Below are 55,158 nucleotides of genomic sequence, written 5' to 3'. Positions count from 1 at the left end.
CCGTTTAAAAGCGAACCCTCATCGGAAACGCCGCCCGCCCAGCCCTCTCCCGGAGGGAGAGGGGGCCGACCGAGGTGTCTTGCGTGATACATCGACCTGACAGACTGAGTCGATTATGGATTCAGTGAAGCACGTTCAGGTCGGCGTACTTCTTCAATATCCCCGGATCGGTTCCCTCTCCCTTTGGGCGGTCCGACGTTTCGGGAGGGCTAGGGTGAGGGGCTTCTAGAAGGACACCTCCGCCGGCTGCGACAACCGCAGCACCGACAAGTCCCCCGTAATACGCTTGTAAGCCAGACGAATCGCTTCGATGCTGGCCCCATTCTTCGGGCTGTTCTCATGCAAAATCACAATCACCTTGGTGCTCAAGCGCTCAGGTTCTTTCGCGCCCTTATCCCGCCACTGCCCATAAGCATCGAACACACTGAAACCATCAGGAAACCGCGACGTGACTTCCTGATCAAGAAACTCACGCCAGCGCGCCGTGCTCACCGCACCTTCCTTGCCATCAATTGAACCCACCGAAAAGTACAACTCGGTGCGAATCCACTGCGCCTGTGCCGGCCGCGAGGCATCGCCTTGCAGGGTCGAGCTGGCGGGATCATGGGTGTGAACGGACGCAGGAGGAGGGCTGGCACAACCGGCGACGGCCAGGAACAAGGCCGCCAGTAAAAGACGTTGAGGCATGGAACATCCTTATTGATCGTTAGGTGAACCGCTCGAGTATAAGGTTGCGGTTTACCGGCCAATAAAGACCTAAAAAGCAGGCTGATAGGCGCTTCGGGAATAACCCGCTTACGTCGTCGCCGGCGGTTTCGCCAAGGCAATTTCCGCCGCCCCCAAACGCTTGAGAATCTCGAACAGCAAATCACTTTTGGTCACCCCGACAATCCTCGGGCTGCCCACATATCCTGTGACCGTCAAAGTAATCCCGTCCGGCGACAATTTGCTGAAGCGCACAAACGGCGCCGGTTTATCGAGGATGGTTTCGTTCTCCCGATAGGTGTTGACCAACAGGTCCTTGACCTCTTCGGGATCGATGTCCAGCGGGAACACCAATTCCAGTGACGCCACGCCTTGCGCGCTGCCGCCCAGGGTCACGTTGCGCAGGTTCTGCGAGATCAATTGCGAGTTCGGCACGATGACGATCGAGCGGTCGCTGAGCTGGATTTCCGTGGCGCGCACGTTGATGCGGCGGATGTCGCCTTCCACACCACTGATGCTGATCAAGTCGCCGACTTTCACCGGTCGTTCAGTCAACAGAATCAGGCCCGAGACGAAGTTCTTGACGATCTCCTGCAGACCAAAGCCGATACCCACCGACAGCGCACTGACGATCCACGCCAGATTGGTCCACTGCACGCCCAGTGACGACAGCGTCAGCAGAATCACGAACGCGTAACCGATGTTGGAAAACAGCGTGCTCAGCGACGCGCACATGCCCGGATCCATGTCGGTCTTGGGCAGAAACTCATTGTCGAGCCAGCGGCGCAGGGCGCGTATCAGCCAGATACCGATCATCAGCGCCAGCACGGCATTGAGCAGGTGGCCGGGAACGATGTTCAGCTTGCGCAGCCCGGCGCCGCCGAGGATCGCCATGATGTTGCTCGCCAGTTGCCCCAGCGTGGTGCCGATGCCGCCGACAAACAGGGCGATGACCGCCAGCAAAAGCAGCGCTGCCCGACTGAAACCCGACAGCAGAATCTCGATCTGATCAAGCCGTCGATCGCCAATGCCGAGCAGCTGTTTGAGCGCCTTGCCGCTGGCGTGCCGTGGCGAAAAAACATGCTCACAGACGTCCTTGACCAGTTGAATCAGCAGGTAGAAACCCGACAAGACAATGTACGCCCACACCAGCTCATAACTGATGAACCGCGCCAGCGACACATAGCCGGTGAGCAGAGCGATCGCCGAGACGAACATCGAGATGCTCGCGATGGTGTAAATCACCCCGGCAAATGTGCTGTTGGCCGCCGAGGCATCATTGGCCGCGACCAGTGCCTTGCGCACTTTGCCGACGCGCAACAGCAGGACCGTCACGATCGCCAGCACGACGATCGAAATGACCCCGCGCCCGGCGATCACGATCTGGCTGCTCATGCCCGTGGCATTGCTAACCTGCACCAGCGTCACCAGCACCAGTAACGTGCAGGACAGAATGCGCGGGTAGGGTTTGAGCGCCAATGCCACTTGATCGGCAATCGCTGGCAGGCGCCACGAGGGATGCTCGGTCGACAGCAACGCACGGCTCAATCCGGTGAGCAGCACGCAGGCATAGACGACTTTTTCGAACTCTTCGGAGAAGGTTTCCAGCACCGGCGGCAAAGGTTGGTGGCGGGTGCAGGCATAGAACAGCAATTGCAAAGCAATCGCGGTGGTGGCGATGGTTGCCAGCGCCGAGGCGAACGCCAGCGCACTGCGACGCAGGCGACCCTCGGGCATGCGGTAAATGCACACCCAGGTCAGACCGCGTTCGGCCAGTCTGCGGCCGAACGTCCAGATGATCAGCGCCAACGCCATCAACACACTGGTGTAGAAACGTTCCCCTGGTGCCCACACGGTGGCCCAGGTGTCGCGCACCTGCGCGACGAAAAAGCGTAAACGCTGACGGTCGTCGTCACTCGGGCTCACCAGCGGCGACCAGAAACTCGGGCTCAGCACGCTGTCAGTGCCCAGCGTCAGCTCACTTTCAAGCAGTGTGCGACGGATGCCGGCGATCTGCGTAATCAGATCCGCCGCGCTCTGTTTCAGCGCCGCCAGGCTCTTCAATGTGCCGTCGACCTTGCTCTTCTGCTCGGCCAGCGACGCTCGTTGCGCGACGATGTCTGCTTGCTCAGCTGCCAGATCGGCATCCGGCGCCGCCCCCAGCACCCCCAACTGCACCGCCAGTTGCGCCTGCTGCGGCAACAACGCCGCCGACAACCGATCGACATCCAGAATAAACGCCTGCACCCGATCCTGCGGGCCTTCGAGCTGGTTGTAGTTGTTCGCTGCGGAAATCTGTTGTTTGAGGCCATCGAGGCGTTGTTGCAAGGCCTGCAGATCGCTTTGCGAAATCACCGGCAATGGCGCAGCCGCGGTGGTTACCGGCGCCGGCAAGTCGGCTGCCCATAGCGTCGGACTACCGCCAACCAGCAGCATGAATACGACAAAAAACAACGACTTCAATGTGTTGCGCATGGGTGCGGCGGCTCGAATTGATCACACAGTCTATGAGGTTAGGTGATCAAGCCGATCGGGGAGGAAAAGTTTCGGGCAGAGCAGGGCAGGTGCGCAGCGCTTCCAGACGAAAAAAGCCCGACGGGTGAGGTCGGGCCTTTCTTCGGTGACTGCGCTGAAACGCTGCATTCAGACGGCGCGGCGTTCGAGCAAACGGTCTGAACCGCCTTCGGCTACTGCGTCGCTGAACAGCGGGTCGATTTCGGTGGTGGCGGCTACCGCGTCGCTGAACAGCGGGTCAGTCTGAGTAGCGGCGGCCACTGCGTCGCTGAACAGTGGATCAGTCTGGGTGGCAGGTTCAGCGGCAAAAGCATTCAGGGCAAAGAGCGAGAAAGCGATGCTGAGAACGGTTTGGCGTTTCATGAGTGTGTGCTCCGTGGGGTAGTGGTGAGGTCTGGAGCCGATCTTACGCCGCGAACCTGATAAGAGAACTTCATTGAATTAATGGCTGTTATTGATGCGGTTAATGATCAGCGTTGATGTCGCATTCCAGAGAGGAATGCTGGGCATAAAATTAATGAATTTTTCTTATCTGATTTCTCGGCGTAGTTTCTTCTGAAACAGAAAGGAGTCTCGTCGTGCACCCAACATCAGCAGAAAAATTCGACACCTCCCGCGCCAGCGAATATGCCCGACAAAGCCGCATCGCCCTGGCCGGCTACGACGCCTGTCACGATCTGGCGGCCTGCATGTTGGCCGCCAGTCTCGGTTCGCGCCCGGCCAACATACTGGTGGTCGGCGCGGGCGGTACGGCACAGGAAATCATTGCGATGGCGGCGCTGGAACCGCAGTGGCGTTTCATCGCGGTCGATCCTTCCGCGCCGATGCTTGAAGCCGCCGTGCAGCATTTGGAGGCCAACGACTTGCTGCATCGGACGCAGGTTCATCTCGGGCATGTCGAGGACTTGCTGGCCGATGCGCAATTCGACGCGGCGACGTTGATCGGCGTGCTCCATCATCTGAACGGTGATGACCTCAAACGCCAGATCCTGCAATCGATTCAGGCGCGTCTCAAACCGGGTGCGCCGCTGATTGTCGCGGGCAACCATTACGCCTATGCCAGTCAGCCGTTATTGCTGGAAGCGTGGGGGCAGCGCTGGCGCCAGCAGGGTGCGAGCGCGGAGGAGGTGAAGGCCAAGCTGGGCAAGATTTTGCAAGGCGCCGATCCGCCGCATTCCGAGGCGGCGGTTCAGGCGCTGTTGCATGACGCCGGATTTGGCGAAGCGACGCGGTTCTTCAGCAGTTTGTTCTGGGGCGCGTGGCTGACGTGTAAAACGGACGCCTCTAAAAGTAGCGACTCGGCACTTCCCCCAACACTTGCTTGAACACCGTCGCAAACGCACTGGAGCTGCTGTATCCCAAGTCCATCGCGACTTGTGTGACCGACTGACCTTTGCCCAGCATGACAATCGCTGCCAGCAGACAGGCTTGTTGCCGCCATTCGATATAGCTGACCCCGGTGTGCAGGCGAAAATGGCGGGTAAAGGTGCGTCGGCTCATGCCCGCACGTTGCGCCATTTCGTCGATTCCGATTTCCAGCGAAGGCTGCTCCAGAAACGCGCGACACACCGTCGCCAGCCGTGGCTCCGCCGGCAACGGCGCATTGAGCGAGAGCGCGGGCATGCTGGCGATTTCATGCAGCAGCAAGCCCATCAAATGGCCGTCATGGCCTTGGGTGGAATAGCGCGCGGGCACATCGATGGCTTTCATCAGCAGATGACGCAGCAACGGCGACACGTCCAGCACCTGGCATTGTTCCGATAGTCCGAGGCGCTGCGCCGCTTGCTGGCGGATATAGGTGTTGTGCAGTGTGACAGGCCCACGCATTTGCATGGCGTGGCGCAGTCGTGCGGGAACCCAGATGCCGCGCTGCGGCGGTACGACCCAGTTGCCGTCGTCGGTGAACACGGTGATGACGCCGCTGGCGGCATAGGCGAACTGGCCGCGCTGATGATCGTGCAGCGGGAACAGCGTCCCGTCCGCGTAATCAACGGCGGTGACGACGGCATCGCGTGGGGTGTTCTGGTAAGGATGGCGGCTCATTTCTCGCATGGCCCGATTCTAATGAAAGTTGGCCTGTGACTGAAAGCAGGCCAGGCCTATTGCCGGCATATTTCTCCGCGCCCGAGTACTTCCGCTCGGCACCGGGAAAGATTGACCATGCAAAAGAAACATCTGCTACTCGCCGTTCTGGTGACGGCGGTTTGGGGATTGAACTTCCCCGTGACCAAACTCGGCCTTGCCGCTATCGATCCGTTATTGCTGACCGCGCTGCGTTTCACGCTGGCCGCATTGCCCTGGGTGTTTTTCGTCGAGCGTCCACGCGTGGCGTTCCGCTGGCTGGCCGCCTACGGCTTGATCTTCGGCGTGGCGATGTGGGCGTTGATCAACCTCGGTATCGCCTGGGGCGTGCCTCCCGGAACGGCATCGTTGCTGATCCAGTTCAGTGCATTTTTCACCTTGGGCTGGGGCGTGGTTTTTTTCGGCGAACGTCTGGGGCGGTTGCAATGCCTTGGCACGTTGTTGGCCGCTGCCGGCCTGATGGGCATCGTACTGAGTCGCCCCGGCGACGCATCGACGGCAGGTTTGGCACTGGTCATTGGCAGCGCCCTGGCGTGGAGCATTGGCAACGTCGTGATCAAGGTCTCGAAGGTGCGTGAGATTTTCGCATTTGTGGTATGGGCGAGTTTGTTTCCCCCCATCCCGCTCATGCTGCTGACATGGCTGCTGCATGGCACCGCACCGTTCACTGCACTGGCGTCGCAGCTCAATGCGATGACGCTGTTTTCGCTCGCGTTTCAGGTCTATGCCGCGACGCACTTCAGTTACTGGGGATGGAACCTGCTGTTGCGCGAATACCCGATGTCGCGAGTGGCACCGTTGTCGCTGTTGATCCCCGTATTCGGAATCTTCAGCTCGATGGCGATCTTCGGTCAGTATCCCAGCCTCTTTGACTGGCTTTCGATCTCGCTGGTGTTACTGGCAATCCCTTTGGGATCAGGGCACGTGCACGCAATGTTGCTGCGCCTTCGGGTTCGCCAGCCACTGTGCCCTGGATAACCCGTAGCACTTGCACAGGGCAGGTGCCCCGGAAAGGTTCAATTCGGCGTCATATAAGTGCCCGGCGCCGATTTTCAACAGCGCTTTTTGCGAACGAAGGTTGGCGGGGCCGATGTGGAAATAGACGGTGTCGTAGACCTTGAAGGCATGTTCCAGCATCAATCGCTTCAACTCACGATTGGCATCGCCACCCCATTTCTCCCGCACCAGAAAGGTGTAGCCGATGGCGATACTCTCAGGTTGATCAGGCGGGATGTAGTAGCTGGACATTCCGACGATCTGCGCAGTTTCGATATCAATGACGGCGAGTGCTTTGCGGGTGGCCAACCGCGCGGCGAAGTACGCTTCAAACACTTGCCGTTCGTAGCGATCGCTGGCGGGGTGGCCGGTCCAGATGAGCGGGTCACTGGCCGCCAGAAACAGTGTTTCAAAATCACTGGCGATCAACGCCCTGAGCTTCAGCGTGCTTCCATAAAGAGCGGGTTGGCAGTCGAAGTCGCCTGCAGGCATGGTTTGCGTTCCTGGCCGAATTGGGAAGTGCGGCTAGTTTAGGGCGGGAACAGGTGATGGAAAGATCCAATTCGATGGGTATTCAAGGAGCCAACGGTCTGCGGATTTCGCAGGGTAAGTGGGTGCATCCCCTGAAGTGGTGTCGAAGTTGGTTGTGGAGCTGCTGTTTTGAAGGATGTGCGCGCATTTAGCGTTGGCCTGTGGGTCGATAGCGTTCATGGCTGAATGGATGATGTCGGCCAATGTCGGCCCTGCAATGATCCTGTAAACATAGAGGGTTCGGAACGTCAGCCGGCAGCAGGGATGGCAGCCTGCTACGCTCAAGTGACCTTGCTAAGGGGGACTGCTTTTTCACACAAAATTCGGACTTGGGTTGATGGCCAGGAGGCGTTCAGTGAAAGTTAATAACCTCTTTATTATAAGTGTCGAAGCGGATGCACAAATAAAAGGCAGTGCTCGAGGGTTTCTGTACAAGTACATGCTCAACAACAATGCGGAGAATATATTCGTTTACGAATTCAACGCTGAGACAGCCATCGCCACGCTTCAAACTTCGGCTAAAAAAGAAGACGGAGGCGGCTGGGTATTGATATCGAGTCCTGCGCCAGAGAGCAACGATGAAGAAGCCGAGAGTGATGAGTACATCAACCCGTTCACCACGTTCGCAAAAGAAAATCTAACCGGCGTGAATGAAAACCAGGCAGCCTCCGCGAAGCAGTACAGGCTGTCTCACCAAAATGGCGCAATCATCGCGTGTCATGCGTCCTCTATGGCGTTGTGTAACATCGAGCCAGAATTGTTCGCCCAGAATCTTATTGTTTGTACAAAAAAACCAGGGAATGAGGTAAATGGGATTTTCCCCGTGTTTGACAAGATTGTTTTTAATGCATGCAATGCCGCAAAAATATTTGAGAAAGCAGCGGAAGTGAAGCAAAACACCAATTTCTGGACGAGCGATAAGAAAAAAATAGGCAATGGCAAAAAAGCGCAAGAGATAAACGTTGCGCGCTTTAAACAAAATGGCGTAGATGAAACCGGTGAGTTGACCTTAAGTGCCCATCTACAAGAAATCGAATTGCGCCAAAACTTTTTTAATCCTGTATTCAGGTTCCTCAATATTTACGGACGCTATTTCAATAAGAACATCATCGTTGCCGGCTATGATCAAGCGTTAACGGCAGCGGACCTGAGTAAACAGTTAGTCGATAACGGCAAGTTGACGGCGCTTGAAAAGCTCAAAGTAAGCGGGCGAAAAATGCTTTTGGAAAATGCGTCGACGAAACCGCTAGGCTGGGTAGGAGGTAACGGGGTCGCCCCCAAGCATAAGTTTTTTTACAAATTCACCGCCGCCGAGGGCAATGTCAACAACGCTACGATCGTCCCCGTTGAATGGTCTGAATGGACGGATCAAAAAACGGGCTGAGCCTGGAGTCAATGCCCGCTTCTTTGCGAGGATTGGCCATCAATCTGCCAATGGCAGGTGATCTGTTCCCCTGTAGACAAGCCCGATCAGGTACGCCACTGCTCGACCAGCGGCACCAGCGCAATGATGATCATGATGCCCCCAGAAGCACGACTTGTAATCGACGCTGTTCATGAAACGGGTGGTGCAGGATCGGCTGTTGCCGTTGTAGCTGCGCATCTTGGACCGGTTGTCGCACGTGCGAGATACAAAGACTTCGCCGCACGAGTGTGCTCCTTGATGCTGAGAACTGGTTTCAGCTTTCGCTGGTTTCGACCGGCTCTGCGGCTTCAGCTTCCAATTTCGCCCGATCAGCCTTGCTGATGTATTTAGGCTTTTTCGGCGCCAGTTTGGCGCTGGCCTTTTTGGCCTTTTCCTTGAACAACTGCTTGAGTTTCTTTTGGCGATTCATGTGTTCTACCCGGTCTGCAAGTTTGAATATCGGTTAGCGAAGGGCGTAAACGTACGCATCAATGGACGAGCCACAAGATATGCACGTTGCCCTCGAAAAGGGGCGAATCCTGACGTAAGCCTCGGGCCAAGGCAATGCCAATTCCTCACATGGCGATAAAGTCACGCACAGCCTTGATGGTCGGCGCGGGGGCTTCTTCCATCAACCAATGTCCTGCCGCCGGAATCACCACCTCGGTGACATTGTCCGCAGCATTGCGCATGACGATCGCTTCGTTGTTGCCGAAGGACTTTTAACCGCCCACGGCCAGCACCGGCATGCTCAAGTGTTTCTGCAGGACCGGAGCGTTGTCGAGGGCGTCCTGACGAATGCTGCGGAACTGCGCGAACGCCGCGTGCATGGCGCCAGGGCGGGCATAAAGCCTGGCGTAATGCTGGCGGGTGCCTTCATCGACTTTGGCCGGGTTGCCGGCGAACTCGTTCCACGCACGTGCATGGTGGCACCTTCGACCTTGATGTCCTGAGTGTGGAAGGTCGGCGGGAAGGGGACGACCTCGGCAAAAGCCTGGACACTCAGGGTCAAAAGGGCGAGGGCGGCCAGTAGCGGGCGGTTATGGCGAAGTCTCCAGGCGTGGGGGCGATGGAGACAGCGTAGACGTATCGATCAGGGCCGGCGGAGTTTCATCCAGAAGCGAACGCCGCCTCGATAAACGCCCCCAGCGCCTGCTCTTCAAGAATCTCGATAGAGAAATGTCCGAAGCGTTTCGGCAGCCAGATGATGCGCGTTCCGGACGGCGATTGCAGGTTTTCGCGAGTCAGTGGTTGGCCGTTTTCGTCTTCCGGCTGAACACCGCTGGCGAGCAGTTCGTCGTAAGCCAACTCGATATTCGGGGTCGTGTAGCAATGGCGGTAAATCATGCCTTCGCCCACTGTATCCAACAGCTCCTTGAGATTCCCCGCCAGCGGCTGGACCAGCATGAAGCGTTCCTGACCGATCAATGCGACGGCATAGCGCACGTGCAGGCCCCCGCGATTCCAGATCTGCGTTGTGGAGATCCGCGCCTGCAGTATCTGCGCGTAGTAGGCACAAGCTTGTTCAAGGTCTTTGACCAGTACGTCGATGTGGCTGAACTTCAAGTCCATGAAATAGCTCCTGTCAGGCCGTGTTGATGGGCTGGGTGTAATCGACGACCGGCCAGCTGGAATAAACTAAGCTGATGTGTAACGTCAAGATGACACAGGAGCATCCCCCCATGAAGGCGCGCCGCATGATCAAGTCACGTAAGTTGATTGCAACGATTTCTTCCTTGGCCCTGGTCTTCAGTTCGGCGATGGCATTGGCTGATCCCGGTAATGGAAAGGGCCAGGGCCAGGGCCAGGGCAATGGCAAGGGTAATTCGCAGAATGTGCAGGGCCACGGCAACCAGAAAGGTAACAGCAACAAGGGCAACAACGCTGGCGGTGACTGGAATGATGGACCAAGCATCAATCGCGGCAATGTGCTCGGAATTGTCGGAGGCTATCGCGACTACTGGAGCCCGGGCCCCTCGCTGCCACCGGGCATTCAAAAGAATCTTGCACGCGGCAAGCCATTGCCGCCCGGTATCGCGAAAAAGCTCGATGGACGTCTGCTCGGTCATTTGCCGCATTACGATGGCTACGAATGGCAGCAGGCGGGCACGGACCTGATCCTCGTCGCGCTGGCAACCGGCCTGATTTATGAGGTGCTCAACGGGGCATTTGATTAAGCGTTATCGCGCCGCAGATGTCGCCGCTGGCCAAGGTTGAAGTGTGGCTGCATTGCTGCAAGGCACGCAGCAATGATCTGCAAATGGAGGGTCTTGTTCGTCCGCTCATCGGTTATCAGACTGGAATCAACTGACGTTGAAGCAGCTTCCAGATAAGGAGAGATGACGATGGTTTCTGTGATCCGGTTTGAGCAGTTTGGCAATCACGACGTACTGCAAATGCAGACAACCGACAAGCAAGCGCCGGGGCACGGTGAGGTTTGGCTTGAGCAAGAAGCGGTAGGGGTCAACTTTCTTGATGTGACCCAACGCAAAGGCGCGGTCGCGGTTGCGTTGCCTTCCGGCTTGGGACTGGAAGGCGCGGGGCGGGTGGCCGCAGTGGGCACAGGTGTCAGTAGCATCGTTGTGGGTGATCGCGTGGCTTACGCCACCGGGCCATTGGGGGCTTATGCCTCGGCGCGGCTTTTCCCGGCAGAGCGCCTGGTCAGAATTCCTGATGCCTTGTCTTGCGATGAGGCGGCGGCGGTGATGTTCAAGGGCATCACCGCGCAGTATTTATTGAAATCCACCTATCCCGTAGGGCCGGGCATCACCCTGTTGCTTTACGGGGTGGCGGGCGGTTTGGGGGCGATCATGGCGTCATGGGCAAGGCATCTGGGCGCGACGGTGATCGGTGTCGTGTCGAAGCAGGCCAGTGTCGAAAAGGCCCGGGCGTCGGGTTGTAACGAGGTGCTGGTGTTCGACGCCGAGACCCTGGCAGCGGACGTCGCACGACTCACCGATGGGCAGAAGGTCGATGTGGTGTATGACCCGATCGGGCGGGTGTCTTTTCAGGCGTCACTGGACAGCTTGCGCCCGCGTGGTTTGATGGTGTCGTTCGGCGCCTCATCCGGTGCGCCGGCAGCCGTGGAACTGGCGACACTCAACAGCAAGGGTTCGCTGTTTTTGACCCGTCCCTCACTGGCTGCGCACACTGCGACGGCTGCTGAGTATCAGGCGCGTGCGCAGGATGTTCTGGCCGCTGTCGCAGCCGGTATCATCCAGCCACATATCTGGGCGAGCTATCCATTGGCCGATGCCGCACTGGCGCATGCCGACCTGGAAACGGGCCGATCTTCTGGGGCGATCATTCTGAAACCATGAATCTTGATGTCTTGAGCAATCAACACGGCGATGAGATCGCTGCATTCCTGGCCGTCGCCTCGCAAGGTTCCTTTGTCGCGGCGGGTCGGCTGCTGCAACGCCATCCGACGATTATCTCCAAGCGCCTTGCCGCGATGGAGAAGCGTCTGGGCGTTCGCCTTGTCGAGCGCTCGACCCGTCAGGTCCGCATTACCGAGGCCGGCGCCCAATTGGAGCAGCGTCTGCGTTCGGCCGTCGAACTGATGAACGACGCCCAGCAGCAAGCGGCGCAGGGGGCCGGCGAACTTCGCGGCACGTTGCGTCTCGCATTGCCGGCCGCCATGGGCCGACTCTGGCTGGGGCCGATGTTGCCGGAGTTTCTCAAAGCTCATCCGCAAGTTTCGATTATTGCCGACTACAGCGAGGGGTTGGTCGACATCATCGAGCAGGGGTTTGACGCCGCCATTCGTATCGGCGAGCTGGAGGATAATCGGCTGATCGCGACGAAGCTCAGCAACCACCGGCGGATTCTGTGCGCCTCGCCAGCCTATCTCCAGATGCATGGCGTGCCTGCAACACCTGAGGATTTGCTTCAACACAACTGTCTGCGTTTCAGCGGGTTGGCGTCTTTTCCGCTGTGGCGCCTTCATCGTGGCCATGAGCTGCAAACCGTTAGCGTCAAAGGCAACCTGACGGCCAGCGACAGCGAGTCGCTGCTGGCCGCTGCCCGGGCGGATGCCGGCGTCTTGGGCGCGGGCGACTGGTTGATGAGTCGCGATATCGCCGCCGGAAAGCTGATTCATGTCCTGCCTGACTGGCAACTGGATAGCGCGGGAGGTGTGTATCTGGTCAGACCCTCGGCGCGGTTTCCGACGGCGGTGGTCGTCGCGTTCAAGCAATGGCTCGAAGCGATGTTCGCGCCCGCGCCACCGTGGGCTTTTTGATCGCTGGCAGTGGTCTGCGGATGGCGCGAGTGACAGCAGATTTGCCTGCAACACCGCGCGCCATCCACCTCGATCAAACGATTTTCAAAGCACTCAGCACGATCAGCGATTGCTCGGCAAAAGCCTGGGCCTGTTCTGTCAGTGCGGCGATGTTGGCTTCGGCGGTGGTCAGCGTTTTGCCGTCCTTGACCAGCACTTCGTTTTGTTCGGCAATGACGCTCCACGCCAGTTGTGCCCACTCTGCCGGGTGCTGTTTGCCCTGGCGGATTGCAATCAGGAACAGTTGCTGGAAGCGGCTGACCGTGACGCCACCCCCGGTGACCGGGCTGCTCAGCACTTGAATGTCGGCGTTGAACAGCGCGCGCTTGCACAGTTGCAGGTTGAACGCAGCGCAGCGTTCGTACACCCGCGCCTCGGCGGCTTCGCTCTGGCACGGGGCTACCGCGCCCATGCTGACCAGGATGGCGATGGCCTGTTCCAGATCGTCGTAGGCCATTGGCGACACCGCATCGAGCAGCTGCTGCATCGTTTTGGCTTCATACATCTGGTCCGCGAGGGCATTGAGGAGCGGGCGGTAAATTTCCGCTTGCAGCGTCGCTGCGCCAGCGGGGCCGGTGACGCTGGAGGCTACGTTTTCTGTCGGCTGCATCAGCACAAATCGCGTATTGAGCATGCGCGAGCGGCGCTCGGTCGCGCTGAGTCGGTTGGCACCGCGCACGTACAGGTCGCGACGGAAAGCCTGGTTGACGAAGTAGTCACGCGCCTGCTCGCGCATCACCGGGTGTTCGATACCGTCGAGAAAGGCCAAGCCTTCGGCGCTCAGGTTGAGTGCGTCAACCGAATCCATCGGCACCGCCGTCGTGACGTAATCGAGCTTGGCCGGGGCCAGTGCATCAACCATGTCGGCGAAATACATGCAGTTCCAGTCGCGATTGAAATATTCATGGGCGACGTACTGACGGTCCTGGCCTTTGATGGTTTGCAGCCTGGCCCCCAAGTGCGGCGCGGCAATGGCGTATTTGGGGTTGGCCGCCAGCAGCGCTTCGGAAAACTGCAACGCGGCATCGATGCGCTGATCCGCTCGCGTCGAGTGACTGGCAAAGCGGTCGTGCAGGCTGAACAATTGGCGCAACGGCGCAGCAGGCGACCAGCCCGGGAATGCGTTGTAGCTGACGTAGAGATGACCACCCGGTTTGAGGTGGCGTCGGGCGAATTCGACAATCAGCTTCTGGTTGTCACGGCTGACCCAGGTCCAGATGCCATGCAGGCTGATGCTGTCGAATTGCGGCAAATCATGGCGCGCCAGCAGTTGCTCGAAGCTGTCGTCGTACAGCCGCGCACCGTTATTGCCAAGCGCCGCGAGTTCAATCGCATGGGCCGCCTGACCGGGGTGGAAGTCCGTACCGACGAAGCCGGCCGGGTTGGCCGTGGCGTGAATATTGATTGACACACCCTGACCAAAACCGAGTTCGCAGTGATAACCGTCGGGGTTGTCCAGACCGGCAAAGCCGCGCAACAACAGGCAGTAACGCTGGAATACCGGATTGATTTCCCGGCTATAGCTGTAGGTGTAGCCTTCGTCCGTGAAATAACCTTCGTTCCAGGCGTTGCTCATGGGTGCAGCCTCTTGAATCGTCATTGAAAGTGGCTTTATACGTGATGGACTCGCGCCATTAAAACCTCTCGGTGTCCACCAGGATGTTGTCGGCAGGATCGAACCATTCGATAGGGTCCATGTGGATATTTCGCAGGGCCACGGTTTGCCGGTGAGATACGTACAGCGGCTCGGCCCAATAATTGATCAGCATCGAGCGTCGGCGCGCGCCCGAAAGATTCCGGCTGCCGGCATGCAGCAGGTCGACATCGAACACCAGAATGTCGCCCGCACGGCCCGTGAGCTGGACGGATCGCGTCTCATCATGGACGTCAGCGGGCGGTGCTCCGGACACGGCAGCGAATGGCGCCAGTCCTGACCCCGGGGCACGGGCCAGCGATCCGACGGCAGTACACCCGCATCAAACGCCTGGCGCAGGTCGTCCAGCCACTCGGCGGGTATGGCGCGACGGAGCAGGGCAAAACCCTGCTGATGAAGCTGTTCACGGTTATTCATGATCGGACGTGTTCGCTCCTCACAAACGCACGCCCATCTCCAGGGCGCGGGTCTCGAAGCCAAACTCGGCATACATGCGCACCGCACGCTCGTTGAACGGCCAGACCGTCAGGCGCAAGTCTTGAGCATTTTGCTCGATAGCCCAGTCTTTCACCCGTTGAATCAGCGTGCGGCCAATGCCTTTGCCCCAAAACGGCTCGGCCACACAGACTGACCCGATGCGAACCACGTTCTGCGGCTGCATCAGCGGGCCGGAACTGGCGGACAGGGTGGCCGTAATGAACGCCACGGGGCGCTCAGCGGCGCTGGCGATATAGACGATCTGGCCAGGCTTTTCGAATACCCCGGCCCAGTGCGGCAAGTCGCGGGCAAAATCTTCGGTCGCGGCGGCGTAGATATCGGGGCGGGCGGCGTGGTGTACCGAGTTGAGCAATTGGCCCAGCTCGCTCATTGCCAGCGCATCGGCGGCAGTGGCTGTGCGGTAGGTGATGATTTCTTCCATGATAAAAATTGCTCCTTGGGTGTGTTTATAAGTTCGCATCCTGCGGTAAACGGCGAAATAAAGCATCCGGGATCCTGCTGCATTTCAACGAAGCAGGGTGCACCTGGGTCGCTTTTTCAGGCCAATCTGTGCATTGAATGTTTCGGCGTTAAACGAATAATCGAGTGCTCGAATCTTTTGGAGTTGGGCACTGTATGGAAGCGTTACGCATTCAATCTGGCGACATTTATCGTTCATGGACGGCAGCCTCGGAGCGTCGCCCATGAGCCTGCATACCCGCACCAAACGCCTGACTGTACCGCAATTGGTGGCCATGAAAGGCCAACAGAAAATCGTCTCGCTCACGGCCTATTCCAGCGCGATTGCCAAACTGATCGACCCCATCGTCGACTTCATTCTGGTCGGTGACTCCACGGCCATGGTCGGTTACGGCCGCCCCTCGACACTGAGCATGCAGCTCGAAGAAATCATCGGTCACACGCGTGCGGTGGTCGATAGCACGCGCCTGGCCTGTGTGGTGGCCGACATGCCGTTCGGCAGTTATCAGGAATCCCATGAACAGGCCTTTCGCAATTGCGCTCAGGTGTTGGCGCGCACCGGTTGTGATGCGGTGAAGCTGGAAGCCAACAAGGCCTTGGCGCCGACGGTCGAGTTTCTGGTGGCGCGCGGGATTCCGGTCATGGCCCATGTCGGGTTGATGCCGCAGTTCGTCAATGTCATGGGCGGTTTCAAGGCCCAGGGCCTGACGGCCGAAACCGCTGCGGTGATTGCCGAAGACGCCCGCGCCAATCTCGACGCGGGCACCTTCAGCCTGTTGCTCGAAGGTGTGGCGGAGGGCGTGGCGCGGCAGATTACGCTGGAGTCGAAAATGCCCACCATCGGCATCGGCGCTTCACCGGCCTGCGACGGGCAGGTGCTGGTCACCGAAGATGTACTCGGCCTGGGCGGTGAACATCTGCCGCGCTTCGTCAAACGTTACGCCGATGTCGGTGCGGTGATCAGCGAGGCTTGTGCGCAGTTTGCTGACGATGTGCGCCACGGCCGGTTTCCTGAAGCGCGGCATTGCTATGGACTGTAGACGCGGTTTTCTTCAGTGATCGACTGCGCCAGTCGTTGCACCGCGTGGGCAATGTTCTTGTCCCAATCGAGGCTGTAGCTCAGGCGCAGGTGCTGGTTCCAGGTGCCTTGCTGGCTGAAGATTTCGCCGGGGGCGATGACGATCCGCTCGGCCAGCAGGCGCTCGAACACCCGTTGCATGTTGATCGGCCGCACAGCCTTGAGCCAGAAACTCGCACCGCCTTGCGGGGCGAGCACCTGCCAGTGGTCGCTACCGTGCACTTCCAGCAAGGTCTGCAGCTGTTGCATGCGCTTGACCAACAGTGCGCGCAGCATAGTCAGGTGCTGGTCAATACGCCTGGAGTTGTAGAGTCTGGCAATCGCTTTCTGCCGCATCGGCGAGAGGCGAAATCCGCGCTGCATAAACAGTCGATGAAACTGCGCGGCCTGCTGGCGACACAGCACGTAGCCGTACGGCGCTTCGCCGCCAATAATCTTGTCGAATGTCGAGAACACCAGCAGCTTGTCCGGATCGGCAAAGTCCCGATAACGCGTAGCTGACTGGGAGAAACTCAACTCGCCCCACGTGTCGTTTTCGAACAGCCAGATCGCCCGCTCGGCCAGCCAGCGACAGATCTGCTGTTTATCCTGCGCGGGCATCAACTGGCCTTGAGGAATATTCACCGTGGAGGAGAGCACCGCCAAGCGTATCGGTTCGCGCGTGAGTAACGCCTTCAATGCAGGCAGGTTGAAGCGGCCGTCATCGCCGAAGGGCATTTCGACAACGCGGATATTGGCCGCCTGCAACTGGCGCAGAATCGCCCACGAGCAGGGCGATTCCACCAGCGCCACGCTGCCGCCGAGGTTCAAGGCGCCGAGCGATAATTCCAGTACGCTGCGCAGGTCCGCGCCGATATACACCTGCTCGGCCTGCCAGTGGTTGTGAGTGGAACGGGTGTAGCGTTCAGCCAGGGCCGCGCGCAATTCCGGCTCGCCGAGGGGCTGATAGAGCGGCGCGTGCGAGCGCGGGTATTGGCGGGTCAGTTCGCGCTCCATCGTCAACAATGGGCCTTGCAGCGACAGCAGCATCGCCGGCGCATCGCTGCTCAGGGCCAGCATGCCGGGCTGACGGGCGCTGGCGAAGACGTGATCCAGAAGATTGCCAGAGTTGGCCGTCACAGGTGCCGACGATATTGACCGGGTGAAATAGCCGAACCTGGCTTTGGCGTGGATTCTGCCTTCGTCCTCGAGCAGTGCGTAGGCGTATTTGGTCGTCGATACTGAAACGCCGAGGCGCAATGCCAGTTGTCGCAGTGACGGCAATTTTTGCTCACCCATGCCACTGGCGGCCTCGATCAATCCGACGAGGTAGTGGTAGACCTCCTGATAGGCGAACGCGGTGTCCTTGGGGGGCGTCAATGCTGTTCTCCTTGATTGTCAGCTTAGGGAGCAAACGGAAGACTGCGCTAAAGCAGTCAACTGTCCGTCTGCGCTGCCGCCCAGTGCTTCATCTCTTCAGCAATGAAGTGATTGACCAGGTCGCTGTACATTTTCTCAATGGCATCTGCATTCAAACCTTCGTTTTCGGCCCAGTCGCGACGGGTTGCCAACATCGCCTGAAAACGCTCCTGTGCCCGCACTGAGGCCGCCGAGGTCTTGAACTTCGAGGCAGCGAGTACGTACTGAAAGCGCTTGCCCAGCAGTTTGATCACCGCTTGATCGAGTCGGTCGATTTCACTTCGAATATCTTGCATGTCCGCACAGTCGGCGGGTTGTAACGTGTTGATGACGTCCATGTGCGTCTGTGCCTCTCGAATTGTTGTTGATCGTGCGGCGGGTTTTCAGCGGGTAAGCGCAGCGTTTTTTGTCACTTTGCCGGAGTTCTGAAAAAAACGCTCTGGGCGGCACGGTGCAAGGGCCGCAGATGACTGGCGATCCAGCAGCTCTTCACTGGCGAGGCGCCCGACGATTGCCGCCAGCGTCACACCGGGATGCATCGCGCAAACGTAAACTCCGCCGACACCGGGCAGGTAACCGACAACGGGGATGCCGTCAGCGGGCATGGGCCGGAACCCGACGACGACGGTTTGCGGCTCGATGGAAACCACTCTGTGAAGTTCATTTTGTATGGTTTCGGCGGTTCGCCAGGCAAGGTTTGTCGGCGAGTTGCCCGGCGCCTCGCCCAGATAATCTTCAGCGGCCAGCAACGTGCCGTCGGCACTTTGTCGAATTTCCATTTCGGGGCTGGAGATGATGCCTTTGACGAGGCCCGGTTGGGTCTTGTAGCGGATGAAAATGGCGGGGGAGGCGTCGATGGGCAGGGAGACGTTGAGCATCTGCGTTAACTGTTGGGTGCCGGTCCCCGCAGCAAGCACGACAAGGTCGGCATCGATCGTGCCCGCTGTGGTTTCAACGCCGGTGACATCGGCGTTGCAGGTTGTGAAACCGGTCACTCGGGTTTGCGTGAGCAATTGCACGCCCAGCGCCCGGGCGCCGGCAATCAGGGCGTGGGTGGTTTGCACGGCGTCGAGTGCGCCTTCTTCCGCGCGATACAACGCGCAGGGTGGGGGATTTTTCAGGTTGGGCTCGCGGGCAAGCACCTCGGCCGACGATAACAATGTCGCCGACGCCGGATACTCTGCTGATTCGTTGTACGACAAAGCCCCGGTCCAGCGAATCTGCAAATCCGGCAGCTCGGTTTCGAGTCGTCGGTATGCTTCTATGGCCATACCGCGCAACTGCGCAATCGGATCAGCGCCGGCGTGCGAGGCATTGATCCAGGCGAAAGAGTTTGCCGTGACGCCGCTCGCGATCTCGTCAGCCTCGATCAGCGTGACGTGCGCTCCTTTGCCAGACAGGTGATACGCGAGGGAGGCGCCGACGATGCCCGCACCGACCACCACAATTCGCCCACGTGCTTTATGATCCATTTCAACATTCCCTGTTGTCGATCGGCTGATCCTGCAGCAGGGAGACGCGGCGAGCAACCAGAAAAAAGCCCGGCCAAAGCCGGGCTCGTCCGCTGGCAACGGCTTAAGCAGGCATATCTCCGGCGGGCATTTGGAATGTCAGTCCGTGACGGATGCTCAGTCGCTATGGATCAAGGGTCAGATTACGACGCCGAATGCTGACTGACGTGTTTTGGCCCCGCTAACGCCCAGGCAATCAACCCGAACAACGGCACAAACACGATCAGCACGATCCACACACCTTTATTGCTCGCTTTCCCCTCGCTCTTGCGCACCCGATTGATGGCCCAGAGTTCAATCAGCAGAAGAACTGCCGCCAGTACGATCCACACGGTTTCGATTTGCATTGGCTACCTCCTGATAGTCTGTTCGTTAGGTGGCGTGGGGGGCGGCGGGTTCATTTATTTTTCTTCAGTGCGTTGAGCTGCCGCGCCAGTTGCAAGGCTACGCGGCCGCTGTTGAAAGTCGGCAGCAGGTGGGTGAAAGGGATTTCGATGATCCGGTTTTCGCGCACCGCGCGCAGTTGCGACAACACCGGGTCGTGGGTCAACAGATAGCGTTTGCGGCGAGCGGGTGACCATTCGGCGTCGGCCAGCAGGATCACGTCCGGGTCGCTGGCCAGCAGGGTTTCGCTGTTGACGGTGACTCGATAGAGGTTGATGTCGGCAAAGACATTGCGTGCCCCGGCAGCGGCCAATAACGGGGTGACAAACCCCCGCCGACCTTCGCTGTCGAGGCCTTTGACTTCGTTGTCGAGATAGAACACCGACAGCGATTTACCCGCACCGGCCAGGGCTCGGGCACTGGCGAGGTCGGCGTCCATGGCCTCACTCAATTGCCGCGCCTGTGGCTGTTTGTGCAGCAGCCTGCCCAAGGTCAGCAAGTCATTGCGCACATGCGCGAAGTAATCCAGCGAATGCCCGTTGCAGGCCGACTCCAAAAGATAAGAACCGACGCCATTGCGCGCCAGACCCGAGCGTGAAGTCACACCGTCGCCGAATGCCGTGGCGAACCCGCCAATCACCAGATCAGGTTTCTGTGCGTAAAGCACTTCGCTGGCCGGGTATTGCCGCGCGATCACCGGCACACCGAAATACGCGGCTGGCCGCTGACCGGCATCGGTGTCATCCAGATACGCCACGCCAACCAGCGCTGGCCCGGCACCCAGCGCCAGAACGAGATCCGCCGCATGCTGATTGAGCGCGACGACGCGCGAAGGCGCAGCGGCGTTCCAGTCCTCGCCGCAATTACTGAAGCTGTCGGCGAGTGCCGGCATTGAACAGAGCAGGGCGCCAAGCGCTAACAGGATCGATTTCATCCCTGCGCCTTGACCAGCAAATCCGCGACCACTTCACCGCCCACCAAATGCCCCTCGACCAGCCGCTGCACCTCTTCATGGCTGTGCACGCCATACCAGCAACGTTCCGGGTACACCGTCACAATCGGCCCCAGATTGCACGGAAACTGGCAGTGCGTGCGCGTCAGGAGGACGCCGCCCGGCGTCTCGATGCGATCGTGCGCCAGCAAATGCCGGCGCAGGGTTTTCCATAACTGCAAGGCGCCGCGCTGGGTGCAGCGCGGGCCGGTGCAGAGGAACACATGGCGCGCATGCTCGGGCACATGCGACCAGTCCGGGTGCGTATCGACGCCGTCGACGGTTTTGATTTCACTCATCAGAAGCGGTACGTGTAGCGTACTTCGGAGGTCAACGGCCGGCCGAGGTTGTCGACGTTGCTCGAACGGCTGGTGACGTAGTCGCGGTCGAAGAGGTTTTCCACCAGCAGACTCACCCGGTGTTGGTGGGCGTTGTCGAGGTAGCGATAAGCGTCGGCGTCGACCACCGAATAATTGCCGTATTCGACTTGCTTCGAGCTTTTGATATCGCGGATGTAACGGATCGCACCGCCAACGCCCCACAGGCGATTTTCCGATTCATAACCCACCCGCGAACGGGCGAAGAAGCTCGGGATGTCGTTGATGGTTACACCGGTGCGCGACTCGGTGAGGTTGCGGGTCATGTCCGCTTGCAAACTCCACTGATCGTTGAGCGCCAGTTTCGCGTCCGCCTCGAAACCGCGCATCTGGATCGTGCCTTCACCGTTGACCCACTGAATGTCATCGAGGGTGATCAGATCGTCGATCTTGCGTTTGAACAGGGTCACGCTGGCGCTGAATTCGCGATCCAGCAGCAGGCCCTTGTAGTCGACACCCAGCTCCGTATTGCGGCTTTTTTCCGGTTTCAGGTTGCGGTTGCCGATCTCGTCACCCGGCTCGTTGACGAACAGTTGCTCGGCGTTCGGCAGTTTGTAGTCGCTGCCGTATTGACCGCGCACCGACCAGTTGTCGTTGAGGTCATACAGCGAAGTGAGCATGCCGACCGTGGCGCTGTCGCCACCGCTCATGGCCTCGTGACGCACGCCGATGCTCGGATGCCAGTCGGGCAGGGCGTCGATCTGCGGGCGCAGTTGCGTGTAGAACGCATGGGCTTCGGCCTTGTCGTTGTCGATGATCAGCACGTCGTCCTGGCCCTTGAACCACTGGTTGTCGCTGCCGAACACCAGCACATGGCCGCCGGGCAATTCAGCCTTGCCTTCGGCCTGCACACCCCAGTCGGTGAAGCCCCAATAGTCGTTGTGATTAATGACCTTGGTGCCGCCGCCATTGACGTTGTTGACCCGGGTGTAGCGCGTGTCCCAATCGTTGATATGGCCTTTGACGAAGTAGCTCAGGCGTTCGTTGAGGGTTTGCTCGAAGGTCGCCGTAGCGATTTGCTGCACGCGGTCGTTGGTGGTTTTGTGGTTGTCCACCGGGCGGGCGAAGTCGAGATTGGCGTCGGCGTATTGGTAGAACAGTTCCAGCCGCGAATCATCGCCAAATGACTGAATCGCCTTGCCGCCGAAGGTGGTGACTTCGTAGGCACGGTTCTTCCCAGAATCGTTTTTCATGTCGCGGTTGCGATACGGCTGATAGCCGTCGGAGACGTTGTGACTGACGTACGCCAGCAAACCCAGGTCGCCGAATCCGTTAGTGAAGATATTCTCGACCCGCGCATCCTCGGTGGTACCGCCAAAGCTGTCCACGCCCAGATTCACTTCGCCGGCGGCTTTGCGCGACTGCGGGCTGCGGGTGACGATGTTGATCACGCCGGATACGGCTTGGGTGCCGAACAACAGGCTTTGCCCGCCCTTGAGCACTTCGATGCGCTCGATCGCGTTGGCCGGCAGGGTATCGAGATAGAGGCCGCCGTACAGGCGATTGTTCAGGCGCACGCCGTCGAGCAGGATCAGCGTATCGTCGTTGCGCCCACCGAGCAGCGAATAAGTGCCGTAGTCGAAGGGACCGTTTTTCGGCGCCACGTACAGGCCGGGAATGAACATCTGCATGACGCGACTGACATCGGCACTGGGGCCGGCGCGCTCGATCTGTTCGCGGCTGACGATCTCGACCTTGCTGCCGAACTTCGCCATGTCGGCGACCGTGGTCGACTCCACCGACGGTGCGGAAACGATTTGCTGATTGAGTTGCAGTGGCGCGTCATCCGCCAGCAACAGAGGACTGCAAAGGCAGCCGAACAAGAGGGTTGGAGCCGAGGTGTAGAAAGGTCGAATCATTGTCTTCTCGAAAAGGATCTTCGCAGAAGAGCATGCAAGAGAAGGCATCGCGCACAGCCAATACCGGCCCATGCCCGCCCACCGCAGGATTTTGCCAAACAGCAATTCAGGCCGGTCTCCGGGCTCGCGCGTATCGAGGCTTTCACCTTCCCATGGCCGTCTAACCACAGTGGTGTATCGAAAGCATCACGCGCATACCGTTGCGGGGGCAGCACCGGACTTGTTCGAAAAGAACGTACCGGTTTCCCGTTTCACCCCATGCACGGCGGCATGGGACACCTGAAACTGGGCGGCATCTGAACATTCGAATGACCGTTCGTCAACTTGCCGATACAGGTACTCGACCCGCGAATTACCAACTTTGGAAATAACTACTAAGGTCTATAGCGGTAATCACAACGCAATATCGCGCGGCGTCGACAGGCGTGAGGGATTCGCCACGTACGCTGAACAGGGAGGTTCTCATGCACGGTGCCAGCGGCCATCCTCACGGTGGGCACGCCCCGCATTTCATTCGCAGCGCTTTACTGGTCGCCATGGCCAACACCCTGATGCTCGCAGACGCTCAAGCTGCGTGCGGGCCTTTGGCGGCGGGTGCCTACAACGTCTCGCAAACCTGTTTGCCGGCGGCCGGCGTTGATGCGTCGATCAGCACGCAGTCGGGCACTACCATTACCACTACGGCGGGTTCCTCGTTGAACAGTCGTGGCAACAATGCCAACACCACGCTGACACTCACTGGCACTACGGTAAACAGCACCCCTCCAACCGCCGCCAACGCAGTGTTTGCCAATGTCATCGGCACCACCGGCAACGCCAGCCTCAGCGTCAATGGCGGGACCAACACGGTGAATGTCGGCGGCAGTGGCCTGGACGCGCTGGCGATCACCAATGCCAGCGCTGGCTCGTCGACGTTTTCGGTGAGTGCCGGCACCACGCTGAACATCCTCAATACCGTGGTCGGCAATGAACACGATGGCATCGACATCAACGCCAGCGGCGGCGGGGCGATCAACCTGAATCATCAGGGCAATGGCCAGATCACGTTGCTCGGCGGCAACGGCGTCTGGACCAAAGCCACGGGCAGTGGCGAGACCAACGTCAACGTCGGCAGTGGCGTGAGTATTCTGGTCAACAACGATGATGCACTCTCGGCCGGTCTTCCGATCATTGACGACACTTTGCCGACTGCCGGCATTGGTAATCACGCCGGCGTGCATACCCGCGCAGTCAATGGCAACACCACACTGATCAACGCGGCGAATGTGCAAAGCATCGGCATGAACGCCTTTGGCTTGTTCACCGAGGGCGGCACAGGCAATACCCGCCTGACCAACAGCGGCAACCTGAGTACCAGCGGCCTCAACGGTTTCGGCATTCGTTCGTTTTCCAGCGTTGGCAGCATCGCCATCGTCAACGACGGCGCCATCACCACCACGGGTGGCGGCGCCCACGGTATCTATGCCAATGACAATGTCGGCGGCAGCGGTTCGATCAGCATCGAGAACAATGCTGCCATCAACGTCGGCAGCACGGCCAATACCGCCGGTTCGCGGGCGATCTACGTGATCAAGCGCGGTACCGGTGATGTCGCGATCACGGGTAGCGGCAATATCAAAGTCCTCGGCGACATCAACACCACCCGGGCCTACGCGATCATTGTCAGCGCCGAAAACAACGATGTGCTGATTGATTACTCGGGCGATCTGTTCGCCAGCGGGTTTGGCGCGGGCGGTATACGGGTCGATTCGACCGGCGGCAATGTTCAGGTCAACTACCGTGGCGATCGCATCGAAACCCTGCACAGCAACGCCAACGGCATCTATGCCTCGACGCAGTCGCCGACGGGCACGGTCAACGTCAATTCCGGCGGCACGATCATCACCCACTCGAACGCTGGCTCGGGCGACGGCACGGGCATTGGTGCTTTTGGTATCCAGGCGCTGACGCTGGGCGGCGACGTGGGTGTCGTGTTCAACGGCCCGCTGATCGACGTCAACGGTCAGGGCGCGGCGATTCTGGCCGGCAATGCCTTCAACTCAGGCAGTGGGCTGGGCACATTGAGTGTCAGTAACAGCGGGGAGTTGATCGCGCGGGGCAATCAACAACGCGGTATCCGAACGTTGTCGGTCACTGGCGCGCAAAGTGTGGTCAACAGCGGCGCGATCCAGACCTTCGGTGCCAGCGACAGTCAGGGCATTCTCGCCCAGGCCTCGGGCGCCGCGAATTTGACCGTCAACAACAGCGGCGCGATCACTACTCGAGGCGTTGGCTCGTCGGCCATAGACGCCTTGACCGAGGGCGGCAGTGTCAATGTCAGTAACAGCGCCACGCTTCAGGGTGGGTGGGCCGATAGCAGCGGCATTGCCCTTGGCGGTGCGAGCCAGACGTTGACCAACTCAGGTGCGATCACTGCGCTTAGCGATGTCGCCGTACGCGCCGATGCGACCACACCGGGCACGACGTTTGCGCTCAACAATACCGGGCAGATAACCGGCGTTGTGAATGCCGTCAGCGCGGCCAGCACGGTGGCCAACAGCGGCACCTGGACACTGCGCAATTTCACCGCCAGTAGTGCCAGCGGCAGTCGCGATACCTGGGGCGTTGCCGTCAGTGATCTCGGCTCATCGGGCGCCAACAGCATCGACAACAGCGGTGTGATTCGTCTGGCGGCGCAACCGGCGACGGGCATCGTCAGCTTCAACGCCAGCGGCGCCTATCTGCCCTTGGGGCAAACGGCCAATACGCCGACGCTGGGCGGTGCTGTACAGGGCCAGTTGCTCGGTGTAAACCGATTCACCCATAGCGGCACGCTCGACCTTGCCGCCGGCAGCAACACGGTCGGCAATGTGTTGCTGATCAGCGGGGCCAACACCGTCGGCACCGATGGCGGCGGGGTGTTCGTGTCCAATGGCGGCCGGCTGCTGCTTAACACCACGTTGAATGGTGGTGGCGCGAACAGCCTCTCGGACATGCTGGTTGTGGATTCGACAACCACCGCCAGCGGCGGCGCCACCGGCGTGATCGTGAGCAATGTCGGCGGCCAGGGCGATCTGACTCAGGGCAATGGTATTGCGGTGGTCGAACTGCTCAACAAGACCGAAGCCGCGAGCGACGCCAATGCCTTTCAACTGGCCCGGCGTGTTGTCGCCGGTCCGTACGAATATCGCCTGCAGCAAGGTGCCCAGGACGGTAGCGGCAAGGACACTTGGTATCTGCGCTCGGACGCGGTACCGCCGGACGGTCCTCCAGGCCCGGATCCGACGCCCGATCCCGATCCGGGTCCTGATCCGACGCCCGATCCTTCCCCGGTACCCAATTACCGTCCGGAAGTGTCGCTGTACGGTGCCGTGCCCGCGCTGGCCTTGGTTTACGGCCGGACAATGGTCGACACCCTTCACGAGCGGGTCGGCGAGGAACGCCTGAATCGCGGTGATCCATTGCCCAAGGAAGACGAATCGACGTTGGCGCCATCGATGGGCTGGGGCCGGGTGATCTACCGCAGCGGCAAACAGGATGGTGACCGCAAAAACGCCTTGGGCAACACACCCGAGTACAACTATGACCTGACGGCATTTCAGGTCGGCACCGACCTTTACCGCAAGGACCGGCCCGACGGCAGTCACGAGCAGGCCGGGCTGTCATTGTCCGCCGGCACCATCGACGCTGGCGTCAGCCACTACACCCGGCGCGCCGCCGGCGAAGACACCTTGCGTGCGTACGGCGTCGGCGCGTACTGGACGCACTTCGGCCCCTCCGGCTGGTATCTGGACGGGGTGTTGCAGGTCAACCGCTTTGACATCGAAGCCAAACCCAACGACATGGCCAAACTGAAAACCCGCGGTTGGGGCTACACCGCCTCGCTGGAAAACGGCTACCCGTTCGAAGTCGACAAAGACTGGTACATCGAGCCGCAATTGCAAGCGATCTACAGTTACGTCGATCTGGACAGCAGCGATGACGTCGGCGCGAAGATTCGCTTCAAGGACGTCGACTCACTGATTGGCCGCGCCGGCGTGCGTATCGCCAAGGACTGGGACACCGAGGGCGTCGACAACAGCGCACGGCGCACCAATGGCTGGATCCGTCCGAGCATCTGGCATGAGTTCAAAGGGCAACCGAAAACCGAGTTTTCCTCCGAGTCGGGGTACATTCCGTTCGAATCCGACATTCAGGGCACGTGGGGTGAAGTGAATGTCGGGGTGGATTACCAGGCCAATCAACGCACCACGTTTACCGCATCGGCCGGCTATCGTCAGGGGTTCGATGGTGACAGCCATGGGTATGACGCGATGCTGGGGTTCAAGATCAATTTTTAGGGCTTTTGTACACGCCGCAAACCCTACATTGGATGGCTTGCTGACGCTCGGCCCTTTATCCTTCACGCCTGTTTGATGGAATGACTTAGGGAAGAATTGCATGCCGTTCAGGGTGATGGTGGTCGGTGGTTACGGAAATTTCGGCAGTATCGTCTGCCGGCACCTGGCGCTGATGCCGGAGATCGGCTTGGTACTCTCCGGCCGTGATCCGCGCAAGTTGCAGCGCAAGCTCGATGAGCTGAACAGTCAATCGGGTATCGTCTGCGAAGGCTGGTGCGGTGATGCCATGGGTGCGGAGTTCGAAGCCGCTTTGCGTGCGCTGAACATTCAGTTGGTCGTACACACCGGCGGGCCGTTTCAAGGGCAATCCTATGCCGTTGCGCAGAGTTGCATCGATGCCGGCGTGAACTATTGCGACCTGGCGGACTGCCGCACGTTCGTCAACGGCATCGACGTGCTTGATGCGCGGGCGAAGCAGGCGGGTGTGGCGATCCTCAGTGGTTGCAGCTCAGTGCCGACGTTGTCGTCAGCCATTATCGATGAGCAGCGCCTGCGCTTTTCGCGCATTGACTTGATCGAGCATGGCATTTCCTCCTCGGCGAAAATGCCGGGGCTGTCGACCATCGAAGGCGTGCTCGCTTACGCCGGCAAACCGATCAAACAACTGAAAAACGGCAAGGTCCACGAAGTCTCCGGCTGGCTGGACCTGAGCTTGCGCAAAATGCCGCAGATGGGCACCCGATTGCTGGCCAACGTTGATGTCCCCGACATGGATATTTTTGCCAATCGTTATGGTGCGCAGACCTTGAGCTTCAAGGCGGGCGCCGGTCTCAAACTCGGCGGCATCGCCAACGGTCTGCTGGCTCAGGCGCTGAAAATCGGGCTGGTGCGCGACCATGCTTTGTGGGCTGCAAGATTGCATCGCCTGGGCACGCGGTTCGAGCGTTTCGGCGATGGCAAAAGTGCAATGTACATCGACGTGCAGGGCCTCGGCATTGACGGCAAACCGTTGTCGATGACCGCGCAACTCACCGCCCTGAATGACAAAGGCCCCGAGATTCCCAGCTGCGCTGCCGTGGCACTGGCCACGAAAATGGCGCGAGGCTACGTGCCGCCCTCCGGTGCCCGGCCTTGCGTGGGCGAAATCAGCGTCGCCGAGTACATGGCCGCGATCAACGACCCGGCCAACCTGAGCCTGGCCGTGCATTTCTCCGACGGGCAGCGCTGACATGCTCTATCTGTGCCTGAAGTACTTGCACATCATCGCCGCGATTTTCCTGTTCGGCTTCGGCATGGGTTCTTACCTCTACCTGATCGCCGCCAGCCGCACCGCCAACCCGCAGGTCATAGCGCATGTCGCGCGCATGGTCGTGCGTTTCGACACGTGGATCACCACACCGGCCGGTTTCGTGCAGATCATCACGGGGTATCTGTTGATGCGACTTTCGGGTTTGTCGATGAGTACCGACTGGGTGCTGACCTCGCTGATTATCTTCTTCTGCGTCGGCTCGCTGTGGCTGCCGGTGTTGCTTCTGCAGAAGCGCTTGTACGTAATGGCGTCGAGTGCGAGCGAGACGGGGGCCGACCTGGATGAGCAATACCAAGGCGTGTACCGCCAATGGTTATGGATGGGCGTACTCGGTTTTGCCGGGATGTTTGTCATCGTGCTGATGATGGTGACGAAGATGACACCGCTGCAGTTGTTCAGTTTTCTGGCGTAGGTACAGTTGCTTTGAGAAAGCGCTGTTCATGATCTGGAGTTGGCAACAGGCAAGCGTCGTACTTGCCGAACAGGCGATAGCGGTTCAGCGCAATGCGGTCGTAGGCCCAGTCGCGCAAGCCTCGCGGGCAGACGCGCAGCAGTCGCAATGGCTGCCAGCGGGCGGGTAATTGGCTGATGACTTCGAGAAAAGCGTCGGAGCGTTCCCAGTAGTGGCGGTCGCGGATTACGGCCATGGTGTCGAACTGATCTATGGGCAGACCGGCCCACGCCAGCAACGCCTGGCCCTCCGGCGATTGAACCGCTGCCAAACGTACGCGACGCTGATGATCGTGACGAATCAAAAAGCGCGCCCAGCCGTTGCAGAGTTTGCAGACGCCGTCAAACAGGACCACGGATTCGCCGGGGTTGAGGAGCGGGGCTGGGGTTGGGCGGGTTTTTGGGGTGGACATGGTGTGGGTTCGGGAGATGCTGGAATGCTGCGATCATAGCCTCAGAAGGTGCTTGGCGCGAATGGCCATATTCGGTGATCGCCGGACTTGCGCGTTAACCTGGACGCGCTGGCTCTCTGCGAGAAAACGTAGATCAACTACAGTTTCCCTAACCAGTCTTTAAGGAAGTTCGTCTATGTCAGTGGATCAGGATCGTTTTTCTCGCGCTTTCAGTTTTGTACTCAACAGCGGTATTGAATTGTTCCCGGTGAAAATGAAGCGCAGGGATACCGGCGTCGTTGCCTTTCGCATATCAAAAGGGGGAACTGCCGGAAATACATTGGAGGCAGGGGAGGAGGTTGATGAAGAGACAATGATTTATAAGGTCTTGAAACTTGGCTATGCAGTTCGCTGCTGCTCGGTCGATGGGAGCATTCGGGGGTTGTATAAACCGGATCAGCGATCTGTGCGCGAGGTACTTCGTTAATAAACATATTTGTTACCCCCAAGAGGTTAATTCTTGCGGGTATCTGCACGCCACAGGCAACACGAACTCTAAAGGCCGGCGCTGAAGAGTCTCGAGTGCAGATCAGATTGCGAGGCTCTCAAGAATGGGCGAAATTAGGGTGGAAATGTAATTAGCCAAAAATATCTGACAGTTCCTTGGAGTAGTGTGGTTCCAAGGTGAATACTGGCGAGGTTTTAGCGAATTTGTTTATGTCGCCAGCTAATAACTCTGTGTATCTTTTGAATATATCCCTGAAGGTTTTAGGTACAGGTCCGTATAAGCTTTTGCAAGTCGCTACAAAGTCTGAAACTGCGTTTATGAAATGTTGGTCTGCCTGCGTTACTTCAATGTAATCGTAGGAGGCTTCACTGTTTTCTTTTGTATGAATATCGAAGTTATGAGCAGCAGCGTTCCTTGCCTGGCGTAGCTTGTGAAGCGCGTGGCAGATATCTTTGGAAAGAATTTTGTTTTCCTGCAGATGCTGTATGTGGTCGAAAAAATTAATCTCAGGTGCATTTTTTGTTATTGGTTTTCTACTTAGCCTTTTTTCCCAAGATTTTTTCGGTTTGTACTCTTTTAAACTTTCTGTGCTGGCTTTGGTTGCCATAGCTTCCAGATACAGTGCAGCTCCAATAACTTGGCCCTTTTTTTCAAAGCTTCCAAGGTCAATTGCGTGGCTAGGAAGGTTTTCTAGAACCCCAAGTTCCTCATCGCTCAGGCTATGAACGTATGCATGCAGTGTCAAAAAGTGCGGAATGGGTGCTTCGCTGTATATTAGGTCCCGAACGATATGGTGGACCTTTACTCCTAGGTGTGTTTCGTGGCGTCGGTTTGTTGCAGTCAGCTTTTTTGCGAAAGTTGTGATGAAACGTTCCGTTAAAGGGATGTCCAAAAGTATCTGGTCTGCGTTCAGGTAAAATTTAATCTCAATGGTAATGCTGTCGGATGACAGGATATCAATAAAATACTTTAATGTTTTATCATCAAGTCTTGCTTCTTCGACTGGTGTGGTCGTGCCTTCTGTAGATATAAAAAAGCTGCGTAGTTTTGCACCCAGTTCGTAGTTCAGGTCTTTCTTGATTTCATCAATGTTCATTCAATTTAGCTTCCCTTGGGGGCTGACGACTTATGTGCGTCAAGTACCGATTTTTTCGGGCTTTGTCAAGGTGCAGAACAGAATTCAAACCGGCTAGGGTATATTTTTTATTAATTAGACATTTTTACTTACTCTCGTTCTTTCGAGCCAAGGGGGCGGCCAAAAACTTCATCAAAGGCTAGTTCCGCTTGTTCGCGTATCATCTTTGAACTGCCTTTCATCTTGAGAATCAAAACTTTCCAGCGAAATTTACTATATGGTAACTCATCGATATTGATTCCATTATTTTCATCGAGCTTCATGCAGACGTCGTATCGAACGCCTCTCTCAGGAAGATTTTCTCGATAGTTACGGTTGAATAGATGACTTTTAAGGCGATTTTTGACAGTGTAAGAGTGGCCTCTATAAATTGCCTTTAGACCATCGATGGTTAAGTTGCATCTGTTTTGCTCGGACTGATAATCAGACATGATCACATACAGTCCTGTTCCGTAGTACGTTGCCTCAACATCGATGCTGGAACTAACAGATTTTGAAGTAACTGATTTGTGGTCTTTTTGTAGTCATGAGCCGAAAAGAAGTCTACGAAATGGCTTCGCACAGTTTCCTGCAGTTCACGTTCCAGCGTAACTAAGTTTTTGATGTCGTACATGCATCGCGAGTCCAAAAGCTATCTAAGGAGTGGGCAATGGTTAGAGAGCGTGATCCGCTTCCAGTTGCCCTCACACTGCTGTTTCACCGCCCCGAACGTCCCTCACTCGATCTTTCGATCCGGCCCGCAGCGCATGCCGAAGCTTCAACGCCGGCCGTTCGACGCAGTAATACGAAACACCACTCAGCAAGAACGACAGCACCAACACCGTTGCAATCTTGTGCCAGTCGAATGAAGTAATCGGCGAGAGACCGTGCAGGAAGTAGAACACCACGAAGTGATTGAGGAATACGCCGTAGCTGATGTTGCCCAGGAACTCGTCAATCCGGTGAAACTTGAGCTTCGTCAGCAAGAACACTGCGGGGATGCCCACGGCAATGCCTGCGGCCACTTCAGCGTTGAACGGTCGGCGTTCGATCCATCCCGCCATGATCGCTACAAAGATTAACGCCGCCGCCACAGCGGTACCACCAGCAATCGCTAAACCCTTCGCCTGTGGTTTGTAGAGATAGCTGCCGCACAGGAAGATGAACAGGACACCCGGCAACAAACGGTAGCCGTAAAAGTCGGTGTTGATGAGTCCAAGACACGCGGGGATGAAGACCGCAACGGACAAGGCGAAAGCCACACCGCGTGCTCGGTAGATGAGCAGGAACGGGATCACCAGGTAGAAGCACATCTCAAGGCCGAGCGACCACGCCGGTGGCAAAATCCAGATTCCGGATGCACCAAACATATAGAACCCGAGGGGCACGATGGCCAGGCTCGCGGCGATGTTTTTGACGGTTAATTCGGCCGCTTGCGGCGTACCGGGCAGCAGGAAGTAGATCACCGCACAAGAAACGACGAAGTAGAACAGGAACTGCGGATAAAGGCGCAAGGCCCGGTCCAGGTAGAACAGGCCAACTTTCCCGGGCGCCTTGTAGTTGCGCTCGATCAGTGAAGTCATCACGAAACCGCTGATGAGCAGGAAGGAAATTACAGCAACCACACCCGGGTTGAACCCCATGAACATCTTGCCCAGATGCGAAACGGCGACCATCACGGCCAATAGCAGACGTTAGGCTCCCACGTGTATCCCCAAACGACCTTGTAGTTATGGCGGGTAAATTACGATGGTTTGTGGGTGGATTACAGGTTTTTCTCTGCGCTCGGGGCTAGGGAATGGCGGGGAATTTCAGGATTTCGGAGAATGCGGGATTTATGCGAGTCATTCGCAGTGGGCGAGAGCGCTCGGCACGGAACCAAGCGCTCAGGGTAGGGCGGGGCACTTACTGCTCCACCCTGACGTTTCAGCCTTTGTTTGCGTTCAGCTTGCGCAGTTCTTCGTAGGTCGCCGACTGGACGAACCAGAAGCCGGAAATGATGCACCAGCACAGGGTGCCGGCCACGAAGATACCCAGCGCCGGGAGGAACCCGCTGGTGAAAATCGCGACGATAGCGACCAGCCAGATGAACGCCAGGGACAGATAGAGGACGGTGTTGTTGACGCTGATGACGAAGTCTTTCACAGGGGCATATTCCTTGCGGGATGTAGAAAAATTCCCCCTCTCCGGGGGGCGAACCCATGCTATCACATTGCCTTCATGGTTCAAGGAAGCGGAACTCATTGCCGTGTGGAATGGGTACAGATTTATTTATCAGGCAGACCGGGCGCTTCTGGCCGAAAGCAGACACCCGATGCAATCTTGATCCCTTTGTGACAGCAGCCACACCACAGCCACAAAGGGATTACCTATCAATCCACCGGCACAACATTATCCAGCGCTCGATTCACCGCCAATTCCCCCAGCATCACCACTTGCGCAATCCCCAGCGCAGTTTTGCGGTGGCCTGGGTCAAGTAGGGCGGCGAAGTTGCAGAGCATTTCGGTGGCTGAGCCGAGGGATTCGCTGGCGTTAACCAGCAAGGACTCGCTGTCGTAGTCGGAATTGGCCAGAAACATGGGTGCGTGTTTCTGGTCGCTGCCCATGATGCGTTGGGTTGGCGTGAGGTAGTAATCGAGTGCTCGTTCTGCTGCGTCGTTGAGTGTTCGGGAATCCGGGAATTTGTAGGGTGAGACTGGATCGGTTTCTGGTGGATTCGGCGTTGGTTTGAACATAGATGAAGCTCCATATGGGACTTAAGGAGCCATCACCATCGCTACCAAACGAAAGGTGGTGGCCATACGAAGGTTGGTAGACCGGCCCATATGGAAAATCCGGCGCGCCCGAAGACGCCCTGCGCATGGCCACCATAAGACAAATGCTCAAAAAGCATCTGCGCACGGTGACGTTATGCGTCATATGGAAGCGGGCTACCAAACCCCATCACTGTTTTTCAGTGACCCAGGAACGATAAAACCCGCGCCCCAGACGCACAAGCCGGCGGATTCTGGCGTAGTCGTAGGCAACGGCGCAAGACGTTGTAGCCTTAAGCAGGTAACGCGACGTGTCTTTTAAACAGCCACGAAAAACTCCTAAACACGCATCATCAACACGCCGTTCAAAATGACATTCGTCGGTCCACCCTGCAGTTCACGCAAAGGCTTGGAACCCTCACGTCGGGGAGCGCATCAACACTAGGTTGCAACCCAAAAAGACGAGGAAGGATACCCATGTCAGTTCATCCGATTTTGTTTCTGGGCGGTTCCGGCGCCATCGGCCACCATTCTGCCAAAGCCTTACGCGCCGCCCACCCCGAGGTCCCTTTACTGATCGGCGGCCGTGACCTGGCCAAGGCTCAACAAGCGGCAGAGGAAATGGGCGGGGCGCAGGGCGTGGTCATTGATCCTGCTGCCGAAGACTTGGGGTTGGGCGATCGCCCGGTTAGCGCCGTGGCGGTTTTCTACATGGATCATTCCCTTGCCGGGCTGCGTTTCGCGCAAAAGCGCAAGATTCCGCACCTGAGCATTTCTTCTGGCGTGTTCGAGATTGCGCCGCAAATCGCCAGTTTCATCCATCGCCCTGACGCGGCGCCTATCGTGCTGGGTTACGAATGGATGGTGGGCGCGACGACCGTGGCGACATTGCACCTTGCCGAAGCGTTTGCCCGAGTGCGCGATATCCGTGTTGATGCGCTGGTCGACGAAGAGGACGGTGGCGGGCCGACCGTGGCCAAGGATTTCCAACACCTGAACAAGATGCTGCCGGCCGCCCTGACTCGGCGCGACGGGGAGTACATCTGGCGCGAAGGGGAGGACAAGAACGTCAGCTTCCGCGCGCTGGACGGTACGCCGATGCAAGCCAGCGGTTTCTCGTCCATCGACGTCACTGGGCTGGCGGCCGCCACCGATGCGCCGAATGTGCAGTTCAATCTCGCCAGCGGGGTCAGTTCTTCGCGACGCGCGGGGCGGCCGATGTCGACTGAGATCCTTATCGAAATGGTTGGCGAGGATCGCCAGGGGCGACCGTTGCACACTCGGCATGCCCTCGTGCATCCGGCGGGCGCCGCCGCGCTCACGGGGTTGAGTATCGCGATGCTGCTGGAGCGACTGCTCGGGCTCGATGGTCGAGCGCCCACTGCGGCAGGTCTTTACTTCCCTTATCAGTTGCTCGAGGCCGGTGCGTATCTGGAGCGTCTGAGCAAGGAGGGCGGTGAGTTGCTTGATCTGAAAGTGCCGTAAGGCAGGTTTCTTTCGGAAAAGCTGATCTTGCTCATTGAGCCGCTGGCGAGCCTTGATGCGCTCGCCAGTGCTCATTCGCCCTCACGGCGATTGCCAAGCCCCGCCATCCGCCACCGGCACTTCACCCAGATCATAAGGATTGATCCCCTCAAGGCAGCCGACATTGAAGCCGAATTCATGCGGATTGGTACTGCGTCGATGATGGGTGTAGATGCCGCAGTTACCGCAGAAAAAGTGCTCGGCCACTTGCTGGCCAAAGCTGTACTTCAACAGCGCAGACTGGCCACGGATCACTTTCAGGTCCGCCGCCGGCACTGCCGCAACGACTGCGCCACGGCGTTTGCAGAAGGAGCAGTCGCAGCGATGCGGCGCCGGCAGGCCGTCGGGCAGGTGGATTTCGAGAATGACGGCGCCGCAATGGCAGCTGGCTCGATGGTCACGGCGGATCAACGTATTGCCGATCTGTTTGAGCATGACTAAGCCTCCATCCAGTCCACCGTTGCCGTTTCGCGCCATTTGACCTCGGTGATGCCATACCGCTCGGCCTGGGGTTTAGAGATGACTTTCAACGGTGGCTTGCCGGGTTTGGGAATCGGCGCGATGCCGGCATCGCAACTCGCCCAATGCCATGCGTCAACATTGCGCATGGTTTTTGCGCGGATGACGAATGATTTTGGCTGGCCGTGAAGTTTGTATTCGATGACGAAGATGTCGACGTTGCTCATGCGTTCCTCCTTACGCTCATACGCAAATGAGTTTTGCCGTCGAAAAAAATTCAAAGGATTTTCGGGGTTTGTTTCAGGCTGCTGACAATTGTTTTGCTTTGAACGGTTGGAACCGGCGGAGGCCTAAAGATCAAGCCTTTGCCAAGCAGACAGAACAGGAAAAATCCCCTCGATTTCAACCCCGGAGGTACCCGGTGAACAAGACGATCAGTGCCGAGGATTTGAACATTCAGCTCAAACACAACGATGACGCTGCACTGTTCAAATGGCTGCTCGCCAGTTTCCTGATGGGCAAGCGGATACAGGCCGAAATCGCCGCCGAAGCCTATCGGGTGATCGCTGATAAACACGGGCGCGATACACCGCGCAAACTGGCCGCGTGTAGCCATCGTGAACTGGTCGCGATGCTCGGTGAGGCGCACTACGTGCGTTACGACGAGACCACCGCCGTACGGCTGCACGCCTTGGCACGCCGGTTAAACGACGAATACGCGGGCAAGGTCAGCCATATGGTCGAGGCCAGCGCTAATCGCCAGGCGTTTGAGAAACGGCTGGCGGAGTTCGACGGCATCGGTCCGAAAACCGTGGAAATCTTCATGCGCGAGGCAAGCGCTGTGATCAGCCTTTGATCGTGGGCCGTGACGAAAAGCGGTCACCGCCCAGATCGTGCAGAGCCTATTTGACTCGACGGCCAGAACGATTGATCGCCAACAGGCACAGCCCGACCAGCAGTGCGGCGCCTGCAACCAGCAGTGCCGAAGGTTGCATCGGCTGGCGCAAGCCTGATGCTGTATGCCGCTGCCATATCGCCAGTGGTCGGGTTTCAACGGTCGCTTCGTCAAACGTACGCAATGGTGAAACGGCTTCTGCCTGAAACGGCATTTCCTCGATGCTCAAACGCAGGCCATCTGACAGTTCCAGTGTCCGCGCGGTGATCGTGCCAACGATTCTGTCTGGATAAACCGGTTCGCCATTGGGGTCGAGTTGGTCATAGAAGAAGTTCTGCCCTTCGAGCCAGCCCACGGCCGTCTGCAACTCGGGGCCCAGGTAATACTTGCCGTCGAGGAAAAAGCCAGAAAACTGCGGCGCGCGCTCGACGCTTTCAATGCTGTAACGCTCACCCGCTTTCATACCGGTTTCAGGGGCAATCATGGTCAATCCCTCCGCTGTAGGTTCAGCGGTAGAGAACACGGAGCGACCGTCGTTCCATGTAAAGGAGGAAAGGTAGCCGTTGTCCCGAAATGAACCGGTAAACGGTGAAAACAACTTGCCCCGATGAAGACCGGACGAAGTAGCAGCGCTACAGGTTCATCGGGTGCCAGGGCTTTTCTATGTCCGTCAGGCCCGAGGTGGCGTTTGAGGGGCGGCACCAAACGCTATCACCGGTGTGTGGCTCAGACAGTAGCGAGCAGCGGAAGACGCGCCAACATGTTTTTCAACGCCAGTGCATCCCACGGCAGGTGTTCGGCGATGCCGATGCCTACAACGTCAGCAATGCTGGCAATGTCTGCCAGCAGCCGCACCACATGGGCGATAGACATCCTGCCTTGGGCGACGCCGTCAAACGTTCCCGGTGGTGCTTCTGGATTGGCGAACAGCAGCGAGCGGAAACCGTTCGGATCCAGTACATCCAGATCCAAGTGAATGGCCAGGTGTTTCGCACCGGTAGAACGGAACCATTTCAGCACCGGTTCGCTGCTGTGGGCCAATTGCGCGGGGCTGGCATGTTGCAGTCCCAGGCGTTCAATCAGAGCGGTTTCCACAGGCATTGTTTCCATCAAACCGGCATACATCACGTTTGCCGGTTTCAGCGGACATTTGACTGCAGCAGCAAAGTCCGCATCACCTTCGCCCAGCAGATTGCCCAGCACCATGGCGTGGGCATTGGCGAAGTCCGCAGGCGTTAACACGTCGGGGTGTGCATCGACCCAGAGCACGGCAAGGTCGCCGGCATAGCGCTCGTTGAGGTAGGCGAACGGTGCGAGATCCACCAGACAATCACCGCCGAGAATGACCATCCGATCCGGTGCATGCTCATCGATAATCGCCCGCGCACTGTGCAGTTGTTGCAACAACGCGCTACGCCCGCGGATCCCGCTCTCCATCGGTAATGGCTCGTCACTTGGCATTGCGACCGGCACCTCAGCCACCGGCCCGTGCGGATCGGGTGCCAGCCAGGCCAACAGTTGCGCGCCGAAATGATAAGGCGGGTTGTTGCCACCCTGCCATTGGGGGAAAAGCAGGCGCAGGGTTTTATCGTTCGAAGGGGTCATGCCGAGATTCCTGATGGGGGCGAGCAGACGGCTCAGAGGCGAAAAAGTACGGTGCCGGTGGCCTGGCGCGATTCGAGACGCGCTTAAGCCGTGTCATGGTGACGATGACCGCTATCGTGCGCTTTGCTGAACTGGCCAGACACTTCGCCTGACTGGCCAAGCGGTCATTGCTGTTTCGAAAAGACGCTGGGTGAAACGCCAAAAGCGCTTTTGAAGGCGCGGCTGAAGTGCGCCATGTTGGTGAAACCAAAGCAGGGTGCGACTTCGCTGACGCTGCGAGACGGGCCTTTCATCAGCGCCGTCCGGCAAGCCTGAAGGCGTTGCTGCCACAGCCAGCGAGTGGCCGTTGTGCCCTCCATGGCGAACAGGCGGCTGAGTGCGCGCGGGGAGACATGAATGGCTTGTGCGATGGCCGCGAGGTCCAGCCCGGTGTCCTCAAGGTTGGCCAGCAGAAGTCTTTGGCTTTCATCAGTTGCGCGTCATGACGGCTCGAGTGGCCAAGATCCGCGAGGTCGAACGCGCCTTCGAAAGCTGTGGCCAGCACTTCCAGCAACGCGCCACTCAAGCGTTCGCCGGCACGGGTTTGCTGAGGGCCGGTATCGAGCACTTCAATCATCATGTTGCCGGCCAGTCTTGCCAGTGCCGAATGGCTGTCGAGCGTGCGACTGACCAGGGCTTCGGGTCTGGGCAAGTGCTGGATCAATCGTTCGCGGGGGATCGCAATGACGATCTGATCGTCTCCCTTGGGGAAACGGCACCGGTAGGGTTCGGCACTGTTGAACAGCACGATATCGCCGCGAGCCTGTACCGATCGTCGCCCGCGTTGTTCCAGTTCGGCTTCTGTGCTGAGGGTGAGGCAAAGAAAAAACTGCTCAACGCCTGAATCTGTCTGTCTGCTTTCGTATTCGATGGGCGCCGATGAGATGTGCGTCAGCAGAATATCGCCTAGCGTGTTAGCGCTGAGGCGACCATCGAATGGCGTGTCGGACAGCGTGCGCTGGGTGGTCAGGCCGTAGGTGGCGCACACTACCTCGCTCCAATAGTCGAGCCGCTCTTTGGCAAGCAAGGATCGAGGAGGGTAGAGAATGGCCATTGTCGTAGTAACTGACTCGCAGAGTGGGTTCGGCTAGCAAGGATGCTATCAGACCAGCAGGCTCAACGAACCCGAAAGCTATTCAGAGACTGCTCGCTGACGGATGGATATCTATATCGACCATCCGGTCTCCGCATGTCGATATCAGACACAACCATGGCGCACTCAGGCTACTGGATTGTCGGACAATCCCGGTAAGGTGACGCGTCTTCACGTCAAAATAACCCCATCCAGATCATGGGGTTAATAAGAACTGCGGCGGTTGAACGGGCTTCTTTCGGGAAGTTCAGCAGGCAACGATCGTGCTCGTTTGCCGGAGTCAACTCGCTTAAATGTCGATCAGCAGAGAACAAAAAACCAATGATCAGCCCGAACTCAACGGATTCGAGTAGCCAATTGGCGCAGGGCTTCAAGCCTCGTCACGTCACCATGCTATCCATCGCCGGGATTATCGGCGCCGGATTGTTCGTAGGTTCAGGACATGCCATTGCGGCGGCGGGGCCGGCGGTTCTGTTGGCTTATCTGTTCTCCGGTTTGCTCGTCGTGCTGGTCATGCGCATGCTCGGCGAGATGGCGGTGGCCAATCCCGACACCGGGTCGTTCTCGACCTATGCCGACCAGGCCATCGGGCGCTGGGCGGGCTTCACCATTGGCTGGTTGTACTGGTGGTTCTGGGTTCTGGTCATTCCTATCGAAGCGCTGGCGGCCGGGCATGTGCTTAACCAATGGTTTCCGCAGGTTGATGCCTGGCTGTTCGCGTTGGGCTCGATCATTGCGCTGGTGGTGACCAACCTGTTCAGCGTGTCCAAGTACGGTGAATTCGAATTCTGGTTCGCCATGGCCAAGGTCGTGGCGATCATCGGTTTTATCGGCGTTGGTTTCGCCGTGTTGATGGGCTGGATTCCCGACAGGGAAGTCAGCGGCTTGAGCGGATTGATGGCCGAGCACGGCGGGTTTGCGCCCAATGGCTTGTCAGCGGTGGTCGGTGCTTTCATCACCATCATGTTCAGCTTCATCGGAACCGAAGCGGTGACCATCGCCGCCGCCGAATCGAATGATCCGTCGCGCAACATTGCCAAGGCCACGCGCTCGGTGATCTGGCGTATTGGCGTGTTTTACCTGCTGTCGATCTTCGTCGTCATCTCTGTGGTGCCGTGGAACGATCCGTTGCTGGCCTCGGTCGGGTCTTATCAGCGCGCCCTGGAAATCATGAATATCCCCCACGCCAAGTTCATGGTCGACGTCGTCGTGCTGATTGCCGTGGCCAGTTGCATGAACTCCTCGATCTACATTGCCTCGCGCATGTTGTACTCGCTGGGCCGGCGTGGCGATGCGCCGAAGATGCTCAAGGCGACATCCTCGGAAGGTGTACCGCGCGCAGCGGTCATCGCCAGCACCGTGATCGGTGCGTCAATCACCGTGTGGAGCTATTTCATGCCTGCCGGGCTGTTTCAATTCCTGCTGGCCAGCTCCGGGGCGATTGCCTTGCTGGTATACCTCGCGATCGCGGTGTCGCAGTTGCGCATGCGGCGGATATTGCAACAGCGCAACGTCGAGCTGACTTTTCGCATGTGGCTGTTTCCGTGGCTGACGTGGCTGGTGATTGTGTTCATCTGCGCAGCGCTGGCGGTGATGATGATCACTCCTGAACATCGCACCGAAGTCACCACAACTATTGGCCTGGCGCTGGCGATTTCCTTTATTGGCCTGTTGACGTCGCGGCATCCTGCGCCGGCGGCGAGGGTTACGTCGGTGGGGTAGGCGGTTGCGCCGAACCTGATACTCCCTTCGCGAAAGCCGAAGGGAATGACAGACGCCTGCGTCTCAGACCGATTCTTATGAGGACATGATGTCATCGATCTCCTCCGTGGCCGACGGTGCGACGCAGTCCGTCGGGTTTCTGCTGTTAGACAAATTCACCCTCATGTCGCTGGCGTCCGCCGTCGAGCCATTGCGCATGGCCAATCAACTGACCGGGCGAACGCTGTATCGCTGGCACACCTTCAGCGCCAATGGCGCGGCGGTCTGGGCCAGTGACGGCGTGCCGATCACCCCGGATGGCTCGTGGAGTAATCCCTCCGTGGCGGACACGGTCATCGTCTGCGGTGGTGTCGGCATCCAGAGCGCAATTACCCGCGAGCACACGACGTGGCTGCAAGCCCTGGCGCGGCAATCGAAACGCTTGGGCGGGGTGTGCACCGGCAGTTGGGCGCTGGCCAAGGCCGGGTTGCTCGACGGTTACGAGTGCAGCGTGCACTGGGAATTTCTGGCGGCCATGCAGGAAGCTTTTCCGCGCGTCAACGTCAGCACCGGTCTGTTCACCCTCGACCGCAACCGCTTCACCAGCTCCGGCGGCACTGCGCCGCTGGACATGATGCTGCACCTGATTGCCCGCGATCATGGTCGTGAACTGGCCACCGCCATCTCCGAGATGTTCGTCTACGAGCGCATCCGCAACGAGCAGGATCATCAGCGCGTGCCGCTCAAGCATGTGGTCGGCACGCACCAGCCCAAGCTGCAAGAAGTCGTTGCGTTGATGGAAGCCAATCTTGAAGAGCCGATCGACCTGGACAACCTGGCCGAATACGTGGATCTGTCACGTCGACAGCTGGAGCGGTTGTTTCAGAAGTACCTGCAATGCACGCCGTCGCGCTACTACTTGAGGTTGCGGCTTATTCGCGCGCGGCAACTGCTCAAGCAAACCTCCTTGTCGATCGTTGAGCTGGCGTATGTTTGCGGTTTCGTCTCCACCCCGCATTTCTCCAAATGCTATCGCGAGCACTTTGGCGTACCGCCGAGCGACGAGCGATCAGGTTCTGAAATGAGCCGTAAATCGGCATCGCCACGGTCAGTGACCAAACCGCTGACGACGCTCGACCAAGCGCGCAACGAATCGACGTTTGCCAGTGTCCGAATGATGGAGCGTGCAGATCTGGCGTCCACGGGATGATCGGTCGGTCTGCTTTGACAGTTGATCACTGCAGATTCCGCATACGTATAGTTCTTGCTCCATTGCGCGGTTGCCAATAAACCCTCCTGTCAAGGTCAATGAAGCCGGTGAGTCACCGGCACCAGGAGGGATCATGAACGCCACGCCAATTCCTGAAGGTTTCACCCCGTTTACCCGCAGCAGTCCGTTGCTTGATTTGCTGGGCCCGATCTACGCGCGAGGCAGTGGGCTGCAATTGGAACTGGGATTGTTGACTGACTCACGCCATGCCAATGGCCGTGGCACCTTGCATGGTGGTGTATTGGCGACATTGGCCGATGTCGGGATGGGTTATGCCATGGCGTTTTCCAGCGACCCTCCGCAGCCATTGATCACCGCGAGCATGACTCTGGATTATCTCGGCGCGGTAAAAATGAATGAGTGGCTGGAAGTGCGTTTGGAGCATTCGAAAAAGGGACGTCAACTGGCGTTTGCTGCCGTTAGTTTGCATGTTGGGGAGCGAACGGTTGCGCGGGCCAGTGCGGTGTTTGCGGTGCCGGTGAGTTGAAAGTGAGTATTCGTCAAAGCGTTGGTTACTGTGCCATTAACCCTTGCGCCACTGCATCTTTTGGCGCACCCGTTGAAACTCGTACGGTAAGCCAATCAGGGCCGTTTCTGATTGGGTTTCGGCCGCGTCGATAGAACTTTGGTCGGTGTCTGGCGTGATGGCATTTCGATGTCTTCCTGTGCATAATCGGACGCCGCTGCCAAAGCAGACTGAAGTGGAATCATGGGAAAGGGAGCACCTTCGTGCGCCTTTTCGACATCATATTGGCGATCTTGGAGATGGATCGGCCAGCCAGTTTCAGTCAGTCGCGAGCAGCTTTGAGATCGAAAGGAATCAGCATGACGCAGAGGGTGGTGCAAACGATTTCTCGTGCCTGGTCGCGCATGGGAGAGCTGTGTCGACTTCGGACTCCGTCCCAACGCAGTGAATACATCGTTGAAGGTTTCGCCGATGACCGGGTGATCGTATTGGTCGCCTCCAAGCGCCACGTCCTGCTCAGATCGGCGTTCGAAGCGGCGCTGAATTACCTTCACCAACACAGCCATGGGATTGAAAGTCCGTGCCTGATCAAGTCAAACAATGACCCGGCGCTATCCGGCCCGCTCTGTCGTGCCAGTAGAGTCACGTTGAGCGGGGCGTACGGCCCGCGAAACATCAATTACGTACTGCCAATTCTGCAAGCACTCGGCGTGGTCGATATTCGCACATCGACGCCTAATGCTGTCTGGCTCGTGACGCCTCTCGCAGCCAATGATCTTTCATTTTCGAACCCGGTACGACGAGTCGGGAAGGGTTTGCTCACTGCCAGGCAATTTGATTTTGCTCAGTATCTGAGCGGTTTATGGACAGGTGCAGCAGGTTCGTTTTCGCATCGCTACAAGGTCAGTAGGCACCATTCCTGGAAAGACTGGAGAGCTCGGCATGGCGCCAGCGATTGGTGGTGCCAGAGCTTAAGCCAAGCGAACCAGCACTATTGCTGGCGTGAAAAGGCTGCCCCGCATGATTTTGCGAGTATTGCAGCTGAGCTGCGCAAGAGTCTGGAGAACAATGATGAAGCCGCGGCGTTGGTCGCGTGCAAGGCGATCTTTGCCTGGGGTGGCGTTGCTCGAAAGGCTGACGATGCTTCTTTGCAGTGGGTCGAGTTGCAGGCGGCAGCCAAGACCTTGTGCCGTTCAATCCGCAGGGCCGTTAAGTTGCTTGACCGCGCATGTGCAGACCCGCTGGACGATTTCAACGGAAAAACACTGTTGATGAATTCAGCGATGACCAAGATCTATGCCGCAGCGGCGCCGGACAGCTTGATTATTTATGACGGTCGTGTGGGTGCGGCATTGGGGTTGTTGGCGCGCACTTGGCTTTTGGCAAATGCTGAGCGCACGGTTCCTACGGATTTGGCATTTCGCTGGGGCCCGAATACCAAGACCGCGAACCAGAAGGATGAAACGAGAAATCCTTCGCAAGACCTCTTCATTTTCACAAACCTCTATACCACCTCCAGCGACATTCCTGCACGCAACAGGGAGTGGGCTGAGCTTGTGCGGATGAGCAGCCGCTTGCTGTGGACTACGGGCAAAGTTCTCGACGCGCAGAGTTACACGGTGACATTAAGCATGTTGGAGCGTTCGTTGTTTATGTTGGGGTATGACGTTCGCTGATAGCACGCCGTGAGTTTTCAAGTTTCTGAGGCGTTGGTCATGATCCCTTCGTTATTTGATGCAGTGACAGCTGTTGTGAGTAAAGCATTGGCAGATTCAAGGACCGCAATCCGGGCCGCTAATTTTCAAGGAGATCAGATGTACGAGCAAAATATCGAACTGCTGCGCGAAGAATCCCTGCGTTTGCTTGAAGTGGAAATCGATCTGTTGCAACGAATGAAGGATGCAGACGGCGTAGTGGTCGATGAGCACAGTCATGAGCACCAGACGTTTACCCAGGCCAGCATCCAGAAAGATCTGCAAATGCTCCGGGGCGAAGCAGACAAGCTTCAGCGCCTGGAAATGGTGCTGGCCGTTGTCGGCACGATGAAGGCAGGTAAATCGACGACGATTAACGCCATTGTCGGCACTGAGGTGCTGCCAAATCGAAATCGTCCGATGACCGCTCTACCGACGCTCATTCGTCATACCCCCGGCCAGATCGAACCTGTTTTGCGTCTGGAAAACATCGGCCCGATCAACAGTGTCGTAGCTGAGTTGCATGAGTTGCTGCGTGACCCCGCCGGGCAGCAATTGCCCTACGAACTGATTGACGACAAGGATATGCAGTCCCTGCTGCGGCTAATTGACGAAAATCAGCGGTTTGACAACTGCTATCAGGGTCCTGAGGCCATTTTTTGGTTTCTCAGAAGCTTGAATGATCTAGTGCGCGTAGCGCTCGAGTTGGGCGTGGACTTCCCATTTGATAGCTATGACGAAATTCACGAAATCCCCGCTATTGAAGTCGAGTTTTCCCATTTGGCCGCAATGCCAGAAGGTTTGGGCCGTTTGACCTTGCTCGACACGCCCGGCCCGAATGAAGCCGGCCAGCAGCATCTTCGCAAAATGCTGGGCGAGCAACTGAAAAACGCCTCGGCTGTTTTAGCCGTTCTGGACTTCACTCAACTCAAGTCAGATGCTGACCAGCATGTGCGCCAGGAACTGGAGCGAATCGCAGATGTAGCTCAAGGGCGGATGTTTGCGCTCGTCAACAAGTTCGATGAGAAAGATCGCAACAGTGATGATGAGGCGCAGACCAAACGCCTTGTTGCTGATTCATTGATGGAGGGTCGACTACAGCATTCTCAGGTATTCCCCGTATCGTCAAAATTCGGCGATCTTGCCAACCGTGCACGACGCGAGTTGGCACTCAATGGCTGCTTGCCGACGATTGTCGGCGAGCAGAACGCCTGGGTGGAGGACTTCGGTAAAGCAGCGTTCGGCATGCTTTGGACGAGCATGGTGACAAATCCGGAGGCCGTGAAAACAGCGGCCAACGCACTCTGGAATGCCTCGTTGTTCGCGGCTCCTCTGGATCAGATCATTCGTAAAGCCCACGCCGGCGCTGCGACACTTGCCGTGGCTTCTGCTGCCGCCAAGCTCGCTGACATCGCGGCCAGATTGAACAACTTTCTCTCTGTTCGAGATGCTGCGCTGGGAAAGGGCGTAGAAGAATTGAGCGAGCAGATCAATTCTTTGCGCAATGACATCGACCGTATCACCGGTCTGGAAGCCAAGACGCGAAAGGATGCCGAACGCGCCTTGCAAGCTATTGATGGAAAAATGAATAAGGTCTTTTCTGAAATTCGTGCCGCCATCAGCGCTCAGATTCAAGAGGGATTCAAAGCGGGCAAGGAAACCGAAGAGCAACAACCTCAGGAGCGCAAAAGAGAGTCTCTGACCGGACTGCTCTCGATGCTGACGGGTGCGGGTAGCCAACGGAGGCTGGAGAGACGACGTACGACTTACGGCTATGAGTTTAATGAAGACACGCCTGTCATCAAACTCAGCAATCGGGAAAAAGCTCAAGAGATTACGCAGGGTATCGAGAATGGAGTCCGGGAGATAATCACGCTCAATGAAAGGCGTTTAGTCGCAGAGACTGAGCTCATTTTGCGAGATTTTCATGTTTTGTTCGAGCAAGGCATTTCAACTCAGGCCAGTGAGATTATCAGCCAACTCAACCAGCGTTTGAACCGCAGCGGCTTTTCCATTGCAATCAAACTACCACCCATGCCAGCGCTTTCAATGCGACCTTCCAGTGGAGAAGTGTTGGGTGAGGTCATCGAAAACAAGCAGCGCAGTGTGCGTCGGCGGCGTCGAGCCGGTGGGTTGTGGGGGGGCATTTGCAGCTTCTTCGAGACAGATGACTGGGGTTGGGAAACCTATTCGTCGAGAGAGGAATATTTTGAAATCGACGTGAATAAGGTGAAGGCCTCTATCGAAAAGTCTGTCGCCGATGTGTTCGCTGGTTTGGCGAGTGCCACGGTCGAGACCATCGCCAAGCCACTGGAGGCCAGTGTTGACAACTTCTTTGATGAACTCAGGCTCACCGTCGAGTCCATCCGCAGCGACCTGAATCAAAGTATTCGCGACAAACAGTCCGATCAAGGGCAGCAGCAAAGACTGGGTGAACTGCTGGCAGGCTTCAAACGCCATGTGCCTGGTATTCAAAAGGACAGTGATGCGCTCAAACGTGACATCCCTTCCGCGGGCGTTGAGGTGGCGGCATGAGTGAGCAGACCCCGATTTCACCCGGCTCGGATATCTGCCAGACACTGACGTGTCTGCCCGAAAAATTCGTGGTGGATTTTGCCAACGGCATTGATGTCGCGCGGGAACGCCAACGTTACATGGCCAAGCGGGATGGGTTTTTCACTCGCCTTTTCGACGGCTTTACCGGTCAGGGTGATCGCAATCAGGCTGAGATCAACGCAAGCCTTACTGATGGCGTGGAAGGTGCGTTGAACTGGTTGAAGGATTTGAGCGAGTCGTTGGCCAAAAGCAATCATGCGATTGTTCAAGTCAACACCCGGGTCAACGCCCTCAAACATGATGTCGCCACCCTCGTCGATTTTTCCATAGAGAGCCGCCAGGCTATTAATTCGCTTTCGCAACGTCTGGACGAGCGTTGTGATGAGCTGGATCGCAATGTCGCAAGGATTGACCGGTTACAGCAGGCACACCTGCATCTGGACGATGTCTTCGGCAAGTGGGGAGCAGGGCGGTTCAATATGTTCACGCTGTCCGGGCGCTGCTATGCAGCACTTGAAGAACTGCGGTGGGGGGCGTTTGGCGACTATTGCCAGACAGTGTCCGGGCACGAACGACAGAAACAGCTTGAGCGTCTGGCCAATCAGGCAATCATTCAGATGAACAAGGATGCAGGAATTAGTCAGGGCGAGCGTATAGCGACTCGCGACCGGTGGCTGGCTCGTCCTGTTGGAAGTGTTGTTTCTGCTGACGGCGAAGATGCTATTCGCTATCTGGGGGACTGGACGGACCCATATTTCACACCTTTCGCATTTGCGGCCTCGCAGACCCCGGAAGAGTTGCCTGTGCATTTGCCAAGGATCATTGCAGCGCCAAGGGTGACAGAAGCCATGATCAGTGAGCTGTTTCTGGAGGCTTTATGATGACTGCTCCCTTGAAAGTCGGGTTGGTACTTTCCGGTGGTGGGGCCAAAGGGGCCTATCAGGTCGGTGTGCTCAGAGCCTTGCGCGAACTCGGCACCCGCATTGATGCAGTTTCAGGCGCCAGCATTGGCGCTCTCAACGGCGGCGTTCTGGCTTCTTCTCCATCGCTGGATGTTGCTATCGAGCGCCTTGAGGCTGTCTGGGAAAGATTGGCCAATGACTCCCCGTTGAGCATGAAGGCGCCTGGATATCTGGCGCTGTTGGCTGCGGCGGGCCTGCGGATTCAGGGGGCAGGGGCTGTGCTCGGGCTTGTTCACGCCGTGAAGAAAATAGCGGGCGCCTTTGAGTTCGAGTTGCCGAGCTGGCTTGATGGGCTCGACGAAGGCTTGCTGGACGACCAACCGTTGAAGCAACTGATGGATGAGTTTCTCGACAGCAAGCAGCTAGCGACAGGGATCCCACTCTATGTCTCGTTGTATCGCAGCAACGGCGGTCTGCAGGACTTGGCGTCAGCATTCATGGCTGAGCTGGGGCTGAGCAATACACCGGATTCGGAATTCGTGCATATACAGTCGCTCGAGGAAGACCGGCGCAAACAGGTGTTGCTGGCTTCTGCTGCGATCCCGCTATTGTTTGCCTCCCGCAAACACGGTGAAAAACGTTACTCGGACGGCGGCCAAGGTGGCTGGCAGACGATGCAGGGTAATACGCCAATCACCCCATTGCTGGAAGCTGGATGCAATCTGGTAATCGTCACTCACTTGAGTGATGGATCGCCATGGAGCCGTCAACGATTTCCGGATGCAACCATTTTGGAAATTCGTCCCCAACAAAGCCTTAACCGAGCTACGGGCCTCATGAGTGGCGCTCAGGACTTGCTCGGTTTTGATGTCGACAAGATCCCCACCTGGATCGAGCAAGGTTATCAGGACACGCTGCATTGTGTTGGACGGGTCATGAAGGCTCAGCAAAGCCGCGACGAATTGCGTGTCGCGCAAGCCGCTCTTGCAGGCATCGCAAGTGAGTCCGCAAGTGCCGACGCAACACTGGCCGATGCGATGGCACGATTATCCAGGCAGCCCTGACAAGGAGTCAGAAGTGGCAAATGTAAAAATTGAATGGGATTGGCTGCATTGGAATTGTGGTCAGACGTGGGGAACTGATGTCTGGCCGGAATTGCAACGCAGAGGGGTAAAACAGCAAGACCTTGAACGATGCGTCTATGTGATCAGGCTCAACGGTCTGTTCGCCATCCAGTACCCGCTAGGCGTTTCTCCCACGGTCTATATCGGCGAAGGAAACTTTGAACAACGTATCACTCAGCACAAAAACTGGCTGATGGAACTCGCGGATTTGCAAGGCGAGTATGAGTTTCTCATCGGCTATTGTTTCCCTCGCGCGCGGAACGCCTCGAAAGTTTATTCCGATTTCGAGGCGATGCTGATCCACGAATTTCGAGACATTTACGGCGCGGCTCCGCTGCGCAACAGGCAAATGGAATTTCAGAAATCAAACCACGTGTTTGAGCCAATGAATGAAATCCGCAGCGCGATCATGATTGGTCAAGGCATGCGTTTTCATTGGGCGGTGCAGCCGATGAAAAGCTCGCCTATGTATGATGTTTACCAGCGGACTATTCTGGAAGAGTTGAGGGTTTGACCCTGTCTTTAGCGGGGTAAAGCGAGAAGTCGTTGGTTAAATAAAATTTCAAGTCATTTGTTGTTGGCTAATTTGTTAGGGGATTTCCATGGATTTAGCTCCAGCTACAACCAAAACATCTATCGTGCTGCTGGGTGTTGCAATAATTGCGTTCGGCATAATTGTTTTAATGCAGGTGCTCACCGGATATCCGCCGTTCAAGGATCAATATTTTTTTCAGCTATTTGGAATCGAGGGACGAAACTGGTTTGTGGGCGGGAGAGAGGCTGTCCACTTTTTTGGATTTATTGGTTGTGTCTTATTCGGATGGTCCTATGTTTACTCGATGACATTCAAGGGGATGCTGAAGGTTCATTTTTTTATTCTCCCCGTTTTGCTGATGTTTTTGCTCGCATTAACAAAGTTTGTTGAACTGAATATTCCCTACTATTTTTTTGCAATCTTTGCTCTGATAGGTGCAGTCATATCTGTTTTAATGACAGTCTGGATGAACAGTTCCAAGCGCAGCGTTAAATACCCAAAGATGATCATTGTTCCGACGCTAGTTTGTCTCTCAATCTCTTGGATATGTGAGTTTTTTTGGGAGCCAACCATTCGCGCTTGTGGATGGCAACAAAGTGAGGGCATCACCTGGGCGCTACTGGTAGGGGAGAATAGCCCTTGTGTCTGGACACACCTTCGATTCCAGTGGGCTCAGATCATCATCGATTTTGCTGCGATCGTTATAGGCTTGGTGATTGCGCTTATTATTTATAAGTGTCTGGCGCATCAAAAGCGATGACGCCATCTGATTGGAGTTCGCGATATATGTGCTGTGCAGAGGGCAGAGGGCAGAGGGCGCGGCTACGATGATGAAGAGTATAAACCGTGGTGTCGCCTGTGTTTCTAAAACCTCTTGCCAGTCATGTAGATGAGCCGATTCAAGCCACTACCGGCATAAGGATCTCAGCGACTGCGGATCGAATGACACATTGGCCATACTTCGAGTGTCAGCGACTAATTGCCATTGCCCAGCAGTGCCGTCGATTTCGCGCAGGGCCCATTGCCCGGGGCCGGACCAAGACAGTTCTATGTACGGCCCTTCAAGCACTTCGTTTGCGATTAACATGTCTACTTCGTCGGCAGGTCCCGGGAGCATGCCACCGACAGCAATGGGCACGCGCTGACGCAAAAGGCTGTTGAGCATGCTCAGCAACTCGACACGTGATGTGTAATGCACTCTGTGCTCCCCGACTTCGGTGTGGGCAAACACCAGGCTTCCGGTATCGGCGTCCACGGAACTGATCAGCGTGAGATGCGTCGGTGGCCGGCCTGAGCCTTTTGAATACCTCAAGCCTGATCCATCGCCGCCGCCACGCCCTGATCCTCCCCCAGAAACCCACCACTCTGATGCTGCCAGAGCCGCGCATAAATGCCGTTCCTGCTCAGCAATTCAGCGTGCGTCCCTTGCTCGATAATCCTTCCGTCGTCCATGACAATCAGTCGATCCATCGCCGCAATCGTCGACAAGCGATGGGCAATAGCTATGACGGTCTTACCCTGCATCATTTCATCGAGGCTTTCCTGAATGGCGACTTCGACTTCCGAGTCCAGCGCACTGGTGGCTTCGTCGAGCAGCAGGATCGGCGCGTTCTTCAGCATCACCCGGGCGATGGCGATACGTTGGCGCTGGCCGCCCGAAAGCTTGATGCCGCGTTCGCCGACCAGCGTGTCGTAACCGCTGTGGCCTTGCTTGTCGCTGAGTTGGCTGATGAAACCGTCGGCCTGCGCGTTGGCGGCGGCGCGGCGGATATCTTCGTCGCTGGCGTCGGGGCGGCCGTAGGCGATGTTGTCGCGAATCGAGCGGTGCAGCAGCGACGTGTCCTGGGTGACCATGCCGATCGCGCTGCGCAGACTGTCTTGGCTCACCTTCGCGATGTTCTGGCCGTCGATGCGAATCTCGCCGCTGTCGACATCATAGAAGCGCAGCAGCAGATTGATCAGCGTCGATTTTCCCGCACCGGAGCGGCCGACCAAGCCGATTTTCTCGCCAGCGCGGATGCTCAGGCTCAAATTGTCGAGGACCTGACGTTCGCCGTTGTAGTTGAAATTGACCTTGTCGAACGTCACTGCACCGCCCGCCGGCACCAGCACGCTGGCGTTCGGTGCGTCCTGCACTTTGGGGCCGCGGGTGAGGGTGGCCATGCCGTCCTGCACGGTGCCAATGTTTTCGAACAGCGACGTCATCTGCCACATGATCCAGTGCGACATGCCGTTGATGCGCAGCGCCATGGCGGTAATCGCCGCCACCGCACCGGTGCCGACCTGACCCAGATGCCAGAGCCACAGCGCGTAGCCGCCGGCACCCAGAATCAGCCCGACCACCAGCGCCTGATTGACGATTTCGAACTGGCTGACCAGACGCATCTGGCGAAAACCGGTGAGCTTGAAATCCTCCATCGCCGCGCGGGCGAAGTGTGCTTCACGTTTGGAGTGCGAGAACAGTTTCACCGTGGTGATGTTGGTGTAGGCGTCGGCAATGCGCCCGGTCATCGATGATCGCGCATCGGCCTGTTCCTGGCCGACCTTCCCCAAGCGCGGCACAAAATAAACCATGGCCAGCCCGAATAACGCGAGCCAGGCAATGAACGGCAGCATCAGTTTCAAGGCAAAACCGCCAGCGAGGGCGATGATCGCAATGAAGTAAACGCCGATGCCCGGTGCGATTTCGATCAGGGTGAACAAGACTTCGCGCACCGCCAATGCGGTCTGCATGACCTTGGTCGTGACCCGCCCGGAAAATTCATCGGAGAAGAACGAAAGGCTTTGCCGCAGCATCAGCCGATGAAAGTCCCAGCGCAGCCGCAACGGTAAGTTGATCGCCAGGATCTGGTGCTGAACCATCGTGCGCAACGCCACCAGCCCAATGCTGATGAACAACACGATGCCGATGCCCCAGAGCACGCGACTTTCTTGCGCGTTGACGCCGCCACCGGCCTGCCACGTCGAGAGCAGATCGACGACCTGGCCGAGAAAGGAAAACAGCCAGGCTTCGTAGATCGACACGCCAGCACTGAGCAGCGCCAGCGCGAGGATATAACCGCGTGCGCCGCGCGTGCAGGCCCACAGGAACCGCATCAGGCCGACGGGCGGAGGCGGTGCTTCGTCGGGAGGAAATGGGTCGAGCCGTTGTTCAAACACGCGCAGCATTGTGGTCTCCGAAATGATCAGGGTCTGGGGGATTCTGCCATTGAATGGCGGCTTTGAGGGTTTGCACGTCAATGGCTTGTCCCCATTGGGCGCTGGATTCCCGAGTATCGCCCGGGATTCCGGGTGCATGCCGGTCAGCTAAGCTGACAGCTCAGACGCCTTGAGCAACGCAAGATGCAGCGAATACACCGGGTTTCCTGTTGGGAGTCGATGGGCAAAGAAAATGTTTAATTTCTTTTTGACGTTTCTGTTCGTGCTCATTCCCACGGCGTCGCTGTCACTCGACAGTTACCTTCGTTACCGGGTGGCCAAGAGCAAACCGGTGAGCAAGGCGTGGAGGGCTTGCAATCATGTTCTTTCAATCATGCTGATCATGCAGTTGCTTGGTTTGGCGCTGTACTTCTTTTACATCGCTTGAATCTGGCGGGTTTCGATAGAGGGATCGATGTGGTGAGTTTCGCTTGCGCACTGTTGGTGATAGGCCTGGGGCTGATTTTGTATGTGTCAGATATGTTCGGCTATTCAAAGTCCGTTAAGGCAGAGCGGTCTCGGCTGATGTCCGCTCAGATGCTTACAAGGGAGCAGAGAGACAAGCGCCGGTATTATCAGTGGGCAGGCGCCGCGAGAGTTGTGGGTTGGATTGCGATAGCCGTGGGGCTTTTGCTTTTGATCTTCCGGTAACGCGGAATAGTGTGGGACAGCGTTTCAGCATCTGGCCGGGCTGCCAGTTTTCAACCTCGCGGCGCGCCAGCCTCAACGCGCGCCAAAATCCACTTTCGACTGTACGCCAGCACGCCCTCGGCGATGGCTGTGGGAAAGTGGATAAACCCGTGAGGCGAGGAGGGCAGCATGTACATTTCGACCGAGGCCGCTTGCGCCCAGCGCTTGGCGATCTCGAGAGTGTCATCGCGCAGCGGATCGAGTTCACCGGCAAACAGCAACGCGGGCGGGAAGCCGCTGAAATCGCCGTACAGCGGAGACAGTGGTGACTGGCGGCGCTGCTCGTCAGTCAACTCGGGCGTAAGCAGACGTAGCGCCTCGACCATGCCCGGGCCGTCCAGCACCAGCGTGTCTGCGGGGGCGGTGCGTACGCTGGGCGTGCCGGTCAGGTCGTAGACGCCGTAATACAGCAGTGCGCCGCTGATTCTTTGCAGCAGATCGGGCCATTGTTTCAGCGCCAGCAAGGTTGCCGCCGCCAGATGACCACCCGCCGATTCACCGACTACCACGACGGGCAGGCCGGCGAACTCAGCCTCTTGTAACAGCCAACGAGTGGCGTTGAGGCAATCCTCTAGCAGTCCTTCGATGGGCGTGGACACGGCCAGTCGATAATCCACCGAAACCACGGTCACCTGGCAGCTGTCGACGATGGCCGCGTTGAAGTTGTCGTCCATCTGCGCATTGCCGATCACCCAGCCGCCACCGTGAAAATCCAGCACCACGCCTTTCGCCGGGCCTTTGGGGCGAATGATCCGCACCGGCACGTTATCAATCAGCTTGCGCTCAGCCGTCAGACCAAACTTGCGCAACACGCCGGAACCGCCGATCTGGCTGACGCGCAACAGCGCCTGAATCACACGCGGCGTCAGGCGATTGCGGATCTTGAAACGTGGCAGCCAGGCCAGCTTCCTGTTGAAGGCGCGCACCTCATCCAACTCGCGTTCGCCCTGCGGCCACGGTGTTGCAGTACCCCAATTGGCATTGTTCATCAGCGGTTCTTGATCAGGATGGAAAAATTCAACGCCGCCGCCACACACAGCCACGCCAGATACGGAAACAGGATCAAGCCAGTGATCAGGTCCAGTTGTATTGCCAGCACCACCATCGCCGCGACCACCAGCCACAACACGGTGAGAATCACCATCGCCGCCAGCACCTGATGCGCACCGAAGAACACCGGCGTCCACAGCGTGTTCAACGCAATCTGCGCCGCCCATAGCGCCAGCACGGTCTGGCTACCGGGAATCAGGCTCAAGCGGTAACCGGCCCAGGCCAGCAGCAGATAGATAATCGTCCAGGCCACGGGGAACGCCCAATTGGGCGGGGTGAAACCGGGTTTGTTCAGTCCTTCGTACCACGGCCCCGGTTTGAACATCACGCCGGTGGTTGCCGCTGCTGCGCAGGCCAGAAGAAAAATGAAGAAGGTCATCGCCTGTCCTTGGCTGAAATCAGCCGGTTGGGGGTTTAAGAAAGGGACGCCTCGGCAAGGAAAAAGTTTGCCATGAAATCCGGATTGGCCAGAGAGGCGATTCAATTTGAACTAAAAACTGACCACTGCGTCAGGATAATCAGTGCCTTTTCCAACTGACGCGGATGACATCATGTACACCTATCACATCGAATATCGATTCAACGGCGAGCCGCGGACTTTTCTGCTTGAACTCAAGGAACAGCAGTTGTCCGAGCACGAAGCCGCGATGCATCTGCTGGAACTGCACTTGGGCGACGCGGAAAACGGCCTGATGATGCCCACTGCAGACTCAACACCCGAGCAGATCCTCGAACAGGCCGAGCGGGTAGGGATTACGGACATCAAGGTCGTCAGCCAGACCAACTGA

General features: G+C 57.7%; 56 protein-coding genes, 2 pseudogenes and 1 riboswitch (1 of these 59 running past the window's edge). Of the genes and pseudogenes, 25 read left to right on the top strand and 33 right to left on the bottom strand.

Features of this window, described 5'->3' with window-relative positions:
* Positions 1-100, top strand: partial view of an APC family permease gene (locus tag ACM6JQ_RS09435; RefSeq protein WP_414893638.1) — the 3' end only. It extends 1,316 nt beyond the left edge of the window; only the last 100 of its 1,416 coding nucleotides appear in the window; the start codon falls outside the window, past its left edge; the stop codon is at positions 98-100.
* 125 nt (positions 101-225) lie between these two features.
* Here the strand turns inward: ACM6JQ_RS09435 and ACM6JQ_RS09430 are convergent, their stop codons facing one another.
* The 3 genes from ACM6JQ_RS09430 to ACM6JQ_RS09420 form a co-directional block, all read right to left on the bottom strand.
* Entirely contained in the window at positions 226-687 is a 462-nt protein-coding gene (locus ACM6JQ_RS09430; RefSeq protein WP_414893637.1) for a DUF3574 domain-containing protein, read from the bottom strand.
* A 108-nt stretch (positions 688-795) separates the two neighbouring features.
* A complete protein-coding gene (locus ACM6JQ_RS09425; RefSeq protein WP_414893636.1) occupies positions 796-3,180 on the bottom strand; it encodes a DUF3772 domain-containing protein in 2,385 nt (794 codons plus the stop codon).
* Positions 3,181-3,348: 168 nt separating this feature from the next.
* Positions 3,349-3,582 (bottom strand): hypothetical protein, encoded by a 234-nt coding sequence (locus ACM6JQ_RS09420; RefSeq protein ID WP_414893635.1) that lies wholly within the window; start codon positions 3,580-3,582, stop codon positions 3,349-3,351.
* Between the two features lie 215 nt (positions 3,583-3,797).
* Here ACM6JQ_RS09420 and ACM6JQ_RS09415 point away from each other — a divergent pair, with 215 nt between their 5' ends.
* Entirely contained in the window at positions 3,798-4,544 is a 747-nt protein-coding gene (locus ACM6JQ_RS09415) for a class I SAM-dependent methyltransferase (protein WP_414893634.1), read from the top strand.
* Here ACM6JQ_RS09415 and ACM6JQ_RS09410 read toward each other — a convergent pair.
* On the bottom strand, positions 4,504-5,271 hold the full coding sequence (locus tag ACM6JQ_RS09410; RefSeq protein WP_095111927.1) for an AraC family transcriptional regulator: 768 nt from the start codon (positions 5,269-5,271) through the stop codon (positions 4,504-4,506). The genes ACM6JQ_RS09415 and ACM6JQ_RS09410 overlap by 41 nt on opposite strands.
* A gap of 108 nt (positions 5,272-5,379) precedes the next feature.
* Here ACM6JQ_RS09410 and ACM6JQ_RS09405 point away from each other — a divergent pair, with 108 nt between their 5' ends.
* The gene (locus tag ACM6JQ_RS09405) at positions 5,380-6,279 is read left to right on the top strand and encodes an EamA family transporter (RefSeq protein WP_414893633.1); all 900 of its coding nucleotides are present in this window, start codon (positions 5,380-5,382) and stop codon (positions 6,277-6,279) included.
* On the opposite strand, the gene ACM6JQ_RS09400 is transcribed toward ACM6JQ_RS09405, so the two are convergent.
* Positions 6,217-6,789, bottom strand: coding sequence for a GNAT family N-acetyltransferase (locus ACM6JQ_RS09400; protein WP_256588335.1), 573 nt, complete (start codon positions 6,787-6,789; stop codon positions 6,217-6,219). The two genes, ACM6JQ_RS09405 and ACM6JQ_RS09400, sit on opposite strands and share 63 nt — an antisense overlap.
* 394 nt (positions 6,790-7,183) lie before the next feature.
* Here ACM6JQ_RS09400 and ACM6JQ_RS09395 point away from each other — a divergent pair, with 394 nt between their 5' ends.
* Positions 7,184-8,212 carry a hypothetical protein gene (locus tag ACM6JQ_RS09395; protein ID WP_414893632.1) on the top strand — a complete coding sequence of 343 codons (1,029 nt, stop codon included), beginning with the start codon at positions 7,184-7,186 and terminating at the stop codon, positions 8,210-8,212.
* 295 nt (positions 8,213-8,507) lie between these two features.
* Here ACM6JQ_RS09395 and ACM6JQ_RS09390 read toward each other — a convergent pair whose 3' ends face one another.
* The 3 genes and pseudogenes from ACM6JQ_RS09390 to ACM6JQ_RS09380 form a co-directional block, all read right to left on the bottom strand.
* On the bottom strand, positions 8,508-8,663 hold the full coding sequence (locus ACM6JQ_RS09390; protein ID WP_077572520.1) for a DUF2986 domain-containing protein: 156 nt from the start codon (positions 8,661-8,663) through the stop codon (positions 8,508-8,510).
* A 145-nt stretch (positions 8,664-8,808) separates the two neighbouring features.
* Positions 8,809-9,153, bottom strand: a pseudogene (locus ACM6JQ_RS09385) (alpha/beta fold hydrolase); the annotation flags it as partial.
* Positions 9,154-9,343: 190 nt separating this feature from the next.
* A complete protein-coding gene (locus ACM6JQ_RS09380; RefSeq protein WP_095111930.1) occupies positions 9,344-9,805 on the bottom strand; it encodes a VOC family protein in 462 nt (153 codons plus the stop codon).
* Between the two features lie 125 nt (positions 9,806-9,930).
* On the opposite strand from ACM6JQ_RS09380, the gene ACM6JQ_RS09375 reads away from it, so the two are divergent.
* From ACM6JQ_RS09375 to ACM6JQ_RS09365, 3 genes are all read left to right on the top strand, one after another.
* On the top strand, positions 9,931-10,410 hold the full coding sequence (locus ACM6JQ_RS09375; protein WP_414893877.1) for an anti-virulence regulator CigR family protein: 480 nt from the start codon (positions 9,931-9,933) through the stop codon (positions 10,408-10,410).
* A 168-nt stretch (positions 10,411-10,578) separates the two neighbouring features.
* Entirely contained in the window at positions 10,579-11,553 is a 975-nt protein-coding gene (locus ACM6JQ_RS09370) for a quinone oxidoreductase family protein (RefSeq protein WP_414893631.1), read from the top strand.
* The gene (locus tag ACM6JQ_RS09365) at positions 11,550-12,476 is read left to right on the top strand and encodes a LysR family transcriptional regulator (RefSeq protein ID WP_414893630.1); all 927 of its coding nucleotides are present in this window, start codon (positions 11,550-11,552) and stop codon (positions 12,474-12,476) included. Before ACM6JQ_RS09370 ends, ACM6JQ_RS09365 begins: the two co-directional genes overlap by 4 nt.
* 73 nt (positions 12,477-12,549) lie before the next feature.
* Here the strand turns inward: ACM6JQ_RS09365 and ACM6JQ_RS09360 are convergent, their stop codons facing one another.
* The 3 genes and pseudogenes from ACM6JQ_RS09360 to ACM6JQ_RS09350 all read right to left on the bottom strand — a co-directional run bounded on the left by ACM6JQ_RS09360 (position 12,550) and on the right by ACM6JQ_RS09350 (position 15,088).
* Complete coding sequence (locus tag ACM6JQ_RS09360) at positions 12,550-14,091, bottom strand: class I SAM-dependent methyltransferase (RefSeq protein WP_007916114.1); 1,542 nt, start codon at positions 14,089-14,091, stop codon at positions 12,550-12,552.
* Between the two features lie 58 nt (positions 14,092-14,149).
* Positions 14,150-14,586, bottom strand: a pseudogene (locus tag ACM6JQ_RS09355) (phytanoyl-CoA dioxygenase family protein).
* Positions 14,587-14,605: 19 nt separating this feature from the next.
* Entirely contained in the window at positions 14,606-15,088 is a 483-nt protein-coding gene (locus ACM6JQ_RS09350; RefSeq protein WP_414893629.1) for a GNAT family N-acetyltransferase, read from the bottom strand.
* 262 nt (positions 15,089-15,350) lie between these two features.
* On the opposite strand from ACM6JQ_RS09350, the gene panB reads away from it, so the two are divergent.
* The gene (gene panB, locus ACM6JQ_RS09345; protein ID WP_095111933.1) at positions 15,351-16,166 is read left to right on the top strand and encodes a 3-methyl-2-oxobutanoate hydroxymethyltransferase; all 816 of its coding nucleotides are present in this window, start codon (positions 15,351-15,353) and stop codon (positions 16,164-16,166) included.
* Here panB and ACM6JQ_RS09340 read toward each other — a convergent pair.
* From ACM6JQ_RS09340 to ACM6JQ_RS09310, 7 genes are all read right to left on the bottom strand, one after another.
* Positions 16,154-17,563: a PLP-dependent aminotransferase family protein gene (locus tag ACM6JQ_RS09340; RefSeq protein WP_414893628.1), complete on the bottom strand. Its 1,410-nt coding sequence runs from the start codon at positions 17,561-17,563 to the stop codon at positions 16,154-16,156. The two genes, panB and ACM6JQ_RS09340, sit on opposite strands and share 13 nt — an antisense overlap.
* A 56-nt stretch (positions 17,564-17,619) precedes the next feature.
* A complete protein-coding gene (locus tag ACM6JQ_RS09335; protein ID WP_007916125.1) occupies positions 17,620-17,940 on the bottom strand; it encodes an isochorismate lyase in 321 nt (106 codons plus the stop codon).
* A 45-nt stretch (positions 17,941-17,985) separates the two neighbouring features.
* Positions 17,986-19,074, bottom strand: a complete 1,089-nt coding sequence (locus tag ACM6JQ_RS09330) for an NAD(P)/FAD-dependent oxidoreductase (protein ID WP_414893627.1) — start codon at positions 19,072-19,074, stop codon at positions 17,986-17,988.
* A 182-nt stretch (positions 19,075-19,256) separates the two neighbouring features.
* The gene (locus ACM6JQ_RS09325) at positions 19,257-19,460 is read right to left on the bottom strand and encodes a PLD nuclease N-terminal domain-containing protein (protein ID WP_007916127.1); all 204 of its coding nucleotides are present in this window, start codon (positions 19,458-19,460) and stop codon (positions 19,257-19,259) included.
* Between the two features lie 50 nt (positions 19,461-19,510).
* On the bottom strand, positions 19,511-20,431 hold the full coding sequence (locus ACM6JQ_RS09320) for an ABC transporter substrate-binding protein (RefSeq protein ID WP_414893626.1): 921 nt from the start codon (positions 20,429-20,431) through the stop codon (positions 19,511-19,513).
* Entirely contained in the window at positions 20,428-20,787 is a 360-nt protein-coding gene (locus ACM6JQ_RS09315) for a (2Fe-2S) ferredoxin domain-containing protein (RefSeq protein WP_007916129.1), read from the bottom strand. The genes ACM6JQ_RS09320 and ACM6JQ_RS09315 overlap by 4 nt, the downstream gene beginning before the upstream one ends.
* Positions 20,787-22,724 carry a TonB-dependent receptor plug domain-containing protein gene (locus tag ACM6JQ_RS09310; protein WP_414893625.1) on the bottom strand — a complete coding sequence of 646 codons (1,938 nt, stop codon included), beginning with the start codon at positions 22,722-22,724 and terminating at the stop codon, positions 20,787-20,789. The genes ACM6JQ_RS09315 and ACM6JQ_RS09310 overlap by 1 nt, the downstream gene beginning before the upstream one ends.
* A 91-nt stretch (positions 22,725-22,815) precedes the next feature.
* Positions 22,816-23,022: riboswitch (cobalamin riboswitch) on the bottom strand.
* Positions 23,023-23,188: 166 nt separating this feature from the next.
* Here ACM6JQ_RS09310 and ACM6JQ_RS09305 point away from each other — a divergent pair.
* From ACM6JQ_RS09305 to ACM6JQ_RS09295, 3 genes are all read left to right on the top strand, one after another.
* A complete protein-coding gene (locus ACM6JQ_RS09305; protein ID WP_414893624.1) occupies positions 23,189-27,043 on the top strand; it encodes an autotransporter outer membrane beta-barrel domain-containing protein in 3,855 nt (1,284 codons plus the stop codon).
* Positions 27,044-27,143: 100 nt separating this feature from the next.
* Complete coding sequence (locus ACM6JQ_RS09300; protein ID WP_414893623.1) at positions 27,144-28,271, top strand: saccharopine dehydrogenase family protein; 1,128 nt, start codon at positions 27,144-27,146, stop codon at positions 28,269-28,271.
* Between the two features lies 1 nt (position 28,272).
* Positions 28,273-28,764, top strand: a complete 492-nt coding sequence (locus tag ACM6JQ_RS09295; protein ID WP_007916136.1) for a DUF2269 family protein — start codon at positions 28,273-28,275, stop codon at positions 28,762-28,764.
* On the opposite strand, the gene ACM6JQ_RS09290 is transcribed toward ACM6JQ_RS09295, so the two are convergent.
* Positions 28,748-29,215, bottom strand: coding sequence for a thiol-disulfide oxidoreductase DCC family protein (locus ACM6JQ_RS09290; RefSeq protein WP_414893622.1), 468 nt, complete (start codon positions 29,213-29,215; stop codon positions 28,748-28,750). The two genes, ACM6JQ_RS09295 and ACM6JQ_RS09290, sit on opposite strands and share 17 nt — an antisense overlap.
* 175 nt (positions 29,216-29,390) lie before the next feature.
* Between ACM6JQ_RS09290 and ACM6JQ_RS09285 the strand changes: the two genes are divergently transcribed.
* Complete coding sequence (locus ACM6JQ_RS09285; RefSeq protein WP_414893621.1) at positions 29,391-29,681, top strand: hypothetical protein; 291 nt, start codon at positions 29,391-29,393, stop codon at positions 29,679-29,681.
* 151 nt (positions 29,682-29,832) lie between these two features.
* Here the strand turns inward: ACM6JQ_RS09285 and ACM6JQ_RS09280 are convergent, their stop codons facing one another.
* The 5 genes from ACM6JQ_RS09280 to ACM6JQ_RS09260 form a co-directional block, all read right to left on the bottom strand.
* The gene (locus tag ACM6JQ_RS09280) at positions 29,833-30,798 is read right to left on the bottom strand and encodes a DUF4145 domain-containing protein (protein WP_414893620.1); all 966 of its coding nucleotides are present in this window, start codon (positions 30,796-30,798) and stop codon (positions 29,833-29,835) included.
* Between the two features lie 128 nt (positions 30,799-30,926).
* Positions 30,927-31,268 (bottom strand): hypothetical protein, encoded by a 342-nt coding sequence (locus tag ACM6JQ_RS09275; RefSeq protein WP_414893619.1) that lies wholly within the window; start codon positions 31,266-31,268, stop codon positions 30,927-30,929.
* Positions 31,269-31,520: 252 nt separating this feature from the next.
* Positions 31,521-32,501: an acyltransferase family protein gene (locus ACM6JQ_RS09270; RefSeq protein ID WP_414893618.1), complete on the bottom strand. Its 981-nt coding sequence runs from the start codon at positions 32,499-32,501 to the stop codon at positions 31,521-31,523.
* A 241-nt stretch (positions 32,502-32,742) separates the two neighbouring features.
* Complete coding sequence (locus ACM6JQ_RS09265) at positions 32,743-32,961, bottom strand: hypothetical protein (protein WP_007916145.1); 219 nt, start codon at positions 32,959-32,961, stop codon at positions 32,743-32,745.
* A gap of 227 nt (positions 32,962-33,188) precedes the next feature.
* Positions 33,189-33,551 carry a DUF6124 family protein gene (locus tag ACM6JQ_RS09260; RefSeq protein ID WP_414893617.1) on the bottom strand — a complete coding sequence of 121 codons (363 nt, stop codon included), beginning with the start codon at positions 33,549-33,551 and terminating at the stop codon, positions 33,189-33,191.
* Between the two features lie 495 nt (positions 33,552-34,046).
* On the opposite strand from ACM6JQ_RS09260, the gene ACM6JQ_RS09255 reads away from it, so the two are divergent.
* Positions 34,047-35,054 (top strand): NAD(P)-dependent oxidoreductase, encoded by a 1,008-nt coding sequence (locus ACM6JQ_RS09255; protein ID WP_414893615.1) that lies wholly within the window; start codon positions 34,047-34,049, stop codon positions 35,052-35,054.
* A gap of 81 nt (positions 35,055-35,135) precedes the next feature.
* Here the strand turns inward: ACM6JQ_RS09255 and ACM6JQ_RS09250 are convergent, their stop codons facing one another.
* Both ACM6JQ_RS09250 and ACM6JQ_RS09245 read right to left on the bottom strand, forming a co-directional pair.
* Positions 35,136-35,528 carry a GFA family protein gene (locus ACM6JQ_RS09250; protein WP_007916151.1) on the bottom strand — a complete coding sequence of 131 codons (393 nt, stop codon included), beginning with the start codon at positions 35,526-35,528 and terminating at the stop codon, positions 35,136-35,138.
* Between the two features lie 2 nt (positions 35,529-35,530).
* Positions 35,531-35,779 (bottom strand): DUF6555 family protein, encoded by a 249-nt coding sequence (locus ACM6JQ_RS09245; RefSeq protein WP_007916153.1) that lies wholly within the window; start codon positions 35,777-35,779, stop codon positions 35,531-35,533.
* 194 nt (positions 35,780-35,973) lie between these two features.
* On the opposite strand from ACM6JQ_RS09245, the gene ACM6JQ_RS09240 reads away from it, so the two are divergent.
* A complete protein-coding gene (locus ACM6JQ_RS09240) occupies positions 35,974-36,408 on the top strand; it encodes a DNA methylase (RefSeq protein ID WP_095111944.1) in 435 nt (144 codons plus the stop codon).
* A 46-nt stretch (positions 36,409-36,454) separates the two neighbouring features.
* On the opposite strand, the gene ACM6JQ_RS09235 is transcribed toward ACM6JQ_RS09240, so the two are convergent.
* From ACM6JQ_RS09235 to ACM6JQ_RS09220, 4 genes are all read right to left on the bottom strand, one after another.
* Positions 36,455-36,931 (bottom strand): short chain dehydrogenase, encoded by a 477-nt coding sequence (locus ACM6JQ_RS09235; RefSeq protein WP_095111945.1) that lies wholly within the window; start codon positions 36,929-36,931, stop codon positions 36,455-36,457.
* A 242-nt stretch (positions 36,932-37,173) separates the two neighbouring features.
* A complete protein-coding gene (locus ACM6JQ_RS09230; RefSeq protein ID WP_095111946.1) occupies positions 37,174-38,052 on the bottom strand; it encodes an arginase family protein in 879 nt (292 codons plus the stop codon).
* Between the two features lie 164 nt (positions 38,053-38,216).
* The gene (locus ACM6JQ_RS09225; protein WP_256588336.1) at positions 38,217-38,411 is read right to left on the bottom strand and encodes a helix-turn-helix domain-containing protein; all 195 of its coding nucleotides are present in this window, start codon (positions 38,409-38,411) and stop codon (positions 38,217-38,219) included.
* Positions 38,345-39,079, bottom strand: coding sequence for a cupin domain-containing protein (locus ACM6JQ_RS09220; RefSeq protein WP_414893614.1), 735 nt, complete (start codon positions 39,077-39,079; stop codon positions 38,345-38,347). The genes ACM6JQ_RS09225 and ACM6JQ_RS09220 overlap by 67 nt, the downstream gene beginning before the upstream one ends.
* A 426-nt stretch (positions 39,080-39,505) precedes the next feature.
* Here ACM6JQ_RS09220 and gabP point away from each other — a divergent pair, with 426 nt between their 5' ends.
* The 9 genes from gabP (at position 39,506) to ACM6JQ_RS09175 (ending at position 50,192) form a co-directional block, all read left to right on the top strand.
* Complete coding sequence (gene gabP / locus ACM6JQ_RS09215) at positions 39,506-40,906, top strand: GABA permease (RefSeq protein ID WP_414893613.1); 1,401 nt, start codon at positions 39,506-39,508, stop codon at positions 40,904-40,906.
* Positions 40,907-40,994: 88 nt separating this feature from the next.
* Entirely contained in the window at positions 40,995-42,095 is a 1,101-nt protein-coding gene (locus tag ACM6JQ_RS09210) for a GlxA family transcriptional regulator (protein ID WP_414893612.1), read from the top strand.
* A gap of 133 nt (positions 42,096-42,228) precedes the next feature.
* Positions 42,229-42,642, top strand: a complete 414-nt coding sequence (locus ACM6JQ_RS09205) for a PaaI family thioesterase (protein WP_095111948.1) — start codon at positions 42,229-42,231, stop codon at positions 42,640-42,642.
* A gap of 242 nt (positions 42,643-42,884) precedes the next feature.
* Positions 42,885-44,297, top strand: coding sequence for a hypothetical protein (locus tag ACM6JQ_RS09200; RefSeq protein WP_414893611.1), 1,413 nt, complete (start codon positions 42,885-42,887; stop codon positions 44,295-44,297).
* 138 nt (positions 44,298-44,435) lie between these two features.
* Entirely contained in the window at positions 44,436-46,850 is a 2,415-nt protein-coding gene (locus tag ACM6JQ_RS09195; protein ID WP_414893610.1) for a dynamin family protein, read from the top strand.
* Positions 46,847-47,752, top strand: coding sequence for a diguanylate cyclase regulator RdcB family protein (locus tag ACM6JQ_RS09190; protein WP_414893609.1), 906 nt, complete (start codon positions 46,847-46,849; stop codon positions 47,750-47,752). Before ACM6JQ_RS09195 ends, ACM6JQ_RS09190 begins: the two co-directional genes overlap by 4 nt.
* The gene (locus ACM6JQ_RS09185) at positions 47,752-48,837 is read left to right on the top strand and encodes a patatin-like phospholipase family protein (protein WP_238539563.1); all 1,086 of its coding nucleotides are present in this window, start codon (positions 47,752-47,754) and stop codon (positions 48,835-48,837) included. The genes ACM6JQ_RS09190 and ACM6JQ_RS09185 overlap by 1 nt, the downstream gene beginning before the upstream one ends.
* A 13-nt stretch (positions 48,838-48,850) precedes the next feature.
* Positions 48,851-49,411, top strand: a complete 561-nt coding sequence (locus tag ACM6JQ_RS09180; protein ID WP_007916191.1) for a hypothetical protein — start codon at positions 48,851-48,853, stop codon at positions 49,409-49,411.
* 88 nt (positions 49,412-49,499) lie between these two features.
* Positions 49,500-50,192 (top strand): hypothetical protein, encoded by a 693-nt coding sequence (locus tag ACM6JQ_RS09175; RefSeq protein ID WP_095111952.1) that lies wholly within the window; start codon positions 49,500-49,502, stop codon positions 50,190-50,192.
* Positions 50,193-50,740: 548 nt separating this feature from the next.
* Here ACM6JQ_RS09175 and ACM6JQ_RS09170 read toward each other — a convergent pair.
* On the bottom strand, positions 50,741-52,600 hold the full coding sequence (locus tag ACM6JQ_RS09170; protein ID WP_414893608.1) for an ABC transporter ATP-binding protein: 1,860 nt from the start codon (positions 52,598-52,600) through the stop codon (positions 50,741-50,743).
* Between the two features lie 223 nt (positions 52,601-52,823).
* On the opposite strand from ACM6JQ_RS09170, the gene ACM6JQ_RS09165 reads away from it, so the two are divergent.
* Positions 52,824-53,018, top strand: a complete 195-nt coding sequence (locus ACM6JQ_RS09165) for a hypothetical protein (RefSeq protein WP_007916204.1) — start codon at positions 52,824-52,826, stop codon at positions 53,016-53,018.
* A 313-nt stretch (positions 53,019-53,331) separates the two neighbouring features.
* Here ACM6JQ_RS09165 and ACM6JQ_RS09160 read toward each other — a convergent pair whose 3' ends face one another.
* Both ACM6JQ_RS09160 and tspO read right to left on the bottom strand, forming a co-directional pair.
* Positions 53,332-54,309 (bottom strand): alpha/beta hydrolase, encoded by a 978-nt coding sequence (locus tag ACM6JQ_RS09160; protein ID WP_414893607.1) that lies wholly within the window; start codon positions 54,307-54,309, stop codon positions 53,332-53,334.
* Positions 54,309-54,749, bottom strand: coding sequence for a tryptophan-rich sensory protein TspO (tspO, locus tag ACM6JQ_RS09155; RefSeq protein WP_007916213.1), 441 nt, complete (start codon positions 54,747-54,749; stop codon positions 54,309-54,311). Before tspO ends, ACM6JQ_RS09160 begins: the two co-directional genes overlap by 1 nt.
* A 142-nt stretch (positions 54,750-54,891) precedes the next feature.
* Here tspO and ACM6JQ_RS09150 point away from each other — a divergent pair, with 142 nt between their 5' ends.
* A complete protein-coding gene (locus ACM6JQ_RS09150; protein WP_095111957.1) occupies positions 54,892-55,158 on the top strand; it encodes a hypothetical protein in 267 nt (88 codons plus the stop codon).

This window comes from Pseudomonas sp. IT-232MI5 (genome assembly GCF_949767845.1).
In the GTDB taxonomy this organism is placed as follows: Bacteria; Pseudomonadota; Gammaproteobacteria; order Pseudomonadales; family Pseudomonadaceae; genus Aquipseudomonas.
Note: the sequence above shows the minus strand (reverse complement) of the source record. Positions and strands in the feature narration are given on the sequence as shown.

What these genes read in the sequence shown, in the direction of transcription:
- ACM6JQ_RS09430 (WP_414893637.1), bottom strand. Translation starts at nt 687, where the DNA reads ATGCCTCAACGTCTTTTACTGGCGGCCTTGTTCCTGGCCGTCGCCGGT.
- ACM6JQ_RS09425 (WP_414893636.1), bottom strand. Translation starts at nt 3,180, where the DNA reads ATGCGCAACACATTGAAGTCGTTGTTTTTTGTCGTATTCATGCTGCTG.
- ACM6JQ_RS09420 (WP_414893635.1), bottom strand. Translation starts at nt 3,582, where the DNA reads ATGAAACGCCAAACCGTTCTCAGCATCGCTTTCTCGCTCTTTGCCCTG.
- ACM6JQ_RS09410 (WP_095111927.1), bottom strand. Translation starts at nt 5,271, where the DNA reads ATGCGAGAAATGAGCCGCCATCCTTACCAGAACACCCCACGCGATGCC.
- ACM6JQ_RS09405 (WP_414893633.1), top strand. Translation starts at nt 5,380, where the DNA reads ATGCAAAAGAAACATCTGCTACTCGCCGTTCTGGTGACGGCGGTTTGG.
- ACM6JQ_RS09400 (WP_256588335.1), bottom strand. Translation starts at nt 6,789, where the DNA reads ATGCCTGCAGGCGACTTCGACTGCCAACCCGCTCTTTATGGAAGCACG.
- ACM6JQ_RS09390 (WP_077572520.1), bottom strand. Translation starts at nt 8,663, where the DNA reads ATGAATCGCCAAAAGAAACTCAAGCAGTTGTTCAAGGAAAAGGCCAAA.
- ACM6JQ_RS09380 (WP_095111930.1), bottom strand. Translation starts at nt 9,805, where the DNA reads ATGGACTTGAAGTTCAGCCACATCGACGTACTGGTCAAAGACCTTGAA.
- ACM6JQ_RS09375 (WP_414893877.1), top strand. Translation starts at nt 9,931, where the DNA reads ATGATCAAGTCACGTAAGTTGATTGCAACGATTTCTTCCTTGGCCCTG.
- ACM6JQ_RS09370 (WP_414893631.1), top strand. Translation starts at nt 10,579, where the DNA reads ATGGTTTCTGTGATCCGGTTTGAGCAGTTTGGCAATCACGACGTACTG.
- ACM6JQ_RS09365 (WP_414893630.1), top strand. Translation starts at nt 11,550, where the DNA reads ATGAATCTTGATGTCTTGAGCAATCAACACGGCGATGAGATCGCTGCA.
- ACM6JQ_RS09360 (WP_007916114.1), bottom strand. Translation starts at nt 14,091, where the DNA reads ATGAGCAACGCCTGGAACGAAGGTTATTTCACGGACGAAGGCTACACC.
- ACM6JQ_RS09350 (WP_414893629.1), bottom strand. Translation starts at nt 15,088, where the DNA reads ATGGAAGAAATCATCACCTACCGCACAGCCACTGCCGCCGATGCGCTG.
- panB (WP_095111933.1), top strand. Translation starts at nt 15,351, where the DNA reads ATGAGCCTGCATACCCGCACCAAACGCCTGACTGTACCGCAATTGGTG.
- ACM6JQ_RS09335 (WP_007916125.1), bottom strand. Translation starts at nt 17,940, where the DNA reads ATGGACGTCATCAACACGTTACAACCCGCCGACTGTGCGGACATGCAA.
- ACM6JQ_RS09330 (WP_414893627.1), bottom strand. Translation starts at nt 19,074, where the DNA reads ATGGATCATAAAGCACGTGGGCGAATTGTGGTGGTCGGTGCGGGCATC.
- ACM6JQ_RS09325 (WP_007916127.1), bottom strand. Translation starts at nt 19,460, where the DNA reads ATGCAAATCGAAACCGTGTGGATCGTACTGGCGGCAGTTCTTCTGCTG.
- ACM6JQ_RS09320 (WP_414893626.1), bottom strand. Translation starts at nt 20,431, where the DNA reads ATGAAATCGATCCTGTTAGCGCTTGGCGCCCTGCTCTGTTCAATGCCG.
- ACM6JQ_RS09315 (WP_007916129.1), bottom strand. Translation starts at nt 20,787, where the DNA reads ATGAGTGAAATCAAAACCGTCGACGGCGTCGATACGCACCCGGACTGG.
- ACM6JQ_RS09310 (WP_414893625.1), bottom strand. Translation starts at nt 22,724, where the DNA reads ATGATTCGACCTTTCTACACCTCGGCTCCAACCCTCTTGTTCGGCTGC.
- ACM6JQ_RS09305 (WP_414893624.1), top strand. Translation starts at nt 23,189, where the DNA reads ATGCACGGTGCCAGCGGCCATCCTCACGGTGGGCACGCCCCGCATTTC.
- ACM6JQ_RS09300 (WP_414893623.1), top strand. Translation starts at nt 27,144, where the DNA reads ATGCCGTTCAGGGTGATGGTGGTCGGTGGTTACGGAAATTTCGGCAGT.
- ACM6JQ_RS09295 (WP_007916136.1), top strand. Translation starts at nt 28,273, where the DNA reads ATGCTCTATCTGTGCCTGAAGTACTTGCACATCATCGCCGCGATTTTC.
- ACM6JQ_RS09290 (WP_414893622.1), bottom strand. Translation starts at nt 29,215, where the DNA reads ATGTCCACCCCAAAAACCCGCCCAACCCCAGCCCCGCTCCTCAACCCC.
- ACM6JQ_RS09285 (WP_414893621.1), top strand. Translation starts at nt 29,391, where the DNA reads ATGTCAGTGGATCAGGATCGTTTTTCTCGCGCTTTCAGTTTTGTACTC.
- ACM6JQ_RS09280 (WP_414893620.1), bottom strand. Translation starts at nt 30,798, where the DNA reads ATGAACATTGATGAAATCAAGAAAGACCTGAACTACGAACTGGGTGCA.
- ACM6JQ_RS09275 (WP_414893619.1), bottom strand. Translation starts at nt 31,268, where the DNA reads ATGTCTGATTATCAGTCCGAGCAAAACAGATGCAACTTAACCATCGAT.
- ACM6JQ_RS09260 (WP_414893617.1), bottom strand. Translation starts at nt 33,551, where the DNA reads ATGTTCAAACCAACGCCGAATCCACCAGAAACCGATCCAGTCTCACCC.
- ACM6JQ_RS09255 (WP_414893615.1), top strand. Translation starts at nt 34,047, where the DNA reads ATGTCAGTTCATCCGATTTTGTTTCTGGGCGGTTCCGGCGCCATCGGC.
- ACM6JQ_RS09250 (WP_007916151.1), bottom strand. Translation starts at nt 35,528, where the DNA reads ATGCTCAAACAGATCGGCAATACGTTGATCCGCCGTGACCATCGAGCC.
- ACM6JQ_RS09245 (WP_007916153.1), bottom strand. Translation starts at nt 35,779, where the DNA reads ATGAGCAACGTCGACATCTTCGTCATCGAATACAAACTTCACGGCCAG.
- ACM6JQ_RS09235 (WP_095111945.1), bottom strand. Translation starts at nt 36,931, where the DNA reads ATGATTGCCCCTGAAACCGGTATGAAAGCGGGTGAGCGTTACAGCATT.
- ACM6JQ_RS09230 (WP_095111946.1), bottom strand. Translation starts at nt 38,052, where the DNA reads ATGACCCCTTCGAACGATAAAACCCTGCGCCTGCTTTTCCCCCAATGG.
- ACM6JQ_RS09225 (WP_256588336.1), bottom strand. Translation starts at nt 38,411, where the DNA reads ATGGAGGGCACAACGGCCACTCGCTGGCTGTGGCAGCAACGCCTTCAG.
- gabP (WP_414893613.1), top strand. Translation starts at nt 39,506, where the DNA reads ATGATCAGCCCGAACTCAACGGATTCGAGTAGCCAATTGGCGCAGGGC.
- ACM6JQ_RS09210 (WP_414893612.1), top strand. Translation starts at nt 40,995, where the DNA reads ATGTCATCGATCTCCTCCGTGGCCGACGGTGCGACGCAGTCCGTCGGG.
- ACM6JQ_RS09205 (WP_095111948.1), top strand. Translation starts at nt 42,229, where the DNA reads ATGAACGCCACGCCAATTCCTGAAGGTTTCACCCCGTTTACCCGCAGC.
- ACM6JQ_RS09195 (WP_414893610.1), top strand. Translation starts at nt 44,436, where the DNA reads ATGTACGAGCAAAATATCGAACTGCTGCGCGAAGAATCCCTGCGTTTG.
- ACM6JQ_RS09190 (WP_414893609.1), top strand. Translation starts at nt 46,847, where the DNA reads ATGAGTGAGCAGACCCCGATTTCACCCGGCTCGGATATCTGCCAGACA.
- ACM6JQ_RS09185 (WP_238539563.1), top strand. Translation starts at nt 47,752, where the DNA reads ATGACTGCTCCCTTGAAAGTCGGGTTGGTACTTTCCGGTGGTGGGGCC.
- ACM6JQ_RS09175 (WP_095111952.1), top strand. Translation starts at nt 49,500, where the DNA reads ATGGATTTAGCTCCAGCTACAACCAAAACATCTATCGTGCTGCTGGGT.
- ACM6JQ_RS09170 (WP_414893608.1), bottom strand. Translation starts at nt 52,600, where the DNA reads ATGCTGCGCGTGTTTGAACAACGGCTCGACCCATTTCCTCCCGACGAA.
- ACM6JQ_RS09165 (WP_007916204.1), top strand. Translation starts at nt 52,824, where the DNA reads ATGTTTAATTTCTTTTTGACGTTTCTGTTCGTGCTCATTCCCACGGCG.
- ACM6JQ_RS09160 (WP_414893607.1), bottom strand. Translation starts at nt 54,309, where the DNA reads ATGAACAATGCCAATTGGGGTACTGCAACACCGTGGCCGCAGGGCGAA.
- tspO (WP_007916213.1), bottom strand. Translation starts at nt 54,749, where the DNA reads ATGACCTTCTTCATTTTTCTTCTGGCCTGCGCAGCAGCGGCAACCACC.